58 protein-coding genes (1 of these 58 cut by a window edge) are annotated in these 55,675 nt (G+C 62.9%); 17 read left to right on the top strand and 41 right to left on the bottom strand.

The features are described 5' to 3' along the window. On the top strand, positions 1–536 hold the 3' portion of the coding sequence (locus ACZ6YA_RS00290; RefSeq protein ID WP_400803662.1) for a TetR/AcrR family transcriptional regulator. It extends 76 nt beyond the left edge of the window; 536 of the gene's 612 nt are visible here — the last part of the coding sequence; the start codon falls outside the window, past its left edge; its stop codon occupies positions 534–536. Between the two features lie 84 nt (positions 537–620). Here the strand turns inward: ACZ6YA_RS00290 and ACZ6YA_RS00285 are convergent, their stop codons facing one another. Next, on the bottom strand, positions 621–1,061 hold the full coding sequence (locus ACZ6YA_RS00285; RefSeq protein WP_465894703.1) for a GlcG/HbpS family heme-binding protein: 441 nt from the start codon (positions 1,059–1,061) through the stop codon (positions 621–623). 257 nt (positions 1,062–1,318) lie between these two features. On the opposite strand from ACZ6YA_RS00285, the gene gcl reads away from it, so the two are divergent. The 9 genes from gcl (at position 1,319) to ACZ6YA_RS00240 (ending at position 13,034) form a co-directional block, all read left to right on the top strand. Continuing rightward, positions 1,319–3,094, top strand: a complete 1,776-nt coding sequence (gene gcl / locus ACZ6YA_RS00280; protein ID WP_465894701.1) for a glyoxylate carboligase — start codon at positions 1,319–1,321, stop codon at positions 3,092–3,094. Between the two features lie 56 nt (positions 3,095–3,150). Further along, positions 3,151–3,933 (top strand): hydroxypyruvate isomerase, encoded by a 783-nt coding sequence (gene hyi / locus ACZ6YA_RS00275; protein ID WP_465894700.1) that lies wholly within the window; start codon positions 3,151–3,153, stop codon positions 3,931–3,933. Between the two features lie 138 nt (positions 3,934–4,071). Further along, positions 4,072–4,968 (top strand): 2-hydroxy-3-oxopropionate reductase, encoded by an 897-nt coding sequence (locus tag ACZ6YA_RS00270; protein WP_465894699.1) that lies wholly within the window; start codon positions 4,072–4,074, stop codon positions 4,966–4,968. Positions 4,969–5,092: 124 nt separating this feature from the next. Continuing rightward, on the top strand, positions 5,093–6,367 hold the full coding sequence (locus tag ACZ6YA_RS00265) for a glycerate kinase type-2 family protein (RefSeq protein ID WP_465894698.1): 1,275 nt from the start codon (positions 5,093–5,095) through the stop codon (positions 6,365–6,367). After that, positions 6,364–7,779 (top strand): pyruvate kinase, encoded by a 1,416-nt coding sequence (gene pyk / locus ACZ6YA_RS00260; RefSeq protein WP_465894697.1) that lies wholly within the window; start codon positions 6,364–6,366, stop codon positions 7,777–7,779. Before ACZ6YA_RS00265 ends, pyk begins: the two co-directional genes overlap by 4 nt. A gap of 185 nt (positions 7,780–7,964) precedes the next feature. Further along, on the top strand, positions 7,965–8,840 hold the full coding sequence (locus ACZ6YA_RS00255) for an urea transporter (protein ID WP_465894696.1): 876 nt from the start codon (positions 7,965–7,967) through the stop codon (positions 8,838–8,840). Between the two features lie 44 nt (positions 8,841–8,884). Continuing rightward, entirely contained in the window at positions 8,885–9,709 is an 825-nt protein-coding gene (locus ACZ6YA_RS00250; protein ID WP_465894695.1) for an ion transporter, read from the top strand. A 92-nt stretch (positions 9,710–9,801) separates the two neighbouring features. After that, entirely contained in the window at positions 9,802–10,800 is a 999-nt protein-coding gene (locus tag ACZ6YA_RS00245) for a sulfate ABC transporter substrate-binding protein (RefSeq protein ID WP_465894694.1), read from the top strand. A gap of 209 nt (positions 10,801–11,009) precedes the next feature. Continuing rightward, complete coding sequence (locus ACZ6YA_RS00240; RefSeq protein ID WP_465894692.1) at positions 11,010–13,034, top strand: mechanosensitive ion channel family protein; 2,025 nt, start codon at positions 11,010–11,012, stop codon at positions 13,032–13,034. Positions 13,035–13,143: 109 nt separating this feature from the next. Here the strand turns inward: ACZ6YA_RS00240 and ACZ6YA_RS00235 are convergent, their stop codons facing one another. Beyond that, complete coding sequence (locus ACZ6YA_RS00235) at positions 13,144–14,070, bottom strand: class I SAM-dependent methyltransferase (RefSeq protein ID WP_465894691.1); 927 nt, start codon at positions 14,068–14,070, stop codon at positions 13,144–13,146. Between the two features lie 31 nt (positions 14,071–14,101). Beyond that, positions 14,102–14,998, bottom strand: a complete 897-nt coding sequence (locus tag ACZ6YA_RS00230) for a DMT family transporter (RefSeq protein ID WP_465894690.1) — start codon at positions 14,996–14,998, stop codon at positions 14,102–14,104. Positions 14,999–15,131: 133 nt separating this feature from the next. Here ACZ6YA_RS00230 and ACZ6YA_RS00225 point away from each other — a divergent pair, with 133 nt between their 5' ends. The 3 genes from ACZ6YA_RS00225 to ACZ6YA_RS00215 all read left to right on the top strand — a co-directional run bounded on the left by ACZ6YA_RS00225 (position 15,132) and on the right by ACZ6YA_RS00215 (position 18,292). After that, positions 15,132–15,569 carry an Lrp/AsnC family transcriptional regulator gene (locus ACZ6YA_RS00225; RefSeq protein ID WP_465894689.1) on the top strand — a complete coding sequence of 146 codons (438 nt, stop codon included), beginning with the start codon at positions 15,132–15,134 and terminating at the stop codon, positions 15,567–15,569. Between the two features lie 451 nt (positions 15,570–16,020). Then, positions 16,021–17,547, top strand: a complete 1,527-nt coding sequence (locus ACZ6YA_RS00220) for an NCS1 family nucleobase:cation symporter-1 (RefSeq protein WP_465894688.1) — start codon at positions 16,021–16,023, stop codon at positions 17,545–17,547. Positions 17,548–17,563: 16 nt separating this feature from the next. Continuing rightward, positions 17,564–18,292 (top strand): aspartate/glutamate racemase family protein, encoded by a 729-nt coding sequence (locus ACZ6YA_RS00215; protein ID WP_465894687.1) that lies wholly within the window; start codon positions 17,564–17,566, stop codon positions 18,290–18,292. A 121-nt stretch (positions 18,293–18,413) separates the two neighbouring features. Here the strand turns inward: ACZ6YA_RS00215 and ACZ6YA_RS00210 are convergent, their stop codons facing one another. The 16 genes from ACZ6YA_RS00210 to ccmA all read right to left on the bottom strand — a co-directional run bounded on the left by ACZ6YA_RS00210 (position 18,414) and on the right by ccmA (position 30,347). Further along, the gene (locus ACZ6YA_RS00210; RefSeq protein ID WP_465894685.1) at positions 18,414–19,076 is read right to left on the bottom strand and encodes a histidine phosphatase family protein; all 663 of its coding nucleotides are present in this window, start codon (positions 19,074–19,076) and stop codon (positions 18,414–18,416) included. Positions 19,077–19,276: 200 nt separating this feature from the next. Further along, positions 19,277–19,615, bottom strand: a complete 339-nt coding sequence (locus ACZ6YA_RS00205) for an FKBP-type peptidyl-prolyl cis-trans isomerase (protein ID WP_465894684.1) — start codon at positions 19,613–19,615, stop codon at positions 19,277–19,279. A 39-nt stretch (positions 19,616–19,654) separates the two neighbouring features. Then, entirely contained in the window at positions 19,655–20,596 is a 942-nt protein-coding gene (locus tag ACZ6YA_RS00200; RefSeq protein WP_465894683.1) for a DMT family transporter, read from the bottom strand. Between the two features lie 65 nt (positions 20,597–20,661). Next, on the bottom strand, positions 20,662–21,069 hold the full coding sequence (locus tag ACZ6YA_RS00195) for a GFA family protein (RefSeq protein WP_465894682.1): 408 nt from the start codon (positions 21,067–21,069) through the stop codon (positions 20,662–20,664). Positions 21,070–21,146: 77 nt separating this feature from the next. Beyond that, positions 21,147–21,935 (bottom strand): PhzF family phenazine biosynthesis protein, encoded by a 789-nt coding sequence (locus tag ACZ6YA_RS00190; protein ID WP_465894681.1) that lies wholly within the window; start codon positions 21,933–21,935, stop codon positions 21,147–21,149. Positions 21,936–21,982: 47 nt separating this feature from the next. Continuing rightward, the gene (locus tag ACZ6YA_RS00185; RefSeq protein ID WP_465894680.1) at positions 21,983–22,921 is read right to left on the bottom strand and encodes a 2-hydroxyacid dehydrogenase; all 939 of its coding nucleotides are present in this window, start codon (positions 22,919–22,921) and stop codon (positions 21,983–21,985) included. A 104-nt stretch (positions 22,922–23,025) separates the two neighbouring features. After that, positions 23,026–23,448 carry a hypothetical protein gene (locus ACZ6YA_RS00180; protein ID WP_465894678.1) on the bottom strand — a complete coding sequence of 141 codons (423 nt, stop codon included), beginning with the start codon at positions 23,446–23,448 and terminating at the stop codon, positions 23,026–23,028. Between the two features lie 12 nt (positions 23,449–23,460). Beyond that, positions 23,461–24,639 carry a c-type cytochrome biogenesis protein CcmI gene (ccmI, locus tag ACZ6YA_RS00175; RefSeq protein WP_465894677.1) on the bottom strand — a complete coding sequence of 393 codons (1,179 nt, stop codon included), beginning with the start codon at positions 24,637–24,639 and terminating at the stop codon, positions 23,461–23,463. Next, the gene (locus ACZ6YA_RS00170; protein ID WP_465894675.1) at positions 24,632–25,108 is read right to left on the bottom strand and encodes a cytochrome c-type biogenesis protein; all 477 of its coding nucleotides are present in this window, start codon (positions 25,106–25,108) and stop codon (positions 24,632–24,634) included. Before ACZ6YA_RS00170 ends, ccmI begins: the two co-directional genes overlap by 8 nt. Continuing rightward, complete coding sequence (locus ACZ6YA_RS00165; protein WP_465894674.1) at positions 25,105–25,641, bottom strand: DsbE family thiol:disulfide interchange protein; 537 nt, start codon at positions 25,639–25,641, stop codon at positions 25,105–25,107. The genes ACZ6YA_RS00170 and ACZ6YA_RS00165 overlap by 4 nt, the downstream gene beginning before the upstream one ends. Continuing rightward, positions 25,638–27,611, bottom strand: a complete 1,974-nt coding sequence (locus ACZ6YA_RS00160; protein ID WP_465895316.1) for a heme lyase CcmF/NrfE family subunit — start codon at positions 27,609–27,611, stop codon at positions 25,638–25,640. The genes ACZ6YA_RS00165 and ACZ6YA_RS00160 overlap by 4 nt, the downstream gene beginning before the upstream one ends. Before the next feature lie 11 nt (positions 27,612–27,622). Further along, positions 27,623–28,066, bottom strand: a complete 444-nt coding sequence (gene ccmE, locus ACZ6YA_RS00155) for a cytochrome c maturation protein CcmE (protein WP_400795069.1) — start codon at positions 28,064–28,066, stop codon at positions 27,623–27,625. Continuing rightward, the gene (ccmD, locus tag ACZ6YA_RS00150) at positions 28,063–28,239 is read right to left on the bottom strand and encodes a heme exporter protein CcmD (protein WP_400795071.1); all 177 of its coding nucleotides are present in this window, start codon (positions 28,237–28,239) and stop codon (positions 28,063–28,065) included. Before ccmD ends, ccmE begins: the two co-directional genes overlap by 4 nt. Further along, positions 28,239–29,003 carry a heme ABC transporter permease gene (locus ACZ6YA_RS00145; protein WP_465894673.1) on the bottom strand — a complete coding sequence of 255 codons (765 nt, stop codon included), beginning with the start codon at positions 29,001–29,003 and terminating at the stop codon, positions 28,239–28,241. Before ACZ6YA_RS00145 ends, ccmD begins: the two co-directional genes overlap by 1 nt. Before the next feature lie 46 nt (positions 29,004–29,049). Further along, positions 29,050–29,727: a heme exporter protein CcmB gene (ccmB, locus tag ACZ6YA_RS00140; protein WP_013973563.1), complete on the bottom strand. Its 678-nt coding sequence runs from the start codon at positions 29,725–29,727 to the stop codon at positions 29,050–29,052. Continuing rightward, positions 29,715–30,347: a cytochrome c biogenesis heme-transporting ATPase CcmA gene (gene ccmA, locus ACZ6YA_RS00135; RefSeq protein ID WP_465894672.1), complete on the bottom strand. Its 633-nt coding sequence runs from the start codon at positions 30,345–30,347 to the stop codon at positions 29,715–29,717. Before ccmA ends, ccmB begins: the two co-directional genes overlap by 13 nt. 132 nt (positions 30,348–30,479) lie before the next feature. Between ccmA and fliK the strand changes: the two genes are divergently transcribed. The 4 genes from fliK to ACZ6YA_RS00115 all read left to right on the top strand — a co-directional run bounded on the left by fliK (position 30,480) and on the right by ACZ6YA_RS00115 (position 35,627). Beyond that, complete coding sequence (gene fliK / locus ACZ6YA_RS00130; protein ID WP_465894670.1) at positions 30,480–32,024, top strand: flagellar hook-length control protein FliK; 1,545 nt, start codon at positions 30,480–30,482, stop codon at positions 32,022–32,024. Continuing rightward, the gene (locus ACZ6YA_RS00125) at positions 32,021–32,389 is read left to right on the top strand and encodes an EscU/YscU/HrcU family type III secretion system export apparatus switch protein (protein WP_465894669.1); all 369 of its coding nucleotides are present in this window, start codon (positions 32,021–32,023) and stop codon (positions 32,387–32,389) included. The genes fliK and ACZ6YA_RS00125 overlap by 4 nt, the downstream gene beginning before the upstream one ends. A 16-nt stretch (positions 32,390–32,405) precedes the next feature. Further along, positions 32,406–32,783 carry a hypothetical protein gene (locus ACZ6YA_RS00120; RefSeq protein WP_465894668.1) on the top strand — a complete coding sequence of 126 codons (378 nt, stop codon included), beginning with the start codon at positions 32,406–32,408 and terminating at the stop codon, positions 32,781–32,783. A 78-nt stretch (positions 32,784–32,861) separates the two neighbouring features. Then, on the top strand, positions 32,862–35,627 hold the full coding sequence (locus ACZ6YA_RS00115; RefSeq protein WP_465894667.1) for a dermonecrotic toxin domain-containing protein: 2,766 nt from the start codon (positions 32,862–32,864) through the stop codon (positions 35,625–35,627). A gap of 42 nt (positions 35,628–35,669) precedes the next feature. Here ACZ6YA_RS00115 and ACZ6YA_RS00110 read toward each other — a convergent pair whose 3' ends face one another. The 22 genes from ACZ6YA_RS00110 to fliL form a co-directional block, all read right to left on the bottom strand. Then, positions 35,670–36,065: a DUF2802 domain-containing protein gene (locus tag ACZ6YA_RS00110; RefSeq protein WP_465894666.1), complete on the bottom strand. Its 396-nt coding sequence runs from the start codon at positions 36,063–36,065 to the stop codon at positions 35,670–35,672. Position 36,066: 1 nt separating this feature from the next. Next, positions 36,067–36,546, bottom strand: coding sequence for a chemotaxis protein CheW (locus ACZ6YA_RS00105; RefSeq protein ID WP_003254393.1), 480 nt, complete (start codon positions 36,544–36,546; stop codon positions 36,067–36,069). 42 nt (positions 36,547–36,588) lie between these two features. Then, positions 36,589–37,452 (bottom strand): CheW domain-containing protein, encoded by an 864-nt coding sequence (locus ACZ6YA_RS00100; RefSeq protein WP_465894665.1) that lies wholly within the window; start codon positions 37,450–37,452, stop codon positions 36,589–36,591. Beyond that, the gene (locus tag ACZ6YA_RS00095) at positions 37,449–38,240 is read right to left on the bottom strand and encodes a ParA family protein (RefSeq protein WP_465894664.1); all 792 of its coding nucleotides are present in this window, start codon (positions 38,238–38,240) and stop codon (positions 37,449–37,451) included. Before ACZ6YA_RS00095 ends, ACZ6YA_RS00100 begins: the two co-directional genes overlap by 4 nt. A 160-nt stretch (positions 38,241–38,400) precedes the next feature. Continuing rightward, on the bottom strand, positions 38,401–39,249 hold the full coding sequence (gene motD, locus ACZ6YA_RS00090; protein WP_465894663.1) for a flagellar motor protein MotD: 849 nt from the start codon (positions 39,247–39,249) through the stop codon (positions 38,401–38,403). Between the two features lie 3 nt (positions 39,250–39,252). After that, on the bottom strand, positions 39,253–39,993 hold the full coding sequence (locus ACZ6YA_RS00085; RefSeq protein ID WP_465894661.1) for a flagellar motor protein: 741 nt from the start codon (positions 39,991–39,993) through the stop codon (positions 39,253–39,255). After that, positions 39,993–41,120: a protein-glutamate methylesterase/protein-glutamine glutaminase gene (locus ACZ6YA_RS00080; RefSeq protein WP_465894660.1), complete on the bottom strand. Its 1,128-nt coding sequence runs from the start codon at positions 41,118–41,120 to the stop codon at positions 39,993–39,995. The genes ACZ6YA_RS00085 and ACZ6YA_RS00080 overlap by 1 nt, the downstream gene beginning before the upstream one ends. 46 nt (positions 41,121–41,166) lie before the next feature. After that, positions 41,167–43,371, bottom strand: a complete 2,205-nt coding sequence (locus tag ACZ6YA_RS00075; RefSeq protein WP_465894659.1) for a chemotaxis protein CheA — start codon at positions 43,369–43,371, stop codon at positions 41,167–41,169. Positions 43,372–43,383: 12 nt separating this feature from the next. Further along, positions 43,384–44,172 carry a protein phosphatase CheZ gene (locus tag ACZ6YA_RS00070; protein ID WP_465894658.1) on the bottom strand — a complete coding sequence of 263 codons (789 nt, stop codon included), beginning with the start codon at positions 44,170–44,172 and terminating at the stop codon, positions 43,384–43,386. A gap of 18 nt (positions 44,173–44,190) precedes the next feature. Next, complete coding sequence (locus ACZ6YA_RS00065; protein ID WP_133328372.1) at positions 44,191–44,565, bottom strand: chemotaxis response regulator CheY; 375 nt, start codon at positions 44,563–44,565, stop codon at positions 44,191–44,193. A 104-nt stretch (positions 44,566–44,669) separates the two neighbouring features. After that, positions 44,670–45,410 carry an RNA polymerase sigma factor FliA gene (fliA, locus tag ACZ6YA_RS00060; protein WP_387527675.1) on the bottom strand — a complete coding sequence of 247 codons (741 nt, stop codon included), beginning with the start codon at positions 45,408–45,410 and terminating at the stop codon, positions 44,670–44,672. Further along, positions 45,407–46,240: a flagellar synthesis regulator FleN gene (gene fleN, locus ACZ6YA_RS00055; protein WP_016393812.1), complete on the bottom strand. Its 834-nt coding sequence runs from the start codon at positions 46,238–46,240 to the stop codon at positions 45,407–45,409. The genes fliA and fleN overlap by 4 nt, the downstream gene beginning before the upstream one ends. Positions 46,241–46,330: 90 nt before the next feature. Further along, positions 46,331–47,638: a flagellar biosynthesis protein FlhF gene (flhF, locus tag ACZ6YA_RS00050; protein WP_465894657.1), complete on the bottom strand. Its 1,308-nt coding sequence runs from the start codon at positions 47,636–47,638 to the stop codon at positions 46,331–46,333. 11 nt (positions 47,639–47,649) lie between these two features. Then, positions 47,650–49,779, bottom strand: coding sequence for a flagellar biosynthesis protein FlhA (gene flhA, locus ACZ6YA_RS00045; RefSeq protein WP_465894656.1), 2,130 nt, complete (start codon positions 49,777–49,779; stop codon positions 47,650–47,652). A 209-nt stretch (positions 49,780–49,988) separates the two neighbouring features. Then, positions 49,989–51,131: a flagellar biosynthesis protein FlhB gene (flhB, locus tag ACZ6YA_RS00040; protein WP_465894655.1), complete on the bottom strand. Its 1,143-nt coding sequence runs from the start codon at positions 51,129–51,131 to the stop codon at positions 49,989–49,991. A gap of 2 nt (positions 51,132–51,133) precedes the next feature. Further along, positions 51,134–51,910, bottom strand: coding sequence for a flagellar biosynthetic protein FliR (fliR, locus tag ACZ6YA_RS00035; protein ID WP_465894654.1), 777 nt, complete (start codon positions 51,908–51,910; stop codon positions 51,134–51,136). Positions 51,911–51,917: 7 nt separating this feature from the next. Then, complete coding sequence (gene fliQ, locus ACZ6YA_RS00030) at positions 51,918–52,187, bottom strand: flagellar biosynthesis protein FliQ (protein WP_465894653.1); 270 nt, start codon at positions 52,185–52,187, stop codon at positions 51,918–51,920. A 21-nt stretch (positions 52,188–52,208) separates the two neighbouring features. Further along, a complete protein-coding gene (gene fliP, locus ACZ6YA_RS00025; protein ID WP_465894652.1) occupies positions 52,209–52,964 on the bottom strand; it encodes a flagellar type III secretion system pore protein FliP in 756 nt (251 codons plus the stop codon). Then, positions 52,964–53,407 carry a flagellar biosynthetic protein FliO gene (gene fliO / locus ACZ6YA_RS00020; RefSeq protein ID WP_465894651.1) on the bottom strand — a complete coding sequence of 148 codons (444 nt, stop codon included), beginning with the start codon at positions 53,405–53,407 and terminating at the stop codon, positions 52,964–52,966. The genes fliP and fliO overlap by 1 nt, the downstream gene beginning before the upstream one ends. Before the next feature lie 12 nt (positions 53,408–53,419). Continuing rightward, positions 53,420–53,884, bottom strand: a complete 465-nt coding sequence (fliN, locus tag ACZ6YA_RS00015; protein ID WP_400795111.1) for a flagellar motor switch protein FliN — start codon at positions 53,882–53,884, stop codon at positions 53,420–53,422. 47 nt (positions 53,885–53,931) lie between these two features. Next, positions 53,932–54,900 (bottom strand): flagellar motor switch protein FliM, encoded by a 969-nt coding sequence (gene fliM / locus ACZ6YA_RS00010; protein WP_465894650.1) that lies wholly within the window; start codon positions 54,898–54,900, stop codon positions 53,932–53,934. Between the two features lie 9 nt (positions 54,901–54,909). Next, on the bottom strand, positions 54,910–55,407 hold the full coding sequence (fliL, locus tag ACZ6YA_RS00005; RefSeq protein WP_465894649.1) for a flagellar basal body-associated protein FliL: 498 nt from the start codon (positions 55,405–55,407) through the stop codon (positions 54,910–54,912). Positions 55,408–55,675 lie beyond the last annotated feature (268 nt).

The following is a 55,675-nucleotide window of genomic DNA, read 5'->3' as shown; positions in this document are numbered from 1 at the left end:
CCGCCACCAAGACCAGCGATATCGCGGCCAAGGCCGGCCTGCCCAAGCCGAACGTGTACTATTACTTCAAATCCAAGGACAACCTCTACCGCGAGGTCCTGGAGAGCATCATCGCGCCAATCATGCAGGCGTCGACGCCGTTCAATGCCGACGGCGACCCCAAGGAAGTACTGAGTTCGTATATCCGCTCGAAGATCCGCATTTCGCGCGACCTGCCGCATGCGTCGAAGGTGTTCGCCAGCGAGATCATGCACGGCGCGCCGCACCTTTCGCCGAAGCAGGTCGAGCAGCTCAACGAGCAGGCCCGGCATAACATCGAGTGCATCGAGCGCTGGATCGAGCGTGGGCAGATCGCCAAGGTCGATGCGCATCATCTGATGTTCAGCATCTGGGCAGCGACCCAGACCTATGCCGATTTCGATTGGCAGATTTCGGTGATCACCGGCAAGGACAAACTCGCCGACAGTGACTATGAAGCAGCGGCCGAAACAATCATCCGGCTGGTACTCAAGGGCTGCGAGCCCGAGGCGGCCTGAAGGCCCATTCGCGGGGCAAGCCCGCCCCCACAACCTGTGGGAGCGGGCTTGCCCCGCGAATAGGCCAGTACAGCCAATAGAGATCTAGGCAGCCACCCCCGCATCCGCCTTCAACCCCACCTCTTCGATCGCACTGATCGCACACTGCTCGTCGATATCCGACGTATCACCGCTGATCCCGACCGCACCCAGCACCTTGCCGTCCTGATCGCGAATCAGCACCCCCCCCGGCGCCGGCACCACCGGCCGCTCACCCAAACCATTCAACGCAGCAAAAAACGCCGGCCGCTGCTGCGCATCCAACGCCAGCAAACGCGACCCCTTACCCAGGGCAATTGCCCCCCAGGCCTTGCCCGTTGCCACTGCCGGGCGAATCAGGCTGGCGCCGTCCTCGCGCTGCAATGCCAGCACATGCCCACCGGCATCCAGCACCACCACCGTCAACGGTGCGGCATTGATCTTGCGGCCCGCCGCCAGCGCGGCGTTCACCAGGCTGACAGCGACTTTCAGGTTCAAAGCGTTCATGGAAAGGTCCTCTTCTTGTTGTGAGAAGCCCTGAGGGCAGGTGAAAAATGGATGAGCCAATAGAACACAACTGAATCTGTTTTTGTATACAATAAATTGAAACGATCGTATGCGAGTTCGCAAACAGCCGTTTTCACGGGCGCTCGAACGAAAGCACCCTTGCCCGACGAAAACCCGTTGACCTGAACCGCTAGCCGTGAATACACTCTGGCACAAAGCAAGTTGTATACAATTACAAAATCGATGAGGCACAACCCATGAGCAAAATGAGAGCAATCGATGCAGCCGTTCTGGTCATGCGCCGTGAAGGTGTAGATACCGCGTTCGGCATCCCAGGGGCTGCCATCAACCCGTTGTACTCGGCCCTGAAAAAAGTCGGTGGCATCGATCACGTCCTCGCTCGTCACGTTGAAGGCGCCTCGCACATGGCCGAGGGTTACACCCGCGCCAACCCGGGCAACATCGGCGTGTGCATCGGCACTTCCGGCCCTGCCGGCACCGACATGGTCACCGGCCTGTACAGCGCGTCGGCCGACTCCATTCCAATCCTCTGCATCACCGGGCAAGCGCCGCGTGCTCGCCTGCACAAGGAAGACTTCCAGGCAGTCGACATCACCAGCATCGTCAAGCCGGTCACCAAGTGGGCAACCACCGTGCTGGAGCCGGGCCAAGTGCCTTACGCCTTCCAGAAAGCCTTCTTCGAAATGCGCAGCGGCCGCCCAGGCCCAGTACTGATCGACCTGCCGTTCGACGTGCAGATGGCCGAAATCGAATTCGACATCGACGCTTACGAGCCGCTGGCCGTCAACAAGCCGGCCGCTACCCGCGTGCAGGCTGAAAAAGCCCTGGCCCTGCTCAACGACGCCGAGCGCCCACTGCTGGTTGCCGGTGGCGGCATCATCAACGCCGACGCCAGCGACAAGCTGGTCGAGTTCGCCGAGCTGACCGGTGTACCGGTTGTACCGACCCTTATGGGCTGGGGCATCATCCCGGACGACCACGCACAAATGGTGGGCATGGTCGGCCTGCAGACCTCGCACCGCTACGGCAACGCCACCCTGCTGAAATCCGACATGGTGTTCGGTATCGGCAACCGTTGGGCTAACCGCCACACCGGCTCCGTCGATGTCTACACCGAAGGCCGCAAGTTCGTGCACGTGGACATCGAACCGACCCAGATCGGCCGCGTGTTCACCCCAGACCTGGGTATCGTTTCCGATGCCGGCAAGGCACTGGACGTGTTCCTTGAAGTGGCCCGCGAGTGGAAAGCCGCTGGCAAGCTGAAGTGCCGCAAGGCCTGGCTGGAAGACTGCCAGGAGCGCAAGTCGAGCCTGCAGCGCAAGACTCACTTCGACAACGTGCCGGTCAAGCCGCAGCGCGTCTACGAGGAAATGAACCAGGTGTTCGGCAAGGACACCTGCTACGTCAGCACCATCGGCCTGTCGCAAATCGCCGGTGCGCAGTTCCTGCACGTGTACAAGCCACGCAACTGGATCAACTGCGGCCAGGCCGGCCCGCTGGGCTGGACCATCCCTGCAGCCTTGGGCGTGGTCAAGGCCGACCCGAAACGCAAAGTGGTCGCGCTGTCGGGTGACTACGACTTCCAGTTCATGATCGAAGAACTGGCCGTGGGCGCGCAGTTCAACCTGCCCTACGTCCACGTGCTGGTGAACAACGCCTACCTCGGCCTGATCCGCCAGGCGCAGCGTGGCTTCGAGATGGATTACTGTGTACAACTGGCGTTCGAGAACATCAACTCGACCGACGCCGCCACCTACGGTGTCGACCACGTCGCCGTGGTCGAAGGCCTGGGCTGTAAAGCCATCCGTGTGTTCGAGCCAGGCGAAATCGCCCCTGCCCTGCTCAAGGCGCAGAAGATGGCCGAAGAGTTCCGCGTGCCGGTGGTGGTCGAAGTGATCCTCGAGCGTGTGACCAACATTTCCATGGGCACCGAGATCAACGCGGTCAACGAGTTCGAAGACCTGGCCCTGGTCGGCAACGACGCGCCAACCGCCATCTCGCTGCTGGACTGATCGCCTGACGCCCCCATGCGCACGCGCTGGGGGCCTTCATCGCAAGGAGACAACTCATGCCTCGCTTCGCTGCCAACCTGTCCATGCTGTTCACCGAACAGGACTTCCTGGCCCGCTTCAAGGCTGCAGCCGATGCTGGCTTCAGCGGCGTTGAATACCTCTTCCCGTACGATTTCAGCGCCGCTGAAATCAAGCAGCAACTCGATGCCCACGGCCTGACCCAGGTGCTGTTCAACCTGCCGGCAGGCGACTGGGGCAAGGGTGAACGCGGCATTGCCTGCCACCCGGACCGCGTCGAAGAATTCCGCGCCGGTGTCGACAAGGCTATTGAATACGCCAAGGTCCTGGGCAACACCCAGATCAACTGCCTGGCCGGCATTCGTCCGCAAGGCCTGCAGTGCGCCGACGTACGCAAGACCTTTGTCGACAACCTGAAGTTCGCCGCCGACAAGCTTGAGGCCGCTGGGATCCGCTTGGTCATGGAAATGATCAACACCCGTGACATCCCCGGCTTCTACCTGAACACCACTAAACAGGCCCTGGAAATCCAGGCCGAAGTCGGCAGCGATAACCTGTTCCTGCAGTACGACATCTACCACATGCAGATCATGGAAGGTGACCTGGCTCGCACCATGGAAGCCAACCTGAAACTGATCAACCACATCCAGCTGGCGGACAACCCAGGTCGCAACGAACCCGGCACCGGTGAGATCAACTACCGCTTCCTGTTCGAGCACCTGGACCGCATCGGCTACCAGGGTTGGATCGGCGCAGAGTACAAGCCGCTGACCACCACCGAAGCGGGTCTGGGCTGGCTGAAAACCCACAATGCAATCTGAAGGCTGAACACCGAACCTGTGGGAGCGGGCTTGCCCGCGAATGCAATAGTGGCTTCACCGCCGCTTTCGCGGGCAAGCCCGCTCCCACAGGCTCCGGGTCGTACTTGAGATTCTATAAATACAAAGAGGTAAATTCTCATGGCTAAAATCGGTTTCCTCGGCACCGGCATCATGGGCAAACCCATGGCCCAGAACCTGCAAAAAGCAGGTCACAGCATCTTCGTTTCCACTCACCACGACGCCGCCCCGGCCGACCTGATCGCCGCTGGCGCGGTGGCCCTGGCCAACCCTAAGGAGGTTGCTCAGGAAGCCGAATTCATCATCATCATGGTGCCGGACACCCCGCAGGTCGAAAGCGTCCTGTTCGGTGAAAACGGCGTCGCTGAAGGCGTAGGGCCGAACAAAGTCGTGATCGACATGAGCTCGATCTCGCCGACCGCCACCAAAGCCTTCGCCGAGAAAATCAAAGCCACTGGCGCCGCCTACCTGGACGCCCCGGTGTCCGGTGGTGAAGTCGGTGCCAAAGCCGCGACCCTGAGTATCATGGTCGGCGGTTGCCCGAAAGCCTTCGAACGCGCTCAGCCGCTGTTCGAAGCCATGGGCAAGAACATTACCCGCGTCGGCGGCAACGGCGACGGCCAGACCGCCAAAGTGGCCAACCAGATCATCGTCGCCCTGAACATCCAGGCCGTCAGTGAAGCCCTGCTGTTCGCCGCCAAGAACGGCGCGGATCCTGCCAAGGTGCGTGAAGCCCTGATGGGCGGCTTCGCCTCGTCGAAGATCCTCGAAGTGCATGCCGAGCGCATGATCAAAGGCACCTTCGATCCAGGTTTCCGCATCAACCTGCACCAGAAGGACCTCAACCTGGCCCTGCAAGGCGCCAAGGAACTGGGCATCAACCTGCCCAACACCTCCAACGCCCAGCAAGTGTTCAACACCTGCCAGGCCCTGGGCGGCGGCAACTGGGACCACTCGGCGCTGATCAAAGGCCTGGAGCATATGGCCAACTTCTCGATCCGCGGCGAAGGCAAATAAGCTGAATTCGGGGGCTGCTGTGCAGCCTCCACACCGAGCAACACCCGCCCCTGGTTCGGCCTGCACGGAGGCAGTTCCAGGGGCGTTTTCGATTCTGCAGAACAACAATAATTGGGAGCCTGCCATGTCGGTCGATCCGCAAAAACTTCTCCGCGACCTGTTCGACACAGCCATCGCCGCCGCCCACCCGCGCCAAGTCCTCGAACCCTACCTGCCCGCCGACCGCAGCGGCCGGGTCATCGTCATCGGCGCCGGCAAGGCCGCAGCCGCCATGGCCGAAGTGGTCGAAAAAAGCTGGCAAGGCGAAGTATCCGGGCTGGTGGTCACCCGTTACGGTCATGGCGCTAACTGCCAGAAGATCGAAGTGGTCGAAGCCGCCCATCCAGTCCCGGATGCCGCGGGCCTTGCCGTGGCCAAACGCGTGCTGGAACTGGTCAGCAACCTCAATGAAGACGACCGCGTCATCTTCCTGCTGTCCGGCGGGGGTTCCGCCCTGCTCGCACTGCCGGCCGAAGGCCTGACCCTGGCCGACAAGCAACACATCAACAAAGCGCTGCTCAAATCCGGCGCCACCATTGGCGAGATGAACTGCGTGCGCAAGCACCTTTCGGCGATCAAGGGCGGCCGCCTGGCCAAGGCCTGCTGGCCGGCCACCGTTTATACCTACGCGATTTCCGATGTGCCTGGCGACCTCGCCACGGTCATCGCCTCCGGCCCCACCGTGGCCGACCCAAGTACCTCGGCCGATGCCCTGGCGATCCTCAAGCGCTACGACATCGAAGCGCCGAAAGCGGTCATCGACTGGCTCAACAACCCGGCTTCAGAAACCGTCAAGGCCGACGACCCGGCACTGGCGCGCAGCCATTTCCAGCTGATCGCCAAGCCCCAGCAATCGCTTGAAGCCGCCGCGGTGAAAGCCCGCCAGGCTGGCTTCAGCCCGCTGATCCTGGGTGACCTGGAAGGTGAATCGCGCGAAGTGGCCAAGGTGCATGCCGGCATCGCCCGGCAGATCGTCCTGCACGGCCAACCGCTCAAGGCGCCTTGCGTGATCCTTTCCGGCGGCGAAACCACGGTCACCGTGCGCGGCAATGGCCGTGGCGGGCGCAACGCCGAGTTCCTGCTGAGCCTCACCGAGAATCTCAAGGGCCTGCCGGGCGTGTATGCCCTGGCCGGTGACACCGACGGCATCGACGGCTCGGAAGAAAACGCCGGCGCCTACATGACGCCCGACAGCTACGCCCGCGCCGAGGCCCTGGGTCTATCGGCCAGCGACGAGCTGGACAACAACAACGGCTACGGCTACTTCGCCGCGCTCGATGCGCTGATCGTCACCGAACCGACCCGCACCAACGTCAACGACTTCCGCGCCATCCTGATCCTCGAGACTGCACAATCATGACGCCTGATAAAAAAGTCAAAATCCTCGCCACCCTCGGCCCCGCGATCAACGGCATCGACGACATCCGCCAGCTGGTCGAAGCCGGGGTGAACATCTTCCGCCTCAACTTCAGCCACGGCGAGCACGCCGACCACGCCCTGCGCTATCAGTGGATCCGCGAAGTCGAGCAGCAGCTGAACTACCCGCTGGGCATTCTCATGGACCTGCAGGGGCCGAAACTGCGTGTCGGCCGCTTCGCCGAAGGCAAGGTCCAGCTGCAACGCGGCCAGCCCCTGCGCCTGGACCTGGACAACACCCCGGGTGACAGCCGCCGGGTCAACCTGCCGCACCCGGAGATCATCGCCGCGCTGGAGCCAGGCATGGACCTGCTGCTCGATGACGGCAAGCTGCGCCTGCGGGTAACCGCCAAGCACAACGATGCCATCGACACCGAGGTGCTGGCTGGCGGCGAGCTGTCCGACCGCAAGGGTGTCAACGTGCCACAAGCGGTGCTGGACCTCTCTCCGCTCACCGAAAAAGACCGCCGCGACCTGGCCTTCGGCCTGGAACTGGGTGTGGACTGGGTGGCCCTGTCATTCGTGCAGCGCCCGGAAGATATCCTCGAGGCGCGCCAACTGATCGGCGACCGTGCCTACCTGATGGCCAAGATCGAGAAGCCTTCGGCGGTCGAGCAGTTGCAGGCGATCGCCGAGTTGTCCGACGCGATCATGGTGGCGCGTGGCGACCTGGGCGTGGAAGTGCCGGCCGAGAGCGTGCCGCAGATCCAGAAGGGCATCATCGGCACCTGCCGCCAGCTGGGTAAACCGGTGGTGGTGGCCACCCAGATGCTCGAATCGATGCGCTTCTCGCCGGCACCGACCCGCGCCGAAGTCACCGACGTGGCCAACGCCGTGGCCGAGGGTGCCGATGCCGTGATGCTGTCGGCCGAAACCGCCTCGGGTGACTACCCGCTGGAAGCCGTGCAGATGATGAGCAAGATCATCCGCCAAGTGGAAAATGGCCCGGACTACCAGGCCCAGCTCGACGTTGGCCGGCCCAAAGCCGAAGCCACCGTGTCGGATGCGATCAGCTGCGCGATCCGCCGTATCAGCGGCATTCTGCCGGTGGCGGTGCTGGTCAACTATAGCGAGTCGGGCGCCTCGACCTTGCGCGCCGCCCGTGAGCGGCCACGGGCGCCGATCCTCAACCTGACGCCGAACCTGATCACCGCCCGCCGCCTGAGCGTGGCCTGGGGCGTGCACTCGGTGGTCAACGACCGCCTGCGCCAGGTCGACGAAATCTGCTCGACGGCACTTGAGATTGCCCAGGCCCAAGGCATGGCCAGCCGTGGCGACACGCTGCTGATCACTGCCGGTGTGCCTTTCGGCAAGCCGGGTTCGACTAATACGCTGCGGATCGAGACCTTGGTCTAAGGCACTCCGTCCTTCCTGTGGGAGCGGGCTTGCCCGCGAAGAGGCCAGCAAGTGCAACGATGTTGCCTGGGCTGACGCCTTCGCGGGCAAGCCCGCTCCCACAGGAAAGGTGACATGCCACAAGAATGCGGAAAACCGAGGCCCAAAGAGGCCCACCGCTCATCCTTCAACCTTACCGACTGCCCATGTACACCAAAAATTTCGTCAACCCGTGCCCCGACTGGGCCACGGCGCTGCTCAACGGCTTCAGCCAGGTGCTGCTGCTGCGCAACCCCTTGTGCGGCCTGTGCTGCCTGCTGGCCATCATGCTGACCGCCCCCAGCCTGGTCGGCGGCGCCCTGCTGGGCGCCCTGGCTGGCCTGCTTACGGCCCAACGCCGCCAGTACGACCGCGCTGATCGTCAGGCAGGCCTGTATTGCTACAACGGCGTGCTGATTGGCATCCTGATCAGCGCGGTACTGCCCTGGTCGGCGATCATGCCGCCGCTGATCATCGCCGCTGGTGGCCTGTCCAGCATCATCACCCATCAGTGGCGCAAGCGCGGCGGCAAGCTGCTGATCGCCTACACCGCGCCCTTCGTGCTGCTGGGCTGGGCCACACTGCTCGTGGCCGAACCCAGTGCATCGGTATTTGCCGAGGCAGAACCGCTATACGCTCTTGCACGCGGCGTCGGGCAAATCTTCCTGCTCGACCGCCCCCTTGCCGGGCTGCTGATCATCATCGGTATGTTCATCGCCAACCCTTATGCCGCCATGTGGGCGGTGCTTGGCTCAGCCATCGGCGGTGGCGTGACGCTGCTCACCGATCAGGCGCCAGCGGCCTGGATGGGGCTGTACGGCTTCAACGCCGCCCTCGCGGCGCTGGCCTTCAGCCGCCAGGGCGAGCGGCCTTGGGTGACCCTGCTGGCCATCGCCCTGGCGCTGCTGCTGCAACCATTGTTCAAGCTGATGCCGATTGCCGGGCTTACCGCGCCGTTCGTGGTGGCCTGCTGGCTTATGCACCTGGGCAAGCACCTGGCTTCGTTCAACCAACGCGGCAATGCCAGCCGCTTGCACAGCTGAAAGCCAGCCCCTAGGCTCTGCCCATCGCCCAACGGACCGAGCCCATGAACAACCCTGCGAGCCTGCGCGAGCGGCTCTACGTCATCGTCTTCCAGACCGACACGGTCGCTGGAAGACGTTTCGACAAAACCCTGCTGCTGATCATTCTGGCCAGCCTGGTCATCGTCATCCTCGACAGCATCAACGAAGTCCATCAGAACTACGCTGGCCTGCTGGCGGGCATCGAATGGGGCTTTACCGCGATCTTCCTCGCCGAGTACCTGACCCGGCTGTACTGCTCACCCAAGCCGCTACGCTACGCGTTCAGCTTCTACGGCCTGGTTGACCTGCTGGCGATCGTGCCAGGCATCATCGCGATCTACTACAGCGACGCCCAGTACCTGCTGATCATCCGGGTCATTCGGATGTTGCGGATTTTCCGCGTGCTCAAGCTCGGCCAATACCTGAAGCAGGCCAACTACCTGATGGAGGCGTTGCGCGGCAGCAAGCAGAAGATCATCGTTTTCCTGGTCAGCGTGTCGACCCTGGTCACCGTGTTCGGCACCCTGATGTACGTGATAGAAGGCCCCGAGCATGGCTTCACCAGCATTCCCAAAGGCATCTACTGGGCCATCGTCACCCTGACCACCGTAGGCTTTGGCGACATCGTGCCAAAGACCCCGCTGGGCCAGGTGCTGTCGTCACTGGTGATGATCACCGGTTACTCGATCATCGCCGTGCCCACCGGGATTTTCACGGCGGAACTGGCCAATGCCATGCGCGGTGAACAGTTGCAGCATGACTGTCCGACATGCAGCAAGAAGACCCACGAACACGGCGCGGCATTCTGTTCGCGGTGTGGCAACGTGCTGTTCCCGAAAACCGAATAAGCAAAGAGCCATTTGGTCTTTAAGCGCCCAAGAACGAAACGCTATAGTCGCTGGCACATTGCCAAACATTTGAACCAGAACAAGGAAGCCTCGTGAAAAAACTCTTCAGCGCCTCGCTGCTCGCCGCCGGCCTGGCTTTGGGCAACCTCGCCCAGGCCGCCCCGACTCTACTCAACGTGTCCTACGACGTGATGCGCGATTTCTACAAGGATTACAACCCGGCGTTCCAGAAGCACTGGGAAGCCGAGCACAATGAGAAGGTCAATGTGCAGATGTCTTTCGGCGGTTCGAGCAAGCAGGCGCGTGCAGTGATCGATGGCTTGCCGGCCGATGTCATCACCATGAACATGGCCACCGACATCAACGCATTGGCCGACAATGGCAAGCTGGTGCCGGACAACTGGGTCACGCGTCTGCCGAATAACAGCGCGCCGTTCACCTCGGCCACCGTGTTCATCGTGCGCAAAGGCAACCCTAAGGCGCTGAAGGACTGGCCAGACCTGCTCAAGGACGGTGTGCAGGTGATTGTCCCCAACCCCAAGACATCGGGTAACGGGCGCTATACCTACCTCTCGGCCTGGGGCTACGTGCTCAAACAGGGTGGTGACGAGAACAAAGCCAAAGACTTCGTCGGCAAACTGTTCAAGCAGGCGCCGGTGCTCGACACCGGTGGCCGCGCCGCGACCACTACCTTCATGACCAACCAGATCGGCGACGTACTGGTGACTTTCGAGAACGAAGCCGAAATGATCGCTCGCGAGTTCGGCCGCGATCAGTTCGAGGTGGTCTACCCAAGCGTGTCCGCCGAGGCCGAACCGCCGGTGAGTGTGGTCGACAAGGTGGTGGCGAAAAAAGGCACCCAGGCCGTGGCCGAGGAATACCTGAAGTACCTGTGGTCGCCAGCGGCCCAGGAAATCGCCGCGCAGAACTACCTGCGCCCGCGTGATGCAACGGTGCTGGCCAAGTACACAGACCGCTTCCCGAAGGTCGACTTCCTGTCGGTGGAGAAGACTTTTGGTGACTGGCGCACCGTGCAGAAGACTCACTTCAATGATGGTGGGGTGTTTGACCAGATCTACACCGGTCAGTAATTGATGTAGCCAGTGCCGGCCTCTTCGCGGGGCAAGCCCGCTCCTACAGGTTCTCCACAGTTCCAGAACTTGCTGATAAACCTGTGGGAGCGGGCTTGCCCCGCGAAGAGGCCGGCACTGAATACACATGACATCGAACTTTCCCCAACCCCACCAATCAGTTCCTTGAGTAACCCTGCCCCGCTCATCCCGGCCCAAGGAGTACTCCAGTGCTGCGCTACCTCACCACCCTGCTGCTCGGCTGCCTACTAAGCTCCCACCTGCTGGCCGCAGACCCCGCCCCCGCCGAAGAACCACCCGCCGAACCGGAAGCGGTCCTGCAAGGCGGCCTGCTCGGTGCCCTGGCCGACGGCCTGGACAGCGCCGCCCAGGAACTGGACCTCGACGCCCACCTGGTCGATGCCTGGCGCCTGCGCACCGACCGCGCCACCAAGGAGATGGAACGCCTGGTAGACCGCCATTCGGCCAGCGACTCGCTGCAACTGGCGGGCAACTTCATCTTGCTGACCCTGACCTGGGCCGCCAGCTTCGCCGTGCTCACCAGCCTTGGCCGCTGGCTGTGCAAACGCGTCACCGCCAACCCCTGGCTACGCCAGCGCCAACGTGCCAGCAGCCTGCTCGGCTACCTGCTGCCGTATACCTTGCCGGCGTTGGCCAGCCTGCCGCTGACGCTCTATGTCAGCCGCTTCCTCGACCCGTCGGTGGCCCGTGCGCTGGGCCTGAGCCTGGCCTATGCGACCAGCAGCGGCCTGTTCTCGACGTCCATCATCCTGTGCCTGATCACCCTGTTCGATGCCGGCCACAAGCGCTCGGCCGTGGCCGTGATCAAGCGCCTGGCGCCGCGCCCGCTGTTCCTCATCGGCTTCCTCGCGGCCTGGAGCGACGCCTTGACCAGCCCGCAGATCGCCCGCCAACTGGGCGGCAATATCACCGCCAGCATCGCGGTGCTCACCGGCCTCGCCGCGACCTTCATCTTTGCCAGCCTGGTTATCCGCCTGCGCCGCCCGGTCGCCCACCTGATCCGCAACCGCGACTACAAGGACCGCGTGCAGCACCGCGCCGTGCAGGAGACGCTGCGGATTTTCTCGGTGGTGTGGTACCTGCCGATCCTGCTGATGATTCTGGTTTCGGCCATTCATTTGATTGGCGCGGGTGAAGAAAGCCAGAAGGCGCTGCAAAACGCCTTGCTGACCACCGTACTGCTGGTCTCCACGGTGTTCCTCAGCACCTTGCTGCAACACCTGCTGGCGCCACGCGAAACGGATGCTGGACAACGGGTACGGCCCTACAAGGAACTGCTACGCAGTCTCGCCCACGCACTGCTGCGCATCGCCATGGCGATTGCCTTCATCGAACTGCTGGGGCGCATCTGGGGCGTTTCGGTGATCAGCTTTGCCCTGAGCAACAGCCTGGGCCAGGCCATCAGCAATTCGCTGTCGAGCATCGGCCTTATCCTGTTGGTCACCTGGCTGCTGTGGGTGGTGCTCGACACCGCTATCCAGGAAGCACTCAAACCTGCCGTCGGACGCCGGGCATCGCGACAACCGAGCACCCGGGTGCGGACCATCCTGCCAATGCTGCGCAACGCCATCAAGGTCGTGCTGATCGTCATCTGCACCATCACCACCATGGCCAACCTGGGCATCAATGTCGCGCCACTGCTGGCCGGTGCCGGGGTGATCGGCCTGGCCATCGGCTTTGGTTCGCAACAGTTGGTGCAGGATGTGATCACCGGCCTGTTCATCCTGATCGAGGACACCATCTCGATCGGCGACTGGGTCGTGCTCGACTCAGGCCACGCCGGCACCGTAGAAAGTCTGACCATCCGCACCCTGCGCCTGCGCGATGGCAAGGGCTTCGTGCACTCGGTGCCGTTCGGTCAGATCAAGGCGGTCACCAACCAGTCGCGGCAATTCGCCTATGCGTTCTTCTCGGTGCAGTTCACCTATGACAGCGATGTAGACGAGTCACTGGCGCTGATCCATGAGGTGGGACAATCGATCAGCGACGACCCGCTGCTGCGCATCAACCTGCAGGGGCCGCTGCAGGTGTTCGGGGTCGATCGCATGGACTTGAACGGGTTTGTGCTGACGGCGCAGTTCCGCACCATTTCTGGCGGGCAGTATGCGGTGAGCCGGGCGTTCAATGAGCGGCTGAAGAAGCGCGTGGACCAGACGGAGAATGTGAGCTTTGCGCAAGTGTATCCGCTGCCGGTGCGGGCTGTTTCAGCCTGACGGCCCCCTTCGCGGGCAAGCCCGCTCCCACAGGTACAGCGCTGCCCTCGGGACCGGTAGTGCGCTTGTGGGAGCGGGCTTGCCCGCGAAGAGGCCAGTCAGGGCGACGTCAACACTGCTGGAAAACCAAAGCCTTCAACCCCCCCGCCGGATCAGCATCAGGAAACTCCGGCGGGTTCTCCAACCGCTCAACGAAGGCCAAGGCCGGCGCGTGCTCAGCCATCCCTTCCACCAGGAACTCCGGTCCGATACCCGGATCATTCACACACGCCAACACCGTCCCACCCTCGCTCAGCAACTCCGGTAAACGACGCAATATCTTCGCGTAATCCTGGGTCAGTACAAAGCTCCCCTTCTGGAACGTCGGCGGGTCGATGATGATCAAGTCATACGGCCCATACTTGCGCACCTTGCCCCACGACTTGAACAGCTCATGCCCCAGGTACGCCACCCGCGACGCATCGTGCCCATTGAGCCGGTGATTGTCGCGGCCACGGGACAACGCCGACTTGGCCATGTCCAGGTTGACCACCTGCTCGGCCCCCCCGGCAATCGCCGCCACCGAGAAACCGCAGGTATAGGCGAACAAGTTGAGCACCCGCTTGCCGGCTGCCTGTTCACGCACCCAGCGACGGCCGTAGCGCATGTCGAGGAACAAACCTATGTTCTGCCGCACGCCCAGGTCGAGCAGGTAAGTCAGACCATCCTCGACCACCTCGCGCTGCTGGCAGGGTTCACCCCACAGCCATTGGCCCGGGCTGTCCGGCAGGTAGCGGTGCTGCAGGAGGATCCCCTGCCCGGTCCATTGCGGGCGCTGGGCAAGGTGGCTCAACATGGCTTCCAGTTCTGCCAGCTGACCTTCTGGCGGTTCGCGAAACAACGCCACTGACAACACACCCTGCAGCCAGTCCACGGTGACCTGTTCCAGCCCTGGCCAGCAGCGGCCGCGGCCATGGAACAGGCGCCGGGTTTCCTGGGGGGCGGGGTCGAGGGCGGTGAGCAGGTGCTGTTCGAGGGTCTGGATCGGCGAGGTCATGGCGGGTCGCAAGCTGGTAAAAGGGAGCATTCTACCCTTTGGCCGCCACCTGCGCCGAACGGAACCACCAACCCTGCTGCATCCCTGCCGCCGCCAGCAGGATCAACGCCACGCCCAGCCACTGCAACGGCGCCAGCCGGTGCCCGAACGCCACCCAGTCGACCAGGATTGCGGCAATCGGGTAGATGAACGACAGTGCGCCGGTCAGTGCCGTCGGCAAACGCTGGATGGCGCTGTAAAGCAGCACGTACATCAGCCCGGTGTGGACCATGCCCAGGGTCACCAGACTGGCCAGCGCCGAGGGTTCGCCAGGCAAGCCCCCAAGTTTGACCCACGGCGCCAGCAACAGCACACCGGTGGCCACCTGAATCAAGGCGATCAGGTGCGGCGGAGTACCTTTCAGGCGTTTGATGATCAGCGCGGCGACGGCATACAGAAAGGCCGCCCCCAAGGCCAGACCGATACCCAGCAGGTAGTCCTCACCACCGCCCTGCCCTGCGCCATGGGCGCTGACGATCGCCAGCATGCCGAGGAACGCCACACTCAGCCAGGTGACTTTGGCGGCGGTGATCTTCTCGCCGAGAAACACCGCCGCCAGCCCCACCAGCATGAACGGCTGGACGTTGTACACCGCTGTACCGATGGCGATCGAAGCCCGTGAATAAGAGGCGAACAGCAACAGCCAGTTACCGACGATGGCCACACCGCTGACGATTGCCAGGAGGAAAGCCGTACGACTGATCACACCCGGTTTGAGAAAACCAAACGCTGCGCAAATCACCAGCAAGGTGCCGGTGCCGAACACGCAGCGCCAGAACACCACTTCCAGCACCGGCTGCCCGGACACCAGCACGAACCAGCCTATGGTCCCGGAAATCAGCATGGCGGCGACCATTTCCAGCGAGCCACGGCGCAATGAACTGTCCATCTCACACCTCCCAATGACGTTGGGAAAATTATGCAGAGGGTGGCCGCTGGCCTACCAGCGGATATCAAAGGCGAATCGGTGCTTCAGCCTTTACTATCAAGGCACATTTTCGAATTTACCTGATGAGGCGCATATGACCGACAACATCGACCAACTGCTGATCAATGCCCTGATGGAAGACTCCCGCCGTTCGCTTAAAGCACTGGCGCAGATCAGCGGCCTTTCCGCCCCCAGCGTCAGCGAACGCCTGCGCCGCCTCGAAGAACGCGGTGTGCTGCGCGGTTATACCGTGGATGTCGACCCGCGCAGCTTCGGCTACCAGCTGCAGGCGATCGTGCGTATCCGTCCGCTGCCTGGACAACTGCAGGAGGTGGAGCGGCAGATCGTGGCCATTCCCGAGTTCACCGAGTGCGACAAGGTCACAGGCGAAGACTGCTTCATCGCCCGTCTGCATGTCCGCTCGATGGAGCAACTCGACACCCTGCTCGACCGCATCAATGTGATGGCCGAAACCAACACAGCGATCATCAAGAAAAGCCCGGTGAAACGGCGGCTGCCACCGATGGACTGAACCGAACAGGAAGCCTGACTATTTTCTGTACACATGAATGTCACCTTAGGTGCCATTTTTGTGTGCACGATTGCTAGCAATGCACCGATACGTTACACCGATTTTTCAACTAATACTGACCAGAAGATCAACTAATCAAATAACTATAAAATTAAACCTGTTCATTTGGTCAGGTTATATTTATTTGATTTCATCAACTTACATCCCAGTAGTACAGATTCCAAATAGTGGCAGCCTTAACGCTGGTCTGGGCCTGGCATGGAACTCGCTTTTGTGTGTTCGTGTTTTGTATACACGTTGAGCAAAACCTAAATACACAAGAACTCGCAGCGCCGGCCCAACTCCGGCAGCCGCGCCCAGAACCCAGTGATGCCAACGCTGCACCGACGAGATGGCGAGCCCGTGCGCATGCCCGCTCATCGCAGTCCACGTGCATCAGGAGCCTGCAGGAATGAGCCTCGACCTTGCCCCTGAATTATCCGTCGCCAGCACCCATCCCTCATCCACATTGGCCGGCCATGCGCCACAACTCGAACTGAGCCCGCGCCTGCATAACCGCGACCTCGCCCCGACCAAGATCGAAGGCCGCCGCTGGGGCGGTTACAGCATCTTCGCGTTGTGGACCAACGATGTGCACAACATTGCCAACTACTCCTTCGCCATGGGCTTGTTCGCCCTCGGCCTGGGTGGCTGGCAGATTCTGTTATCGCTAGCAATCGGTGCGGCGCTGGTGTACTTCTTCATGAATCTGTCCGGCTACATGGGGCAAAAGACCGGCGTACCCTTCCCCGTGATCAGCCGTATCGCCTTCGGTATCCATGGAGCGCAGATTCCGGCGCTGATCCGCGCCGTCATCGCCATCGCCTGGTTCGGCATCCAGACCTACCTGGCTTCGGTGGTACTGCGGGTGCTGCTCACTGCAGTATGGCCGCAGCTGGCGGCCTACGACCATGACAGCATCCTCGGCCTTTCAAGCTTGGGCTGGGTCTGCTTCGTGGCGATCTGGCTGGTGCAGTTGGTGATCCTCGCCTACGGCATGGAGATGGTGCGCCGCTACGAGGCCTTCGCCGGCCCGGTGATCCTGCTGACCGTGGCCAGCCTGGCGGTGTTCATGTACTTCAAGGCAGACGCGCGCATCGCCTGGTCGGTGGCCGAGCCGCTGACCGGTTACGAGATGTGGCGCAACATCTTCGCCGGCGGCGCGCTGTGGCTGGCGATCTACGGCACCCTGGTGCTCAACTTCTGCGATTTCGCCCGCTCTTCGCCGTGCCGCAAGACCATCCGCGTCGGCAACTTCTGGGGCCTGCCGGTGAACATCCTGGTGTTCGCGATGATCACCGTGGTGCTGTGCGGCGCGCAGTTCCAGATCAATGGGCAGATCATCGACAGCCCGACGCAGATCGTCGCCAGTATCCCCGACACCGCGTTCCTGGTCCTCGGCTGCCTGGCTTTCCTGATCGTCACCGTGGCGGTGAACATCATGGCCAACTTCGTCGCCCCGGCCTTCGTGCTCAGCAACCTGGCGCCACGCCACCTGAACTTCAAACGCGCAGGATTGATCAGCGCCACCCTGGCGGTACTGATCCTGCCGTGGAACCTCTACAACAGCCCGCTGGTGATCGTCTACTTCCTGTCTGGCCTGGGCGCCCTGCTCGGCCCGCTGTATGGGGTGATCATGGCCGACTACTGGCTGCTGCGAAAAGGCTGCATCAACGTGCCGGAGCTGTACAGCGAACACCCGGCAGGCGCCTACCACTACAGCAAGGGCATCAACCTGCGCGCCGTGGCCGCCTTCGTGCCGGCCGCGCTGCTGGCCATCGTCCTGGCGCTGGTGCCCAACTTCCATGCCATCGCGCCGTTCTCCTGGCTGATCGGCGCCGGCATCGCCGCCGCGCTGTACCTGCTGATCGCCCCGCGCAACCGCCAATACGCTGATGTCAGCGGCGAATGCATCGCCGTCGACCACAGCAGCCACTGATCAAGGAGCAGAGCCCATGCGTATTCTGATCGCCAACGTCAACACCACCGCAGCCATCACCGACGCCATCGCCGAACAGGCCCGCAGTGTCGCTTCGCCCGGCACCGAGATCATTGGGCTAACGCCGTGGTTCGGTGCCGAATCGGTGGAGGGCAATTTCGAGAGTTACCTGGCCGCCATCGCTGTAATGGATCGAGTACTGGCCTATGAGGGGCCCTATGACGCCGTGATCCAGGCGGGCTATGGCGAACACGGCCGCGAAGGCCTGCAGGAGCTGCTGAACGTACCGGTGGTGGACATCACCGATGCCGCTGCCAGCACCGCGATGTACCTGGGCCACGCCTACTCGGTGGTGACGACCCTGGACCGTACCGTGCCGCTGATCGAAGACCGCCTGAAACTCTCAGGCCTGTATGACCGATGCGCTTCAGTGCGCGCCAGCGGCCTGGCGGTATTGGAACTGGAGGAAGATCCTCAGCGTGCCGTCGAAGCCATCGTCGAACAGGCCGAGCGTGCGGTGCGCGATGACAAGGCCGAAGTGATCTGCCTGGGCTGTGGCGGCATGGCCGGGCTGGATGAGCAGATTCGCCAGCGTACCGGGGTGCCGGTAGTGGATGGCGTGAGTGCGGCCGTGACCATCGCCGAATCGCTGGTGCGGATGGGGTTGAGTACGTCGAAGGTACGGACCTATGCCATGCCAAGGGCGAAGAAGGTGGTGGGTTGGCCGATGCGCTTCGGGCGCTAGCGCTACTTCAACAAGACCCGCCTCTTCGCGGGCAAGCCCGCTCCCACAGTGATTACACAGCCTTCAAGGACAGTGCAGTATCTGCGGGAGCGGGCTTGCCCGCGAAGAGACCGATACCGTCTCAGGTCGGGCAGCTATGCTCGCCGCCATTCAGGCCCTGGCGCACGTTGCGGCTGAGCAGGCTGGCCTTGCCGTCGTGCCAGGTCAGGGTAAGCACGTACAAGGTGTCGAAGTCGTCGCCGCTCCAATCCTCGGTGATCACCCGGTCATCGCCCAACGCCTTACCGGCCACGGTGTTGATCAACTCGGGCAGGTAACCATGGGACCAGGCCGTGTAGACGGTCGCATTGCGGTACTTTTCGCTGAGCAGTTCGTCGGCGAGGTCTTCGGTGTCGTTGGCGCCATAGTCGATGTTCACCGGCAGGCCCAGGCGGATGGCACTGGGGGTGATGGTCATCAGCGGGCGGATGTAGCTATAGCTCTGGTCGTTGCTGCCTTCCTCCACATGCCGTGACGGGTTGGCGGCGAACACGTAATCGGCGTTACCGAAGCGCTCCGGCAACAGCGTGGCCAGGTCCAGTGCGCGGTTGAGACCTTGGCAGTTCAACTGCCCCAGACCTTCACCGGGTTTTTCGGCATGGCGCAAAAACACCAGCGTCTGGGTACCGTCGACCGGCTGCGCGCGGCTTTCGACCACATCCAGTGCCAAGGGCACGGCTGCAGCGACGAGCGCCAGGCTCAGCAGCAAGTGGCGACGGCGTCGAAGGAAAGTTGGCAACTTCATGTAGGCAGGCTCTTTGGCAGACAGTATCGGGTTGCCCGTCGCAAGCGCTCCCTGCAGTGAATGCCATCCATGGCCAACGAGTAGGGGTCAGAGTGCCCTCAACCCGTTTGGTTCCTCCGTGAATACGAATGCCGTTCCCTGGGCAAGGCACAGGGTAGAGCCCTTGTGTTGCGCAATGATGTCACAGCGACGCGGATTGATCAGTCCTCGCGCGTCAGCACTTCGAGTAGTTCGATCTCGAAAGTGAGGTCCGAATTCGGTGGGATCGACCCCACGCTGCGCTCGCCGTAGCCCAACTGCGCCGGCACCTGCAGCTTGCGCTTGCCACCCACGCGCATGCCCATCAGGCCTTGGTCCCAACCCTTGATCACGCGGCCGGTGCCGATCACGCACTGGAAGGGTTTGCCGCGCGACCAGGACGAATCGAACTCGCTGCCATCGGCCAGCCATCCGGTGTACTGAGTGGTGATCAGAGCGCCTTTCACGGCGGCTTTGCCGTCGCCCTCGACAAGGTCGGTGATCTGCAGTTCGCTGCTCATGGGCATGCTCCAACGGTGAAATTCAAGGCCGCCGTTTTCTCAGGAATGCACGGGTTTGGCAAGCTCGCGTGGGGTCCCGTGCTGGCGCATCGACCACAGAACCCCACCGATCACCAGGACGATCGCCGCCGCTTCCAGCAGGCTCGGCCCGGTTTGGCGCCAGAGGAAGGCATACAACAGCGCGAACAAGGTTTCGAAGACGATCAGCTGCCCGCTCAAGGTCAATGGCAGCCGTTTGGAGGCGGCATTCCACAGTGCCGTGGCCAGCCACGAGCCCAGTATCGCGCAACCCAGGCAGGCAGCCCAGAACAGCCACCAGCGGGCCATCGGCGCCTCGACGTGCAGCTGCTGGGGCTGCCACAGCGCCAGCACCGCCACCATGACCACGCTGGCCAACCCCGTCATGACGCCGATCAACACCGACCACTGATGGCTGTCGAAATGCCCGCACTGCTTGAGACAGCGGCTGTTCTGCGTGGCGTACCAGGTCCAGCAAGCCAGCGCGGCCAGTGCGTAGAGCAACCCCATGAACTTCTCGCCTATAGCGCCCGGGGCGAACGCGAAGGTTTCCAGGTTGATGCACAGCATGCCGGCCAGAATCAGCGCCAAGGGGCCGATAAGGCGGGTGAGCGGCACCGCGCCGCTGTCGTTGCGACCGTACAAGGTGATGGTCAGCGGCAGCACGCCGACGATCAGCGATGCGGGCGCCACACCGAGCCGCTGGATGGCTGCCACCAGGCAAACGAAGTACACCAGGTTGCCGACCACTGCCAGACGCAACAGCATCCAGGCATCACGCCAGGTGAGTTGGTGCAAATGACGCGCCATGGGGACAGCCAGCAGCAGCGAAATGACGCCGACCAAACCATAGCGCACGCTGCTCAGGAGCATCGGATTGAACTCCGGCAACAGCGCCGGAACCATCAACACCAGGCCCCACAATGCACCGGCCCCACCTGCATACATCACACCGCGCTTCACATCTGTGCTCCCGTTCGATGATCAGCGCAGGCTACCGTTGTGCGGGCTGCCCGGCAAAGGATCTTTCAGCCGAGTTGCTCGAAGGCTTGTTGCCCTGTCAGCTCGGTAGTCTGGTTGGCGAAGCAGTACCAGGCAGGCTTCTGCTCGACGAATATCTGCAGGTTGAATTCCCAGTCCTCGTCGCCGTCCAGCAGCCCCACTGGTATCGCGTAGGAATTCTTGTCTTTGAGCCGGTAGTAAAGGTGTGTGCCACAGCGGCCACAAAAGCCTCGCTGGGCCCACTCGGAGGAGTCGTAGACGCTGGCAGCACGCCCCTCGAAGCGCGGCGGCTGGCTGCAATCCACGACCAGCAACGGACCGCCGGTCCACTTGCGGCACATGCTGCAATGGCAGGCGCTGACGTGGGTGTTGTCGAGGATAACGTGCAGGTGGGTCTCGCCGCAGAGGCAACTGCCGTGTTTTTCCAGGGTCATGGTGGGGCTCCGCGCATTGGCTAGGAGGGCAAGTATAGATCGCCCGCGCACCACGGCTTGTCGCCCCACCGTTTCAATCAGATGAACACGTTGCCGCGCATATACAACGCTGCCCGCCCGCTGATGAGCACCCGGCCGTTGCCCGGTACTTCACACAGCAACTGGCCTTTGCGCGCGCCGCCCTGCTCGCACCGCAGGGTGCTCTTGCCCAACCGGTCCGCCCACAAAGGTGCCAGCGAGGTGTGCGCAGAGCCTGTAACGGGATCCTCGTTGACCCCCACCCTCGGGCCGAACCAGCGCGTAACGAAATCGTAGCCACGCCCCTGTGCAGTCACGGCAATGCCACGCACATCGAAGGCCGACAAGGCAACGAAATCGGGCTGCAGCGAGTCAAGCAGCGAGGCGTCATCGATCACCACTACATAGTCATCTGACCGATACACGGTGTTCGCATGGCTCAAGCCCAGCGCTTTGAGCAAGCTTGCAGGCGCTTCAACGGCCACTGGCTGCTTGGCCGGGAAGTCCATGGCCAGCAGGCCATCGGCGCCACGGCTGACACGCAGTTCGCCGCTGCGAGTGTTGAAGCGCAGCACTTGGGTTTGCTCACCCAGCTGTTCGAACAGCACATAGGCCGACGCCAGGGTGGCATGACCACACAGGTCGACTTCGACAGTAGGGGTAAACCAGCGCAGGTCGAAACCTTCACCATTGCGCACGAAATAAGCCGTTTCCGACAGATTGTTTTCTTCGGCGATGCGTTGCAGCACGGTGTCGGGCAGCCAGCTGTCCAACGGAATCACTGCTGCAGGGTTGCCACCGAAAGGTTCGGCAGAAAAGGCATCGACCTGGAAGATTTCGAGTTGCATGCAAACGCTCCTTGTAGCCCGCGCAGCGCCGGGCGGATTTGAAAGGGTTATACGTGAACTGGCGTGAGTACCTGCTCGCCGGCAAAAAAAGCCTGCAGGTTGCGCAGCACCAGGGTCACGGTATCGCGCGCGGCTTCCGGCGACTGGCCGGCCACGTGCGGGGTGAGCACGGTATTAGCGAGGGCCTTGAGGGTGTCAGGCACTTGCGGCTCGTCATCGAAGACGTCGAGCGCCGCTCCGGCAAGCTGGCCCTGCTGGAGGGCGGCAATCAGGGCCTGGGTGTCGACCACGCTGGCACGGGCGATGTTCACCAGATAGCCCTCGGCCCCCAACGCGCCGAGCACCTGTGCATCGACCAGATGACGAGTGCTAGCGCCACCGGGAGTCGCCACCACCAGGATGTCGACGGCATCGGCCAGGTGCAGCGGGCTGTCGTACCAGGTGTAAGGGACGTCCTGGCGCGGCGTGCGGCTGTGGTAGCTGATGTGCATGTCGAAGCCGAGGTTGGCACGCTTGGCGATGGCCAGGCCGACGGCGCCCAAGCCAAGAATGCCAAGGCGTTTGCCGCTCACCGAAGGGCTGATCACCCGGTTCCACTCGCCTCGACGGGTGCTGGCATCGGCGCTGGGGATATTGCGCAACAGCGCCAGCAACATGGCCAGGGTATGGTCGGCCACGGCGGCGGCATTGGCGCCGGCGCCGTTGGTGACGGTGATGCCACGGGCAGCGGCGGCGGCCAGGTCGACCTGTTCGTAACCGGCGCCGATGACGCAGATGATCTTGAGGTTGGGAAGCGCCTGGATTTCAGCAGCGGTCAGACCCAATGGGCCGCGGGTCAGCACGGCATCGATGCAAGCCGCATGGCGCTGAATGGCGTCGGCACGTAGCTGCGGGGAAGGCGCGCGGATCAAGCGGTAGCCTGCCTGCTCGAGCAGGGGCAGGTAATCGTCGACGGTCTCCACCAGCACCAGGACTGTCTTGCTCATGCACCCCTCCGGCTCAAATTTGAAGGGGCATTATGCGGAGTCACCGGGTAGTACAGTCAATCTGAAAATCCAAGCTCAACTGTACTGTATCGGGGCGCCCATCCTTACTGCGCGAACGCCCGCCCCAGCCCGCCCGGCACACCACTGCTGTCAGTTTCCTGCCATGGGCCTTCCGGGCTCAACGACCAGCTCCAGCCGTTATTCTCATAGCGGTAGTAAGTGCGCTGCCGGTAGAAGGTATTGGGCTTTTTCTCCAGCACATAAACACCCAGCTTCGGATCCCAATGGCTGGCACCGCCCGGTGGCGGTGCAAAGCTCGCGGAAGTCCGTGGCATCGGTTTTGGAATGGCCGCTGGCTTGCTCGGCTGCGTGGAGGGCTGGCCGCCAGGCAACGGTTTGACCACCGGCCCCTTCTGCGGCGGCACCCTCTCGATCGGCGGCGTCGGCTGTTCGTACGGCTCACGCACGGTACACGCGGACAAACCCAGGGCCAGGGTGATCAGGGTCAGGCGGACGGCGTTTCGCATGGCAGGGTTCTCTTACAGGTCGGGGCTGTCGATGGTCAGGTGCTGGGTGGCCTGGGTGCGGGTGGCCAAGGGTGCGCCCTGGCCAATCCACTCGCCATGGGTGGGTTGGCCGGCGCGCGATACACGTGCAACCAGTTGGACTTCAGCAAAGTCGGACAGTTTCATCTGCGGCATCATCGCATCGGCGTCAGACAGCTCGACCTCCAGCGGCAACTGCGCCACGGTCACCCGTTTGGCTGCTAGCGGCATCGGTGGGCCGTTGCTGGCGCGGGCGAAGATGAACACCGTGTCTTCGGGTTTGACCTTGTCCTTCAACGCCGCCGCCAATTCCACACGTACTCTCAGGCGCGTGGAATTGGCGGCCGCAGGCTTGCCCAGGCGCTCGGCGGCACGCTCGATGCCGCCTTGCAGGGCCGCACGCGAAGCATCGCCTTCGGGCAGTTGCGCCAACAGACGCTTCCAGTAGTCGATGGCCTCCTGGTAGCGCTCGCCTTCGAAGGCAGCGATGCCCCGCAAGCCAAGGCTGGTGACTTCGTTCGGATCAGCCTTGAGCGCCTCGTCGGTCAGCGCCTGCACCTGCCCGCTCCATTGCTTGTTGGCGGCGAAATACAAGGCCTGGGCCAACTGCCCCAGCAGTTCGGGCTGGCGCCCGGCCAATACCAGGGCCCGCTCATACGCCTTGGCCGCATCCGCCGGGCGCTGCTCGGCCATGTAGGCACGGCCGAGGAAGTACAGGCCTTCGGCGGAGTCCGGTTGAGCCTCGACGGCGCGTTCCAGGCGCGTGGTCATCTCTTCCATCGACTTGGGCGCGGCGGCGAACTCCTGGGTCAGCTCGACCTTGTCGGCGGCGCCGAAGTGCAGGTACAGCCCCAGTGCCATCAGCGGCACCAGCACCGCGGCCAGCAACGGCAGTACCTTGCCCAGGTGCCCTTGGCTCGGAGCCTCGGCACCTTCAGTGTCGGCCAGCAGTTCGCGGGCGGCTTCGTCGCGGCCAGTGGCCAGTTGCGTTTCGTCCAATACGCCGGCCGCCTGTTGGGCAGCCAGTTCGGCAACGCGCTCCTGGTACAGGGCAACGTTCAGTGCGGTGCGGTCTTCTTCCTGCTGACGGCCACGGCCGCGCAGGATCGGGATCAGCAGAAAGCCGAGGGCGGCGAGCAGCAAAAGGCCCGCGCTTAGCCAGAATTCAGTCATGGTTGCGTTCTTTTTTTAGCAGTTTGGCGAGACGCTCGCGTTCTTCGACGGACAGCTCGTGCGAGCCTTGGGCAACCGGGGTGCGGCGCCTGCGGACGATCACCGCCAGGGCCACGAAGCCACCGACCAGCAAGATGCCTGGGCCGAACCAGAGCAGCCAGGTACGCCCACTGAGCGCCGGCTTGTAGCGCACGAAGTCGCCATAGCGGTCGACCATGAAGTCGACGATCTGCTGATTGCTCTTGCCTTCGCCGAGCATGCGGAAAATCTCGCGGCGCAGGTCGGCGGCGATCGGTGCGTTGGAATCGGCGATGTCCTGGTTCTGGCACTTGGGGCAGCGCAATTCCTTGGTCAGTTGCTGATAGCGCTCGCGCTCGGCGTCGTCGCGAAACTGGTAGGTATCGATGGCCGCCCGGGCCATGCCGGCCAGGCTCAAACCGAGCACGGCGGCTGCAAGCCAGCGCTTCATGGCTTGGCCTCGTCGACCAGGCCTTGGTACAGCGGCGCCAACTGCTCACGCCACACCGTGGCGTCGACGATGCCGACATGCTTGTAGCGGATGATGCCGTTGGCGTCGATCAGGAAGGTCTCCGGCGCACCGTACACGCCCAGGTCCAAGCCCAGGCTACCCTGCTCGTCGCGGATATCCAGCTGATACGGGTTGTGGAAGTCGGCCAGCCACTTCACGGCAGCGGCGTTGTCATCCTTGTAGTTGATGCCGTAGATCACCACGCCCTGCTGTGCCAGCTGGTTGAGGTACGGGTGCTCGACCTTGCACGAGGGGCACCAGGTGGCCCACACGTTGACCAGCGCCGGGCGGCCCTGCAGATCGCCCTGGGTCAGGGTGCGGTCGCCCTGGGTCGAGGCCAGGGAGAACGCCGGGAACGGCTTGCCAATCATTGCCGAAGGCAGCTCGTCGGGCTTGAGGAACAGCCCTTTGTAGAGGAAGACCGCCATCAGCAGGAACACCGCCAGTGGCAATACCATGATCCAACGCTTCATGCAGCTGCTCCAGACACGCCCAGGACATCACGCACCCGGGTCTTGACCTTGACGCGGTAGCGCCGGTCGAAGGCCGCCAGCAAACCGCCCAGGCCGGTCAGCAGACCGCCCAGCCAGATCCAGCGAACGTAAGGCTTGATATGCACGCGCACGGCCCAGGCGCCGTTTTCCAGCGGCTCGCCGAGGGCGACGTACAGGTCGCGGGTGAAGCCGGCATCGATGCCGGCCTCGGTCATCATCGACTGCTGCACCGTGTACAGGCGCTTCTCGGGGTGCAACGTGGTCACCTCACGGCCGTCGCGGCTGACCACGATGGTGCCTTTGTCGGAGATGAAGTTTGGGCCTTCGAAGTGCTTGGCGCCCTGGAACAGGAACTGGTAACCGCCCAGTTCCACGCTTTCGCCCGGGGCCAGGCGCAGGTCACGCTCGGCACTGTTGTTGCTCGACAGCACAACGCCCAAGGCGCACACCGCCAGGCCCAGGTGCGCCAGCTGCATGCCCCAGTAGCTACGGGTGAGGCCGCGCACACCCTTGGCCAGGCCTTTGTGGCGGGTCTTGTCGAGCATGTCGCGCAGGCCGCTGAGCACCACCCAGGCGGCCAGTGCGAAGGCGGTAAGCGTCGGCCAGTCGAAGTCGTCGACGATGAAACCGGCCACCGGCGCCAGCACCGCGCTGCCGATCAGCACCGGGGTCAGCATGCTCGCCAACCACTTGCCGGGGGTGTCCTTCCAGCGCACCAGCACACCTACGCCGAGGACGATCATCAGCAGCGCCATCAACGGCAGGAACAGCGCGTCGAAGTACGGCGGGCCGACCGACAGCTTGGCCCCGGTCAGTGCATCGAGCACCAGCGGATAGAGCGTGCCGAGCAGGATCATCGAGGCCGCTACCACCAGCACCAGGTTATTGGCCAGCAGCAGCGTTTCACGCGACCACAGGGCAAAGCCGACCTGGCTCTTGACCACCGGGGCGCGCAGGGCGAACAGGGTCAACGATCCACCCACCACGAACAGCAGGAAGATCAGGATGAACACGCCGCGCGACGGGTCTGCGGCAAAGGCATGCACCGAAGTCAGCACGCCGGAACGCACCAGGAAGGTCCCCAGCAGACTCAACGAAAAGGCGGCAATCGCCAGCAGTACGGTCCAGCTTTTGAACACCCCCCGTTTTTCCGTCACTGCCAGTGAGTGGATCAACGCGGTGCCGACCAGCCAGGGCATGAACGAGGCGTTTTCCACCGGGTCCCAGAACCACCAGCCGCCCCAGCCCAATTCATAATAAGCCCACCACGAGCCCAGGGTGATACCCACGCCAAGGAACGCCCAGGCGACGATGGTCCAGGGCCGCGACCAGCGTGCCCAGGCCGCGTCCAGGCGCCCGCCCAGCAGCGCGGCGATGGCGAAGGCGAAGGCCACCGAGAAGCCCACGTAGCCCATGTACAACATCGGCGGGTGGACGATCAGGCCAAAGTCCTGCAGCAGCGGGTTGAGGTCGCGGCCATCGGTCGGCACTTGCGGCAACAGCCGCTGGAAGGGGTTGGAGGTGATGATCAGGAAGCTCAGGAAGCCGACGCTGATCATGCCCATCACCGCCAGCACCCGCGCCAGCATTACCTGCGGCAGTTGGCGCGAGAACACCGAAACGGCGAAGGTCCAGCCACCCAGAATCAGCGCCCAGAGCAGCAACGAGCCTTCGTGCGCGCCCCACACGGCGCTGAACTTGTAGTACCAGGGCAAGGCGCTGTTGGAGTTGCTGGCCACATAGGCGACCGAGAAGTTGTCGGTCATGAAGGCGTGCGTGAGGCAGGCGAAGGCGAAGGCCAGAAAGGCGAACTGCCCCCAGGCCGCCGGGCGTGCCAGGCTCATCCACAGGCTGTCGCCGCGCCAGGCGCCGAGCAGCGGTACCGTGGCTTGCACCACGGCAAAACAGATCGCCAGGATCATCGCCAGCTGGCCGAGTTCGGGAATCACCAATGCAGCGTTCATGGCTTGGCCTCCGCCTGGCCGCTTTCTTTCAAGGCCTTGGTGACCTCTGGCGGCATGTATTTTTCATCGTGCTTGGCCAGCACTTCATCGGCCACCACCACGCCTTCGGCATTGAGCTTGCCCAGGGCGACGATGCCCTGCCCTTCACGGAACAGGTCGGGCAGGATGCCACGGTAGGTGATCGGCACCGATTTGTTGAAATCGGTCACCACGAAGCGCACGTCGAGCGAATCGCCCGAGCGCTGCAGCGAACCCTTCTCGACCATACCGCCAGCACGGATGCGGGTGTCCAGCGGTGCCTCGCCATTGGCGATCTGCGTCGGGGTGTAGAACAGGTTGATGTTCTGTTGCAGGGCGCTCAAGGCAAAGCCGACGGCCACCGCGACCCCGGCCAGCAGGCCGAGAATCAGGAACAGGCGTTTCTTGCGCTGCGGATTCACAGGTTGTTCTCCCGGCGCAAACGGCGCGCCTCTTCTTGCAGGTAGCGACGGCGGGCCAGCAAGGGCGCGGCGACATTGACCGCCAACACCGCCAGGCAGATGCCATAGGCCGACCAGACGTACAGGCCATGGTGGCCCATGGCGAGGAAATCGCCGAATGAAGAAAAGCTCATCACGCGGCCCTCCGACCCAGGCTGTTCATCACTTCTTCCCTGACCCAACTGGCGCGCGCTTCGCGCTTGAGCACTTCCAGGCGCATGCGCAGCAACAGCACGGCGCCGAAGAAGCAGTAGAAGCCCAGTGCCGTGCACAGCAGTGGCAGCCACATTTCGGCGGGCATTGCCGGCTTTTCGGTCAGGGTGAAGGTGGCGCCCTGGTGCAACGTGTTCCACCACTCCACCGAATACTTGATGATCGGAATGTTGATCACGCCAACGATGGCCAGCACCGCACAGGCCTTGGCCGCGCTGTCGCGGTTACTGATCGCCTGGCCCAGGGCGATGATGCCGAAGTACAGGAACAGCAGGATCAGCATCGAGGTCAGGCGTGCGTCCCACACCCACCAGCTGCCCCAGGTTGGTTTGCCCCAGATGGCCCCGGTCACCAGCGCCACCGCGGTCATCCAGGCACCGATGGGCGCTGCGCATTGCAGGGCGACGTCGGCCAGCTTCATCTTCCACACCAGCCCCACCACCCCGGCGACCGCCAGCAGCACGTAACAGGACTGCGCGAGCATCGCCGCCGGCACGTGGATATAGATGATGCGGAAGCTGTTGCCCTGCTGGTAATCCTCGGGGGCGAAGGCCAGGCCCCAGACCACTCCGGTAACCAGCAGCAGGATGGCGGAGACGGCCAACCACGGCAGCATGCGGCCGCTGATGGCATAGAACCATTTCGGGGAGCCCAGCTTGTGGAACCACGTCCAACTTATTTTCATCAGGGTACATCCAGGGTATTTGCCGGGCTTGAGAGCCCGGGACTCGTTATTCGCCGACGCTGATCTTCAGGCCGGCCGCTATCGCAAAGGGTGCCAAGGTGACTGCCAGGGCCGTGAGACTGGCCAGCCAGAGCAGATGGCCGGTGGCCGGCATATTCTGCAATGCCGCCTGCAACGCACCACTGCCCAGGATCAATACAGGGATATACAACGGCAGAATCAGCAACGCCAGCAGCAAGCCGCCACGCTTCAGGCCAACGGTCAACGCCGCGCCGACCGCACCCAGCAAGCTCAGCACCGGGGTGCCCAGCAACAGTGAGCCGAGCAGCACCGGCAGGCAATGACTCGGCAGCCCTAGCATCAGCGCCAGCAGTGGCGCCAACAATACCAGCGCCAGCCCGGAAAAGATCCAGTGCGCCAACACCTTGGCCAGCACCAACAGGGCCAGCGGGTGCGGTGACAGCACCCACTGTTCCAGCGAGCCATCTTCGAAATCACTGCGAAACAGGCCGTCGAGCGACAGCAGCACGGCCAGCAAGGCCGCTACCCAGACCAGCCCGGGCGACAAGGTTTGCAACAATTGGCTTTCCGGACCGACCGCCAACGGAAACAGCGCGACGACAATGGCGAAGAACACCAACGGGTTGGCCAGCTCTGCCGGGCGGCGGAACAACAGGCGCGCTTCGCGGCGCAGCAACAGGATGAATACGCTCATGCCGCCCATTGCCCCAGGTTCAATTCACGGTAGCCGGACGGCTTGCATTCGAGGGTGTGGTGCGTGGTCAGCACCACCGTGCCGCCCTGTTCGCAGTGGGCTGCCAGGTGCCTTTCGAGCTGAGCCACGCCCTGCTTGTCGAGGGCGGTGAACGGTTCGTCGAGGATCCACAGCGGCGGGGTGTCGAGATACAACCGCGCGAGTGCGACCCGGCGCTGCTGGCCGGCCGACAGCGTATGGCAGGGAACGTCTTCGAAACCACGCAGGCCGACCGCCGCCAGGGCTGCCCAGATCGCCTCAGCGGTAGCCGGCTGGTGCAGGGCGCAGAGCCAAGCGAGGTTTTCCTCGGCGGTGAGTAGGTCCTTGATCCCTGCGGCGTGGCCGATCCATAGCAGGATGCTGGCCAGTGCGTGGCGCTGTTCGCCCAGTGGTTGGCCGCCCAGCAGAATCCGCCCGGCGGTGGGCTGCATCAACCCGGCCAGCAGGCGCAGCAGGCTGGTCTTGCCGCTGCCGTTGGGGCCGCTGATCTGCAGCATGTCGCCGGGCCGCAGTTCGAAATCGAGGTGCTCGAACAACAGGCGCCAGTCGCGCTCGCACGCCAGGCCTGCGGCTTGAAGGTGAAGGGTCACGGGTTCGCCTTATCTATATGCTTCTCAAGTCGTCCCCCTCGCTGCCGTTATACTGGCAGTGGCGAACGGCGGGCATTATTACATGAGCTGCCCTGCTGCCAAGAGGTCGGGCCTCACAGGTTGTATACAATCATGACTGAAATCAATAGTGTCGGCGCACAAAACGCTATCAATGCGCAGGCGATCAAGGCTCAGCTGACCGGCGAACTGCTCAAACTGACCCAGGCGCAGCCGGGGTTGCTCAAGCCGGGCGAAGCTGCCCAGGCCGACGTGCTGAGCCTGCGCCAAACCGGTAGCACCTTCCAGCTGGTATTGCAGGTGTTGCAGGCCAATGGCAATCAAGCTCAGGTTCAGGCCACGGCCAATCAGCCGATCCCCCCGGGGAGCCAGATCACCGTCAGCCAACCCCAAAGCGACCGCTTGAACGTTCTGCTACAACAGGCCAGCGCCAGCAACGTCGCCACCCTCACCCAGCTCGACACTGGCAAGGTCCCGGTCGGCACTCTGCTGCAGGGCAAGGTCCTGACCAACCAGGCACTGCCGAAAAACCCCGGCGAAGTGGCCAGTTTCCGCTCGCTGGTGAGCCTGCTGAACACGGCCCAGGCCGGCGCCACGCTGACCCTCGACAGCCCGCGTCCACTGCCGATCGGCAGCTTGCTCAGCGCCTTGGTGCAGGATGATCAGTCGCTGCGCTTCGTGCCGCTCAGCAATCGCCAGGAGCAGTTGAACGTCGCCCATCAGTTGCTCACCCAACAAGGTCGACAAGCGTCTTTGCCCGGCATGCTCAATGCCTTGCAGCAGATTGCCAACAGCCCAATCAGTGATGGCGAGCTGCGCAGCACCGCCAACAGCCTGCTGGCCGGCCTTGCGGATGCACGCCAGCTCAGCGACGGCAAAGCGCTCGCCCAGGCCCTCAACAACAGCGGCGTCTTCCTTGAGGCCAAGCTGCTCAATGGCCTGAGCGCCAGTGTCGTCACTGACCTCAAGGCACAGCTGGTGCGGCTGGTGGCCCAGGCCTCGGTGGGCGCACCCGCCAGCCCGCTCACCCTGGCTCAGGTAATGCCGGCCATGGCCCGCGGTGCGCTGGGCATGCTGGAGCGGGTCAGCCCAAAGCCAGCACCGGGTGCTTTTCCATTGCCCTCACGGCTGTTGCAGGCCATGGAAAACGAAGGGGATCTGCAGCAACTGCTGCGCCTGGCCGCCGCCGCCATCTCTCGCTTGCAGAGCCATGCCCTGAGCAGCCTGCAACAATCCGGCACACTGGAAAACGGAAACCTGCAAACCACCTGGCAAACTGAGATCCCGGTGCGTCACGGTCAAGAATTCATCCCGCTGCAGGTCAAGCTTCAGCGTGAGGAAACCCCACAGCAACAGGCTGATCGCCAGCGCGAACCGCAAGACCCGCTGCAGGCGTTATGGCGCATTGAGCTGGCCTTCGACCTGGCGCCGCTGGGGCCACTGCAAGTTCAAGCGCAATTGACCCAGGGGCGCCTGTCCGGCCAGCTGTGGGCTGAGCGTGAGCAGACTGCACGACTGATCGACAGCCAGCTCGGCCAACTGCGCGACCGCCTGCTGGCCCGAGGCCTGGATGTCGGCGACCTGGAGTGCCACTCCGGCATCCCGCCACAAGGCCCGCGCACGCGGGTGGAACAACGCTGGGTAGACGAGACCGCATGACTGCCAAACCACCCCGCCAGGCCATCGCCCTGAGCTATGACGGCCAGCAGGCCCCTACCCTCAGCGCCAAAGGTGACGACGCACTGGCCGAAGCCATTCTGGCCCTGGCGCGCGAGCACGAAGTGCCGATCTATGAGAACGCCGAGTTGGTGAGCCTGTTGGCACGCCTGGAACTGGGCGACCAGATTCCAGAAGCGCTGTACCTGACCATCGCCGAAATCATCGCCTTCGCCTGGCAGTTGCAAGGCAAAGCCCCCCAAGGCTTCCAGGATCAGACAGCGCGCTCCAGGGATATCACTCCGGGATGCCCCTTGCTGACCTACGACGTTGGTGCCAGTCAGCCCAAAAGAGACAGCGCCCTATAACACCGACTGTGGTTTCGTGAACAACAACAGCATGATCGGCAGCCATTCACAGAATCCAACCCTGGATGCGATATCGGACGAGATCCTTCGACGCTTCGAGCTGGACCCGCACTTCTACACTCGCCGCCCGAACGCGCAGCTGCCGACCGCCGCCGCATTGGACTACACGCGGAAACTGAGCTTGATGACCGGCCCCGGCGTACTCAATGCCGTCATCGACACGCAGCTGCCGGCGCTCAAGCAGTTGCGCGAAGCCTGCTCCCTGCTGGGTTCCCCCCTCTATGACGTGCACAGCGCGCTCAATCTCTCACAATTCAGCTCGATCCTCAGGGAGTACGCGCCACTCGACCTCATTGCGCGTATGGGAAGCGCCCACAGCTGGATTGCGCAGTAGGCGAGAAAGCCAGTAAACGCTGGCAACCAGGCGCGGTGTTAATCAATTACCGCTGCCTGGCGTACAGCGCCCCTCAGAGTGTTCACCTTCGAACAACGCAGGTATCACCATGAGCATTCCCTATCCGGAACAGACTTCGTCCGCGCGCATCTCGCCCACTTCCCTCGCCCGGACCACGCGGCCAACCAGGCGATCGAACGCTGGAGCACTACGCAAGGTGTGAAGCTGGATATCGAGCACACCGATGTGGTGACCTTGCACTACCAGAGCGACGGCCACGGCGGCTGGAACGCGGTAGTGGCACAGCGCACGAGCCTGACCGAAGCCCTGCTCGGCAATTGGCAAGGTGAGTCCGACAACAACTTGATCGGCGCCTTGATGCACGAACCTTGGGCCGGCCAGATGCCCGGGGCGATGCAGATTGTCGATCGGCTGCAGACGCCGGACTCACTGACCAACGGCACCGGCTATGAAGTCTTCAACGGCCTGTTCCGGCGCGAGCCTGTACAGCGCTACAGCAGCGATACACATGTCCCGTTAGCCGCTGAAACCTTTCAGAAGTTCATCTGGGATCTGGACTTTCATACCACCTACCGGCACATGCTCGACAGCTATTGGCAGGACCATGCGCAGAACCACAGCACCTGTCAGCGGGTGAACTTCATTGCGGCGTGCAACAAGCAAGCCGCCGACGGCAGCCTGAGCCACAATGCCGCTTGGCTGGCATGGCGGGCCGCTGGCCTGGCTCCCGATGCTTCCGGCGTGCAAGCCTGGCCGCTGAACGTCTACGGTTACGCGGCCACCGATCTGATCTGCTTCACGGACAGTGCCAACGGCCTCACGCTCTTGTATATCCCCGGCAATTCCTCGCCATTGCATGAGTTCAGCACCGCAGAGGCGATGCAGCAGTGGTTTGCCAAGCAATGCAAGCGCCCGGACACTCGCCTGGCCCTGGAGGCGCACTTCCCGGTCGATGAACGGGCCGACGGCCTCAGCTACAGTGGCCTGGCTACGGCGCTTGACGGCCTGGCAGCCTATCCTAAGCCTAATCACCTGTCGTCGGATCGACCGGGGTTCACCACCGAGGGCGTGTGGAAGCCCGCCATCTACATCAACTACAAGGTGAGCAAATACAGCCAGCCCATCACCGGCGACCTGTTCCTGGCCCTGACTGAACGCCAGCGCCAACGCAGTTACCGTGATGCTGATGCCATGATCACCACTGCCCGCGACGTCGAAAAAGCCCGATGGCTCGGTTACCTGCGCTCAGCCTGCAACCTGCTTGCGCCGTTGTCGCTGGTCGTACCCGAACTGGCTATCGTCTTCGCGCTCGGGGGCGTGGCCCAGTTTGGCCTGGGTCTGGATCAAGCGATCAACGGCAAGACTGCCGAACAGAAAGCCGCAGGGGTCAGCGACACCGTCTTCGGCTTGCTCAATGCCGCGCCGCTGGCGCACGCCGTGGCAAACGAGCGACGCTTGCTGTTTCGCTGGCGGAGCAGCCGCTTCGTAGCCCCTCGCGAAATAAACGGCCAGATGGGCTATCCGTTGAGCCCCATGGACCCACCCCACTTTGCGGAGCCACAAGGGGTAGCGTTCTTCCGCCGGAACACTACCATCGAACCTTTGCCGGGGGCCGATCCGGCTACCGCGGCTGCAGTGCAGCGGATCCCCAGGTACACCGGGGACCCTGACTTGATGAGCGCTTCAGTAGGCGGTTATCTCGGCGATGTGGTGTATGACGTCGAAGCTGACGCTTTTCTCAAGGGCGATTATCTGGACGAAGTCGAACCAACCCATTACCGGGCTACTCTCGACACAAGGGACCTGCAGAAGGTAGACGCCGAACATCAGGCCAACGACCAGGCACGCATGGCGACCCTGCGCGCCTTGGGTATTGATTTGCACCTGCCAGTCGACTTGCAGCGTCCGCTCGCCGAAGCCCAGGCAAACCTACCCACGCACATATCCGGCATCTGGGTTGGCGACAAGGTCATAGGGACTGCGCTGCTGGAAAATATTGGCAAGAACGCGGCCCTGCTCGAGGGCACCCCCTGGTCGCTGCGCCTCTACCTCAGTAACGCCAGCGCCGAGGTCTATCAGGAAAACCTGCAGCTGCTGATTGAGCACGCACCCAGCGTGCAGGTCTTCCCACTGGAAAACCAGCCGTTGTACGAGAGCTTCAGGCAAACGCCCGGTTTTGCACAGTTTCAGGCCGCTATCGACGGCAATGATGGCGTTGCACGCAACTATGCCTCGGCTTCGGACGTACTGCGCTATCACCTGCTTTATCACGAAGGAGGCCTGTACATGGACCTCGATGACAGTCTCCTGACGCCAGGCGAGTATCCCCAAGGCGAACGTGCAGGTTTTGTCGGCCAGCCGATGGCGAACCTGCAGTTACCGTGCTCGGCTGACGGCATCCTGCTGCCTTATCCCATGTCCAACGAGACTTTAGGCATGGACTGCCTGTTCAACAACAGCGTCATCGGTAGCCAGGCAGGCAACCCCACGCTACTGGCCATCAGCGCGGAAATGAACGAGCGCTGGCTGGCAGAACCCGGCTTCTACCTGCACAGGCCAGACCCGCTGGAAAATCCCGAGGCCTTCACAGAGTACGCAAAGACCCTGAGCTACCTCACCGGCCCGCGCCTGCTCAGTGACATGATCGACCGCCACCTGCCGGACTTGGCACAGCTGCGCCAGCTATGGAATCTGCACGGCATCAGGTTGGTCAATAAACGCTACATCGCAACGCCCGAGGCCATGATGTCAGCGTTTGATCAGGCCTTCCCGCTGAGCCGCGTCGCGCGCATAGGCGGCACTCAGTCCTGGAAACACACTTGAGACCGAAGCCATCAGGGTGCCACTGCACACGTGGCCCCCTCTTCACTCCGACCGATGCAGCTTGCTCATCAACTCCGCCTCGGCCTGGGTAAGCCCGCAGGACTCTGTCAACTCAGAGACGCTTGCGCCCATTCCGACAAGCTTGGCCGCCTGGCTGAAGGTCACGCTGCTGGGGTCGCGCTGTTCCAGGCGCTCCAACCGGTCCGGCACGCTGGCTACCGCCACGCGCAGCTCATGGATGGCCTCACCCATGCGCACGGTGCCGTTCTGGTAGTCATCCAGGCTTTTGGCCAAATCCTTGATGCGCTGGTCACGCAACGCATCGCCCACGGCCTGCTGCGCGGCCAGCTCGCGTTGGCGCTTGCTGTAGTTGAGGAAGAACCACAGGCTCAGGGCCCACAGCAGCGCCAGGAAGATGACAGCAACCTCGAAAATCAACTCAGATGTTCTCCAGCTCGGACCACTCTTCTTCGGTCATCATCTTGTCCAGCTCGACCAGGATCAGCAGTTCGCCGTTCTTGTTGCACACACCCTGGATGAACTTGGCCGACTCTTCGTTGCCAACGTTCGGCGCGGTCTCGATCTCCGACTGGCGCAGGTAGACCACTTCAGCCACGCTGTCGACCAGGATGCCGACCACTTGCTTGTCGGCTTCGATGATCACGATACGGGTGTTGTCCGTTACCTCGGTAGGCATCAAGCCGAAGCGCTGGCGGGTGTCGATGACGGTCACCACGTTGCCGCGCAGGTTGATGATACCCAGCACATAGCTTGGCGCGCCCGGCACCGGAGCAATCTCGGTGTAGCGCAGTACTTCCTGCACCTGCATCACGTTGATGCCGTAGGACTCGTTGTCCAGACGGAAGGTTACCCATTGCAGGATTGGATCTTCGGAACCCTGTGCAGACGACTTTTTCATTCCCCTAGCCCTCAAAATCCGCCCATGGCGGTGTGTTCGCAGTTATTGGTGTTTGGCGTGCAGCTGCTTGACCGCGCCACTGGCGATCAGCTCGGCCAGTTCGGCGACGTCGAGCAGTGCACACATATGTTCGATGACCGTGCCGGCCAGCCACGGGCGCTGGCCACGCTGGCTGCGCCACTTGATCTCGGCCGGGTCCAGGCGCAGCGAGCGGCTGACCTGGTGCACGGCCAACCCCCATTCGTAGCCCTGCACGGAAATCACGTAATTCAGGCCCTGGCGGAAGTCGTCCCGGTAGCGGTCGGGCATCACCCAGCGCGCGGTGTCCAGCACCTTCAAATTGCCCGCCTGGCAGGTCAGGATGCCGAGGAACCAGTCCGGCTGGCCAAACAGCGGCGTCAGCTCCTGGCCTTCCAGGCTGTAGATCGAGCCCAGGCACACCAGGGGTACTGCCAGGGTCAAACCGGCGACGTCGAACAGCAGGCACTCGAACGGCTCGGCCGCCCACAGCGGACGGCCATCGGGCGTGGCTGGCGGGGCCGGCACGTTCGGCGCAGGCAGGTGCACCTCGACCAGCGGCGCGACCGGTTCGAGTGCCTGGACTTCGGTCAGCATCGGGATGCTGGCTTCGGCCACCACCTCGGCCTCGACCACAGCAACCACCGGTTCTTCGACCGGCAATACGGTGGGCAGCACTTTCAACAGCGGTTCAGCGAAGGGCCTGGGCACCTCGGCGTGCTGGCGGGCATCGCGGGCCTGCTCTTCACGCACAGCGTCGGCGAATTCATCGCCAGCCGTCGGTGCTGGTAAATCGAGAAGATCTTCGGCTTCGGTGGCCTCCTGCAGCAGGCCATCGAGGTAGGACTGCAGGGCCAACTGCGGCCGGCTGCCGGTCTTGATCGTCATGACGCCACCTGCACGGCAGTCTTGTAAGTGAGCAGGTGCTTGAGCAGTGCCCGGTAAGCGATCACCCCGCGGCTCTTGCCATCGAACTGCGAGGGCGTGACGCCGTTGCGGCTGGCATCACGCAGGCGCGTATCGACCGGGATATAGCCCTGCCACACCTGATGTTCATAGGTATCACGCAGCACCTTGAGCGTGCCCAGCGAGGCCTGGGTACGGCGGTCGAACAGGGTCGGCACGATCTGGTACGGCAAGGCTTGCTTGCGCGAGCGGTTGACCATGGCCAGGGTACCGATCATGCGCTCCAGACCTTTGACCGCAAGGAACTCGGTCTGCACCGGCACTACCAGCTGCTGGCTGGCAGCCAAGGCATTGACCATCAGCACACCCAGCAACGGCGGGCTGTCGATCAGGGCGAAGTCGAAGTCCTGCCACAGCTGCGCCAGACTCTTGGCGATCACCAGACCCAGGCCGCTCTGCCCTGGCGACTGGCGCTCCAGCACCGCCAATGCAGTGCTCGAAGGCAGCAGCGAGATACGCTCATGACTGGTGGGCAGCAACAGTTGCCCGGGCAAGCCTTCCGGCACCTGGCCCTTGTGCAGGAACAGGTCGTAGCAGCTGTGTTCCAGGGCATCGGGATTGTGCCCGAAATAGCTGGTCATCGAGCCGTGCGGGTCGAGGTCGACGACGACCACGCGCTTGCCCGCCTCGGCCAGCAGGCCGGCCAGGGCGATAGTGGTGGTGGTCTTGCCGACCCCGCCTTTTTGATTGGCTACTGCCCAGACTCTCATAGGACAACTCTGTCTCAATTATTAACGCCCCCCCTTGTGGGAGCGGGCTTGTCCCGCGAACACGGGTGTAGCCCGTGCCATCCACCGCATCGCCCCATTCGCGGGCGGTCCGACGTATCGGCAAGCCCGCTCCCACAACCAGGCACGACAGAGAATTGACTTAGTGACTGCTCCCCGTTGCCGGTGCACTTTGTGTGCCAGCCCGACGCAGCGCCGCGTCCGGGCTCGCATTGGCAGTGCCGGAACCTGTAAGGCTACGGCGCACTTCAAGGTTGCGGGATATCACCAGCACCACCCGGCGGTTGCGCGCGCGCCCTTCGGCGGTGTCGTTGCTGGCCAGCGGCTGATACTCACCGTAACCGACCGACGCCATGCGCGCCGGGTTGACCCCTTCCATCGCCAGCAGGCGGACGATGCTTGCCGCCCGCGCCGAAGACAGCTCCCAATTGGTCGGGTACTGCGCCGTGCGGATCGGCAGGTTGTCGGTGAAGCCTTCGACGTGCACCGGGTTGGCGAACGGTTTGAGGATGTTGGCCACCTTCTCGATGATGTCGAACGCCTTGTCACTGGGCATCGCATCGCCGCTACCAAACAGCAACGAAGAGTTGAGCTCGATTTCCACCCACAACTCGTTGCCGCGCACCGTCATCTGGTCGGACTTGATCAGGTCGCCAAAGGCATCGCGCACATCATCGCTGATGGCTTTCAGCGGGTCGACTCTGTTCTGCGCCAGGCCCGCGTCAGTCTGTTCGCTGTCCTTGATCAACGGCTCGGCCGGCTTGACGCTGAGCGGTTGCTCATCACCGATGGGGATCGGCCTCATGCTCCGCTCCGGGTCGTTGAACACCCCCAGCAATGCTTGCGAGACAACTTTGTACTTGCCCTCGTTGATCGAGGAAATCGAATACATGACCACGAAAAAAGCGAACAGCAAGGTGATGAAGTCGGCGTACGACACCAGCCAGCGTTCGTGATTCTCGTGTTCCTCGGTATGACGACGGCGACGCATGGGTTACTCCATGAAGCCTTGCAGCTTCAGCTCGATCGAGCGCGGGTTTTCACCTTCGGCAATCGACAACAGGCCTTCGAGCAGCATCTCGCGATAGCGCGACTGGCGCATGACGATGGCTTTGAGTTTGTTGGCGACCGGCAGCAGGATCAGGTTGGCGCTGGCAACGCCGTAGATGGTGGCGACGAACGCCACGGCGATGCCGTTGCCCAGCTGCGAAGGGTCGGCCAGGTTGCCCATTACATGGATCAGGCCCATCACCGCACCGATGATGCCAATGGTCGGCGCATAGCCGCCCATGCTTTCGAACACCTTGGCGGCCTGGATATCGCGGCCTTCCTGGGTCAGGAAGTCGACTTCGAGGATACTGCGGATGGCTTCGGGTTCAGCGCCGTCGACCAGCAGTTGCAGGCCCTTGCGCGCATACGGGTCGGGCTCGCCATCGGCCACGCCTTCCAGGCCCAGCAGGCCTTCCTTGCGCGCCGTCAGGCTCCAGTTCACCACCCGGTCGATACCACCGGCCAGGTCGACCCGTGGCGGGAAGATGATCCAGCGCGCAATCTGCATGGCACGCTTGAACGACGACAGCGGCGACTGCAGCAACGCCGCCGCCAGGGTGCCGCCGAGTACGATCAGCGCCGCCGGGCCGTTGAGCAACGCACCGACGTGACCGCCTTCGAGGAAGTTGCCGCCGATAATGGCGACGAAGGCCAGGATCAGGCCAATCAGGCTAAGGACATCCATCAGACGCAGGCCTCGACCAGGTGCTTGCCGATTTCATCCAGGCTGTACACCGCGTCGGCCAGGTTGGCCTTGACGATGGCCATGGGCATGCCATAGATCACGCAGCTGGCTTCATCCTGGGCCCACACGGTGCTGCCACCCTGCTTTAGCAGGCGCGCGCCTTCACGGCCATCGGCGCCCATGCCGGTGAGCACCACCGAAAGCACCTTGTCACCGTAGGATTTCGCCGCCGAGCCAAAAGTAATGTCCACGCACGGCTTGTAGTTCAGGCGCTCGTCACCGGGCAGGATCTTCACCGTGCCGCGGCCATCGATCATCATCTGCTTGCCACCGGGGGCCAACAGCGCCAGACCGGGGCGCAGCAGGTCGCCGTCTTCGGCTTCCTTCACGGTGATCTTGCAGAGCTTGTCGAGACGCTCGGCAAAGGCCTTGGTGAACGCCGCCGGCATGTGCTGGATCAGCACGATGGGCGCCGGGAAGCCTGCTGGCAGCTGAGTCAGCACGCGCTGCAGGGCCACCGGCCCACCGGTGGACGTACCTATGGCCACCAGCTTGTAAGGCTTGCGTTTGGGAGCCGGCGAATGTGCAGGCGCCGCTGCCGCGGTACGGGTGGGCACCGCCGTGCGCACCGGGGCGTGATTGGCGAGGCTACTGACCGGGGCAGGAGCGCTGCTGGTTGGCGCTGGCGCGGCGACCGGCGCAGGGCTTGCGTAGCCGCCAAAACGGCGGTTGCTGCGCGAAAGGGTATGCACCTTTTCGCAGAGCATCTGCTTGACCTTCTCCGGGTTGCGCGAGATGTCTTCGAAGTTCTTCGGCAGGTAATCCACCGCGCCGGCGTCCAAGGCATCGAGGGTCACCCGAGCGCCTTCGTGGGTCAGCGAGGAGAACATCAACACCGGCGTCGGGCAGCGCTGCATGATGTGCCGCACAGCGGTGATGCCATCCATCATGGGCATTTCGTAATCCATGGTGATGACATCGGGTTTGAGCGCCAGCGCCTGATCGATCGCCTCCCTGCCGTTGGTCGCGGTACCCACGACCTGGATCGTCGGGTCGGCCGAGAGGATTTCCGAGACGCGGCGGCGGAAGAAACCGGAATCATCCACCACCAGGACCTTGACTGCCATAAACACTCCATTAGGTGGCGCAGCCCACCAGGGCGCGCCACCGAAATCAAATACGCCGCGCCGCGTAACGCTTGAGCATGCTCGGTACGTCGAGGATCAGCGCAATGCGACCGTCGCCGGTGATGGTGGCGCCGGACATGCCTGGGGTGCCCTGCAGCATCTTGCCCAGCGGCTTGATCACCACCTCTTCCTGGCCCACCAGTTGGTCGACCACGAAGCCGATCCGCTGGGTACCGACCGAGAGAATCACCACATGGCCCTCGCGCTGCTCTTCGTGCACCTGGCCCTGGACCAGCCAGCGCTTGAGGTAGAACAGCGGCAGCGCCTTGTCGCGCACGATCACCACTTCCTGGCCGTCGACCACGTTGGTGCGCGACAGGTCGAGGTGGAAGATCTCGTTGACGTTGACCAGGGGGAAGGCGAACGCCTGGTTGCCCAGCATCACCATCAGCGTCGGCATGATCGCCAGGGTCAGCGGCACCTTGATGACGATCTTCGAACCCTGGCCCTTGGCCGAGTAGATATTGATCGAGCCATTGAGCTGGGAAATCTTGGTCTTCACCACGTCCATGCCGACACCACGGCCGGACACGTCGGAAATTTCCGTCTTGGTCGAGAAACCTGGGGCGAAGATCAGGTTGTAGCAGTCCGACTCGCTCAGGCGCTCGGCGGCGTCCTTGTCCATCAGGCCTTTTTCCACGGCCTTGGCGCGCAGGATGTTGGGGTCCATGCCCTTGCCGTCGTCAGAAATCGACAGCAGGATGTGGTCGCCTTCCTGTTCGGCCGACAGCACCACGCGACCGGTCCGCGCCTTGCCCGAGGCTTCACGCTCCTCGGGCATCTCGACGCCATGGTCGACGGCGTTACGCACCAAGTGCACCAACGGGTCGGCCAGGGCCTCGACCAGGTTCTTGTCGAGGTCGGTTTCTTCACCGACCAGCTCCAGGTTGATCTCTTTCTTGAGCTGGCGAGCCAGGTCGCGGACCAAGCGCGGAAAGCGGCCGAAGACTTTCTTGATCGGCTGCATGCGGGTTTTCATCACCGCGGTCTGCAGGTCGGCGGTGACCACGTCGAGGTTCGACACGGCCTTGGACATGGCCTCATCGCCGCTGTTCAGGCCCAGGCGCACCAGGCGGTTACGCACCAGCACCAGTTCGCCGACCATGTTCATGATCTCGTCCAGGCGCGCGGTGTCGACACGCACGGTGGTTTCCGCTTCGCTGACAGGCTTTTCGGCCGCTGGGGCACGGGCTGGCGCGGCAGGCTTGGCCGCAGCGGCGGGTGCCGGTGCCGGCTTGGCAGCGGGCTGGATTTGCGGCTTGGCGGCGACCGGTGCGGCAACGGCAGCCGGCGCTTCGGCGGAGACGGTATCGCCGGAGAACTTGCCTTTGCCATGCAGCTGATCCAGCAGCGCTTCAAACTCGTGCTCGCTGATTTCGTCGCCGGTGCCGGCAGCCGGTGCAGCGCTGGCCACAGCGGCCGTGGCAGCCGGCAGCGCATCGGCCTGGAAGCTGCCCTTGCCATGCAACTGATCCAGCAGCGACTCGAATTCTTCGTCGGTGATCTCGTCGCTGGCCGGCGCGCTGGCGGCAACGGCGACGGGCTCACTGGCCACGACATCAGCCGAGAACTGGCCCTTGCCGTGCAACTGGTCGAGCAACGATTCGAACTCGGCGTCGGTGATCTCGTCTGCGCCGCCGCCGCTCGAAGTCTCGCCGTGCAGTTGCTGTTCTGCAGCGGCAGCTTCAGCCTTGACCGCGTCGAGCGAATCGAGCAGCTGTTCGAATTCGGTATCGGTGATGTCCGCCTCGGCGGCAGGCTTAGGCGCAGCCTCGACCACCGCTGCCGGTGCTGGGGCGCTACCCGGCTCGGCCAGGCGCGACAACGCCGCCAGCAGCTCGGGCGTGGCCGGGGTCACTTCGCTGCGTTCGCGCACCTGGCCGAACATGCTGTTGACCGTGTCCAGCGCTTCGAGCACCACGTCCATCAGCTCCGCGTCGACTCGGCGCTCACCTTTGCGCAGGATGTCGAACACGTTCTCGGCGATATGGCAGCACTCCACCAGCTCGTTGAGCTGGAGGAAGCCGGCGCCCCCTTTTACAGTGTGGAAACCGCGAAAGATCGCATTGAGCAGGTCGGCATCGTCGGGCCGGCTTTCCAGCTCGACCAGTTGCTCGGACAGTTGCTCAAGAATTTCGCCGGCTTCTACCAGGAAATCCTGAAGGATTTCTTCATCGGCGCCGAAGCTCATTAAACGTGCTCCTCAAAAACCCAGGCTGGACAGCAGATCATCGACATCGTCCTGACCGGACACGACGTCTTCACGCTTATCGGCATGAATCTGCGGACCTTCACCCCGAGCCGGATATTTTTCTTCATCTTTTTCAGCACGTAGCTGCTGGTGGTCATGTTCGATACCGGCAAAACGGTCGACCTGACTGGCCATCAGCACAAGCTTGAGCAGATTGCTTTCGACTTCGGTCACCAGCGTGGTCACCCGCTTGATCACCTGCCCGGTCAGGTCCTGATAGTCCTGGGCCAGCAGAATGTCATTGAGGTGGCCAGACACCTTGCGGTTACCTTCGGCACTGTGCGTCAGGAAACTGTCGACGCGCTTGACCAAGTCACGGAATTCCGGCGCAGCAACTTCGCGGCGCATGAAGCGCTGCCAGTCGACACTCAGGTTCTGCGCCTCAGCCGCCAGCTCGTTGAGCACCGGCGTGCTCTCCTCGACCAGGTCCATGGTGCGGTTGGCGGCGCCTTCGGTGAGTTTGACCACATAGGACAAACGCTCGGTGGCGTCGGTGATCTGCGAGACCTCCTCGGCCTGCGGCATGCGCGGGTCGATCTGGAAGCTGACGATCGCGCTGTGCAGCTCACGGGTCAGCTTGCCGACTTCCTGGTACAGGCCCCGGTCGCGGGTCTGGTTGAGCTGATGGATCAGCTGCACCGCCTCGCCGAACTGCCCCTTCTCCAGGCTTTCGACCAACTCCTGGGCATGCTTCTTCAGGGTCGATTCGAACTCCCCCAAAGATGTTTGTGTTGATTCCATGGCGCCCCCTGAGCTGATTCAGCCGTTGACGCGTTCGAAGATCTTCTCGATCTTTTCTTTGAGTACCTGCGCGGTGAACGGCTTGACCACGTAGCCGTTGACCCCGGCCTGGGCCGCTTCGATGATCTGGTCGCGCTTGGCTTCGGCGGTCACCATCAGCACCGGCATACCCTTCAGGCGCTCGTGCGCACGCACCTTGCGCAGCAGGTCGATACCGGACATGCCCGGCATGTTCCAGTCGGTCACCAGGAAGTCGTAATGGCCGCTTTCGAGCATCGGCAGCGCCGTGGTGCCGTCGTCGGCTTCGTCGGTGTTGGTGAAGCCCAGATCACGCAGCAGGTTCTTGATGATCCGCCGCATCGTCGAAAAGTCGTCAACGATGAGGATTTTCATGTCTTTGTTCAATTAGACCTCCAAGCAGTCTCTAACACGCTCGGCCCCGAGCGCGCATTCAATCAATTCGGTACAACGTGAAAACGACTGCAACGACCCCGAGCTCAACGCGCCCGCCATTCCCCGAGGCGGCTGCGCAGGCGTGCAGCGCACTGGCTGTGCAGCTGGCTGACACGCGATTCGCTGACCCCCAGCACCTCACCGATTTCCTTGAGGTTCAGTTCTTCGTCGTAGTACAGCGCCAGGACCAGCCGCTCACGCTCCGGCAGGTTGGCGATGGCATCGGTCAGTGCAGCCTGGAAGCGCTCGTCCTCCAGGTCGCGCGACGGCTCGACCTGGCCACTGGCGCCATCCTCGTGCAGCCCTTCGTGCTCGCCGTCCTGCAACAGGTCGTCGAAACTGAACAGGCGGCTGCCCAGGGTATCGTTCAAAATCCCGTAGTAATCATCGAGACTCAATTGAAGTTCGGCAGCAACTTCATGATCTTTAGCGTCGCGGCCGGTTCTGGCTTCAACGGCGCGCATCGCGTCGCTGACCATGCGGGTGTTGCGGTGCACCGAACGTGGCGCCCAGTCGCCCTTGCGCACCTCGTCGAGCATGGCGCCGCGGATGCGGATGCCGGCGTAGGTTTCAAAGCTCGCGCCCTTGCTGGCGTCGTACTTGTTGGCGACTTCCAGCAGGCCGATCATGCCGGCCTGGATCAGGTCTTCGACCTGCACGTTGGCCGGCAGGCGCGCCAGCAGGTGGTAGGCAATGCGCTTGACCAGCGGGGCGTAGCGTTCGATCAGTTCGTACTGGGCGTCCTTGGACGCCTTGCTGTACATCTTGAAACCGCTTGCACTCATAGCACTGGCCCTGCACTGGTGGGCTGTACCAGGCGCTCGACGAAGAACTCCAGGTGCCCGCGCGGGTTGGCTGGCAACGGCCAGCTGTCGACCTTCTGCGCAATGGCCTTGAACGCCAGCGCGCATTTGGAGCGCGGGAAGGCCTCGTAGACCGCCCGCTGCTTTTGCACTGCCTTGCGCACACACTCGTCGTACGGCACGGCGCCGACGTATTGCAGGGCGACATCGAGGAAGCGGTCGGTGACCTTGGTCAGCTTGGCGAACAGATTGCGACCTTCCTGCGGGCTCTGCGCCATGTTGGCCAACACGCGGAAACGGTTCATCCCGTAGTCGCGGTTGAGCAGTTTGATCAGCGCGTAGGCGTCAGTGATCGAAGTGGGTTCGTCGCACACCACCAGCAGCACCTCCTGCGCCGCGCGGACGAAGCTGACTACTGAGTCACCAATACCCGCAGCGGTGTCGATCACCAGCACGTCGAGGTTGTCGCCGATCTCGCTGAAGGCCTGGATTAGCCCGGCATGTTGGGCCGGCGCCAGGTGCACCATGCTCTGGGTGCCGGAGGCCGCCGGCACGATGCGTACACCGCCGGGCCCCTGCAGCAGCACGTCGCGCAGCTCGCAGCGCCCTTCAATGACATCGGCCAGGGTGCGTTTCGGGGTCAGGCCCAGCAACACGTCGACATTGGCCAGGCCCAGGTCGGCGTCCAGCAGCATGACCCGGCGGCCGAGCTCGGCCAGTGCCAGGGACAGGTTCACTGAAACGTTAGTCTTGCCGACGCCACCTTTGCCACCGGTTACGGCGATCACCTGTACGGGATGCATGCTACCCATGTTCGTTGTTTACCTTGTCTCGCTTGGACCCAAGCCACACGAGGGGCGATGCAGCAGCCCCCTTGGTGTAGGTATTTTGCACACGCTTCATCAACCCGCTCGCCGTGGGTTGTGATAGAGATCAGCGAACATGTCGGCCATGGCCTCTTCGCTGGGCTCGTCCTGCAACTGCACATTCACGGCTCGAGTCACCAGTTGGTGCGCCCGCGGCAAGTGCAGGTCGTCAGGAATGCGCGGGCCATCGGTGAGGTAGGCCACGGGCAGTTCATGACTGATGGCCAGGCTCAGCACATCGCCGAGGCTCGCCGTTTCATCGAGTTTGGTCAAGATGCAACCGGCCAGGCCGCAGCGCTTGTAGCTGTGGTAGGCGGCGGTCAGCACCTGCTTCTGGCTGGTGGTGGCCAGCACCAGGTAATTCTGTGAGGCGATGCCGCGGCTGGCCAGGCTTTCCAGCTGCATGCGCAGGGCCGGGTCGCTGGCCTGCAGGCCGGCGGTGTCGATCAGTACTACGCGCTTGCGCAGCAGCGGCTCCAGCGCCTGGGCCAGCGACTGTCCCGGGTCGACATAGGTCACCGGCACGTTGAGGATGCGCCCCAGGGTCTTGAGCTGTTCCTGGGCACCGATGCGGAAGCTGTCCATGCTCACCAAGGCCAGGTTCTGCGGGCCATACTTGAGTACATAGCGCGCGGCGAGCTTGGCCAGGGTGGTGGTCTTGCCCATGCCGGCGGGGCCGACCATGGCGATCACACCGCCCTCTTCGATCGGCTCGACCTCGGGCACCTCGATCATCCGCGCCAGGTGCGCCAGCAACATGCGCCAGGCATGGCGCGGCTCTTCGATTTCCTGGGTGAGTTCGAGCAGTTCGCGGGCAATCGGGCCGGACAGGCCAATGCGCTGCAAACGGCGCCAGAGGTTGGCCTGGGCCGGCTTGCTGCCCTGCAGCTGGTTCCAGGCCAACGAGCCGAGCTGCACTTCCAGCAGTTCGCGCAGGCCAGACAGTTCCGAGCGCATGGCATCGAACAACCGAGGGTCGACCGGCGCGGGAGCGGCCGGGGCAGCTGCGGCTGGCGTCTCCACGTGCGGCTCGATCAACGGCTCCGATGCGGTCAGCGACTGGCCGGCGAACAACTGGCGGCTGCCCTCGCTGGCGTCGCTGCGGTTGTCCAGCTCGGCCTGGGCGGTGGCGATGCGCGTGTGGGTCTTGCGCAGCTCTTCTTCGAGCTCGGCATTAGGCACGCGCGGGGCCAGCGCGGACAGCTTGTAGTCCAGCGCGGCCGTCAGTTCGACACCACCAGCGATGCGGCGGTTACCGATGATGGCGGCGTCGGAGCCCAGCTCATCACGAACCAGCTTCATGGCCTGGCGCATATCGGCGGCGAAAAAACGCTTAACTTGCATAACCCACTACCTCAGCCGTTGGGGCCCACGGTGGCAACGATGGTGACTTGCTTGTTATCCGGTATTTCCTGATACGCCAGAACATGCAAATTCGGTACAGCCAGGCGGCCGAAGCGCGACAGCATGGCACGGATCGGGCCCGCGACCAGGAGAATGGCCGGTTGGCCTTGCATCTCTTGGCGCTGAGCCGCTTCGATCAACGAGCGCTGCAGCTTTTCGGCCATGCTTGGTTCCAGAAGAACACCATCTTCCTGACCCTGCCCGGCCCTTTGCAGACTATTGAGCAAGATCTGTTCCAACCTTGGCTCAAGAGTGATCACAGGCAGCTCGGACTCAACGCCGACAATGCTTTGCACGATGGCACGACACAATCCGACGCGCACTGCCGCGACCAACGCGGCGGTATCTTGACTCTTGCTGGCATTGTTGGCGATCGCCTCGGCAATACTGCGGATGTCACGCACCGGCACTTGCTCGGCGAGCAATGCTTGCAGGACCTTCAGCAGCCCCGACAAGGAAATGACACCCGGTACCAGTTCTTCTGCAAGTTTAGGCGAAGCCTTGCCCAGCACCTGCAGCAATTGCTGGACCTCTTCATGGCCAATCAGCTCATGGCAATGCTTCTGCAAAATCTGATTGAGGTGGGTGGCCACCACGGTACTGGCGTCGACCACGGTATAGCCCAGCGACTGCGCCTGGGCGCGCTGGGCGATGTCGACCCACACTGCCTCCAGGCCGAAAGCCGGATCGCGGGCTGCAATGCCGTTGAGGGTGCCGAATACCTGGCCCGGGTTGATCGCCAGCTCGCGGTCCGGATAGATCTCGGCCTCGGCCAGGATCACGCCCATGAGCGTCAGGCGGTAGGCGCTGGGCTGCAGGTCGAGGTTGTCGCGGATATGCACGGTGGGCATGAGGAAGCCCAGGTCCTGGGAGAGCTTCTTGCGCACCCCCTTGATCCTCGCCAGCAACTGGCCGCCCTGGTTGCGGTCGACCAGCGGGATCAGCCGATAGCCGACTTCCAGGCCAATCATGTCGATCGGCGTCACGTCGTCCCAGCCCAGCTCCTTGGTTTCCATTGCGCGCTGCGGCGAGGGCAGCAAGTCCTGCTGGCGCTGCGCCTCCTGCAGTGCGACGACCTTGGCGTTCTGCTGCTTCTTCCACACCAGGTAAGCACCACCGGCAGCCAGCAGGCCGAGGCTGAGGAAGGCGACGTGGGGCATGCCCGGCACCAGGCCCATGACGATCATCAAGCCCGCCGACACCCCCAGCGCCTTCGGCGAATCGAACATCTGCCGGTTGATCAGCTTACCCATGTCCTCGGAGCCTGAGGCACGGGTGACCATGATCGCGGCAGCAGTGGACAGCAGCAGTGATGGCAATTGCGCCACCAAACCGTCACCGATGGTCAACAGGGCGTAGACCTTGCCGGCATCGCTGAACGACATATTGTGCTGCAGCATGCCGATGAGCATGCCGCCGATCAGGTTGATGAACAGGATCAACAGGCCGGCAATGGCGTCACCGCGTACGAATTTGCTGGCACCGTCCATCGAACCGTAGAACTCGGCCTCCTGGGCCACCTCGGCGCGACGCGCCTTGGCCTGGGCCTGATCGATCAGGCCAGCGTTGAGGTCGGCGTCGATGGCCATCTGCTTGCCGGGCATGGCGTCGAGGGTGAAACGCGCGCTGACCTCGGAAATCCGCCCGGCGCCCTTGGTCACTACGACGAAGTTGATGATCATGAGGATGGCGAACACCACCGCACCGACGACATAGTTGCCGCCGATCACCACTTCACCGAAGGCCTGGATCACCTTACCCGCAGCGCCGTGGCCCTCTTGGCCATGGAGCATGACCACGCGTGTGGAGGCGACGTTCAGCGCCAGCCGCAGCAAAGTCGCGACCAGCAGAATGGTGGGAAACGCGGCGAAGTCGAGCGGGCGCAGGGCGTACACACAGACCAGCAGGACCACGATCGACAGGGCGATGTTGAAGGTGAAGAACACATCGAGCAGGAACGGCGGTATCGGCAACATCATCATTGCCAACATGATAAGCAGCAACAGCGGCACACCCAGGTTGCCCCGGCCGAGGCCTGCCAGGTTGTGGCGTGCGTTGCTGATTAACTGAGTGCGATCCACCGGGTGTCCTCTTCAAGCAAAACTTTGACGCCCAAGAGGCGCTTGGGCGTGGCTTTGCAAGAAGCTTTCCAACTTTGGGTTTTGTGCGCTCAGCACTGGCCTCTTCGCGGGCAAGCCCGCTCCCACAGGGACTGCACAAAGCTCAAGAACTGTGATGCACCTGTGGGAGCGGGCTTGCCCGCGAAGGGGCCAGAAGCGACAACATCAAATCAACTGTCGCGGCGCAAATCCGGTGGAATTGGCAGGTCTTCCTTCAAAGGCTCAGGCCGCTTGCCCTTGCCCGCCCGGTACTGGCGGATCTGGAACACATACGCCAGCACCTGCGCCACCGCCAGATAAAGCCCCGCCGGGATTTCCTGCTCAAGCTCGGTGGAGTAATAGATCGCCCGCGCCAGCGCCGGCGATTCAAGAATCTGCACCTTGTGCTCCACGCCGATCTCACGAATCTTCAAGGCGATAAAGTCTGTACCCTTGGCCAACAGCAACGGCGCCACCCCGCCCTTCTCAGGGTCATACTGCAACGCCACCGCATAATGCGTCGGGTTGGTGATGATCACGTCCGCCTCAGGCACTGCCGCCATCATGCGCCGCTGCGATGCCTCGCGCTGCAGCTGGCGTATACGTTGCTTGACCTCGGGCTTGCCTTCGCTGTCCTTGTATTCATCCTTGACCTCCTGCTTGGTCATCTTCAGCTTCTGGTGCGTCTGATACAGCTGGAACGGCACATCCGCCGCCGCGATGATCAACAGCCCGGCAGCCATCCACAATGCACTCCAACCCACCACCTGCACGCTGTGGATGATCGCCTGCTCAAGCGGTTCATTGGCGATCGCCAACAATGCCTGGCGATCATTGCTAAGCACCACCAGCGCCACGATCAAGATCATGAAGAACTTGGCCATCGCCTTCAGCAACTCGGTCAGCGAGTTCATGGAGAACATACGCTTGACCCCCGACAACGGGTTCATGCGGCTGAATTTGGGCGCCAGCAGGCTGCCAGAGAAAATGAACCCACCCAGGGCGATGGGCGAGATCAAGGCAATGATGAACAACAGCACCAAGATCGGCTGTACCGCCCAGATGGCCATCTTGCCCGAGGCCAGCAGAAACATGCCCATTGAGCGCTCATCGGTAAGCACCTCGCGCGTCAGCGAAAAATTTACCCGCATCAAGGTCATCAAGGTTTCTGCCAGGTTGCCACCGAAGGCCAGCAGTGCACCGGCACCCCCCAGTGTCGACGCAACGGTATTCAGTTCCTTGGAGCGGGCGATCTCACCTTTCTTGCGCGCGTCGGTCTTGCGCTTGTCGGTGGGGTCTTCCGTCTTGTCCTGGCCGCTCTCGCTCTCTGCCATGCTCAGCGCGCCCTGGCCAGTTCACGCAGCCATTGCAGCGCTTCGCTGGCCAATGCCTGGTAGTGGGAAAGAATGTCGGCCAGGCCGACCCAGAAAATACCGATGCCCAGCACCAGCGTCAGCGGGAAGCCGATCGAAAAGATGTTCAGCTGCGGCGCGGCACGGGTCATCACGCCAAAGGCGATGTTGACCACCAGCAGTGCGGCGATCGCCGGCAGGATCAGCAGCAGCCCGGCACCGAACACCCAACTCAGGCGCCCGGCCATCTCCCAGAAGTGGTTGACCACCAGCGCATGGCCTACCGGCAAGGTGGTGAAGCTCTCGGTCAGCACCTCGAACACCACCAGGTGGCCATTCATCACCAGGAACAACACGCTCACCAGCATGGTCATGAATTGGCTGACCACTGCCACGTTGACGCCGTTCGCCGGATCCACCATCGAGGCGAAGGCCATGCCCATCTGTATCGCGACGATCTGTCCGGCAATGACGAACGCCTGGAACAGCAACTGCAGCGAGAAACCGAACAACGCGCCGACGATGATCTGCTCACCGCACAGCAGCAGGCCGCGCAGGCTCAAAGGATCGAATTCAGGCAAGGGTGGCAGTGCCGGCACGATCACCACGGTGATCGCCACCGCCGCATACAGGCGCACGCGCGCCGGCAACATGCGGGTACCGAAGATTGGCATGGTCATCAGCACTGCAGTCACCCGGAACAGCGGCAGCAGGAACGTGGCGACCCAAGTGCCTATTTGCGCGTCGGTCAGCTCCAGCATGGCCGCTTCAACCGATCAGCTGCGGGATGCTGGTGTACAGGCCGATGAAGTACTCCATGAACTTCTGCGTCAGCCACGGCCCGGCCACGATCAGCGTGACCAGCATCACCAGCAGGCGCGGCAGGAAGCTCAGGGTCTGTTCGTTGATCTGCGTGGCCGCCTGGAACATCGCCACTACCAAGCCGATCAACAGGCTCGGCACCACCAGGATGGCGACCATCAGCGTGGTCAGCCAGAGGGCATCACGGAACAGGTCGACGGCAACTTCAGGTGTCATGCAAGGCTCTCCTTGGCGGCGTCAGACGCCGCCGAAACTGCCGGCCAGCGTACCCATGATCAACGCCCAGCCATCGACCAGAACGAACAGCATGATCTTGAACGGCAGCGAAATGATCAGCGGCGACAGCATCATCATGCCCATGGCCATCAGCACACTGGCGACCACCATGTCGATGATCAGAAACGGGATGAAGATCATGAAGCCGATCTGGAACGCGGTCTTCAGCTCGGAGGTGACGAACGCCGGCACCAGAATCGTCAGCGGCACCTGCTCGGGCCCGGCGATATCAGTGCGCTTGGACAGGCGCATGAACAGGTCGAGGTCGCTCTGCCGGGTCTGCGCCAGCATGAAGTCCTTGAGCGGCCCCTGGGCCTTGTCGATGGCCTGCTGGGCGGTCATCTGCTCCTTCAGGTACGGCTGCACCGCATCCTGGTTCACCCGATCGAACACCGGCGCCATGATGAACAGGGTCAGGAACAGCGCCATGCCGGTCAACACCTGATTCGACGGCGTCTGCTGCAGGCCCAGGGCCTGGCGCAGGATCGAGAAGACGATGATGATGCGGGTGAAGCTGGTCATCAGGATGACGAACGCTGGAATGAAGCTCAGCGCCGTCATGATCATCAGGATCTGCAGGCTGACCGAATACTCCTGCTGCCCGTCCGGGCCGTTGGACAGGGTAATGGCCGGGATCGACAGCGGGTCGGCGGCAAAGGCCAGCGGTGCGGCCATCAGCAACGCCAGGGTCAGTACGATGCGCAGCGCACCACTCATCACTTCTTGTCCTTCTGATCCTTGCCCATCAGCTCCATCAGCCGCTGGGCGAATTCCGGCGTCGCCTGGCGGGCGCTGGCGGGCACTTCCACGGGGTCGGCCATGACGTGCAAGGCCTCGATGCTGCCAGGGGTATGGCCGATGAGGATCTGCTCCTTGCCGACCTGCACCAGCAACAGCCGGTCACGTGGGCCAAGGGCGCGGCTGCCGACGATCTCGATCACCTGGCCGCCCTTGGGCGCGGCCCCCTGCATGCGCCGCAGCAGCCATGCCAGGAAGAAAATCAGGCCCACTACCAGCAGCAAGCCCAAGACCATCTGCGCCAGCTGCCCACCCAGGCTGCCGGGCGCGGTAGCCGGTGGCGTGACCGGCACGGCCGGGGCGGCAGCGGCGATCACCGCTTCGCTGGCAAGCAGCGTGGCCAGGGCCGTGACGGCCCGCATCGCACCCTTCACTCAGCGCAGCTTCTTGATACGTTCGCTGGGGCTGATCACGTCGGTCAGGCGGATGCCGAACTTCTCGTTGACCACCACCACTTCGCCGTGGGCGATCAGCGTGCCGTTGACCAGCACATCGAGCGGCTCACCGGCCAGGCGGTCGAGCTCGATCACCGAGCCCTGGTTGAGCTGCAGCAGGTTGCGAATGTTGATCTCGGTGCTACCCACTTCCATGGAGATGTTCACCGGGATGTCCAGGATCACGTCCAGGTTCGGGCCTTCCAGGCTGACGTTTTCCTTTGGCTTCGGGGAGCTTGCGAACTCCTCCATCGGCAGCCGGCCAGCGCCAGCGCTGCCACTGTCGCCGCCCAGCAGCGCATCGATATCCGCCTGGCCGGCATCACCGGTTTCTTCCAGTGCTGCGGCCCACTCATCGGCCAGGGCCTGGTCTTCCGGGGAGGTGATCTCGTTTTCGTTAGCCATGATGTCCTCGACAGGCATTCAATTCGTAGTGAGCGACCGGCACGCCGTCAGCGGCGTTCGATCGGGTCAATGATCTGCAGGGCCAGGTTGCCCTTGTGCGACCCGAGGGTTGCCTTGAACGACGGCACGCCGTTGGCGCGCACCACCAGGTGCTCGGGCAGCTCCACCGGGATCACGTCGCCAGGCTGCATGTGCAGCACATCGCGCAGCTTCAGCTGGCGGCGGGCGACCGTGGCGCTCAGTGGCACGGAGACATCCAGCACGTCCTCGCGCAGGGCCTTGACCCAGCGCTCGTCCTGGTCGTCCAGGTCGGACTGGAAACCGGCATCGAGCATTTCGCGCACCGGCTCGATCATCGAGTACGGCATGGTCACGTGCAGGTCGCCGCCGCCACCGTCCAGTTCGATATGGAAGGTCGACACCACCACCGCTTCGCTCGGCCCGACGATGTTGGCCATGGCCGGGTTGACTTCGGAGTTCATGTACTCGAAGTTGACCGGCATGATCGCCTGCCAGGCTTCCTTGAGGTCGACAAAGCATTGGTCCAGCACCATGCGCACCACACGCAGCTCGGTCGGGGTGAACTCGCGGCCTTCGATCTTGGCGTGACGGCCGTCACCGCCGAAGAAATTGTCCACCAGCTTGAACACCAGCTTGGCGTCGAGGATGAACAGCGACGTACCGCGCAGCGGCTTGATCTTGACCAGGTTGAGGCTGGTCGGCACGTACAGCGAGTGCACGTACTCGCCGAACTTCATCACCTGCACCCCGCCGACTGCCACATCCGCCGAGCGGCGTAGCAGGTTGAACATGCTGATGCGGGTATAGCGGGCGAAGCGCTCGTTGATCATCTCCAGGGTCGGCATGCGACCGCGCACGATCCGATCCTGGCTGGTCAGGTCATAGCTCTTGATGCTCCCGGGCTCGGCAGCGCTCTCGGTCTGTACCAGCCCATCATCGACGCCGTGCAACAGGGCATCGATCTCATCCTGGGACAGCAGGTCCTGTACGGCCATTGCGGACTCCTACTGCAATACGAAATTGGTGAACAGCAGCTGGTCGACTACCGGCTTGCCGACTTCCTTCTGCGCCACTTCCTGTACCACCGCGGTGGCTTTCTGGCGCAGCATCTCCTGGCCCACCGGGCTGCCGGCCAAGGTGTCGAAGCCTTGACCGGAGAACATCATCACCAGGTTGTTGCGGATCACCGGCATGTGCACCTTGAGGGCATCCAGGTCGACCTGGTTGCGGCCCTGCAAAGTGATGCTCACCTGCATGTAGCGCTGGCGACCGTTCTGGTTGAAGTTGACCACGAACGCCGGGGCCAGGGGCTCGTATATCGCCGCTGGTTTGACGTTGGCTGCGGCCGGGTCGGCTGCAGGGGCTGGCTCGCTCTTGTGCATGAAGAACCAGGTAGCGCCCACCGACAGGCCGACCGCCAGCAACAGGGCCAGCACCAGCAGCAGGATCAGCTTGAGTTTGCCTTTAGTGGCGGGGTCTTTCACTGCGTCGCTCTTCGCCATGCCAATAATCCGTCGTCCATCGGGGTTTCAAAGGAGGATGACGTGGCTTGAGCAAGTGTTATGCCAGAACTGGTTTTTGCCTGTGCCGGCCTCTTCGCGGGGCAAGGCCCGCTCCCACAGGATTGCCACTGTATTCGAGTCAGTAGAGTACCTGTGGGAGCGGGCTCGCCCCGGGTACAAACCGAAGACATCGTTTACATTTCAAACCGGGGACATTGTTTACAGGCTAATACGCATGATCAGGAGGTATTTGATCATGCCCTGGAAC

Source organism: Pseudomonas sp. NPDC090752 (genome assembly GCF_055584805.1).
This window is presented reverse-complemented; position numbering and strand designations above follow the sequence as displayed.

Excerpts from the sequence above, each read along its gene's own strand:
- ACZ6YA_RS00235 (WP_465894691.1), bottom strand. The coding sequence starts at position 14,070 with ATGACCTCGCCGATCCAGACCCTCGAACAGCACCTGCTCACCGCCCTC.
- fleN (WP_016393812.1), bottom strand. The coding sequence starts at position 46,240 with ATGGGTAGCATGCATCCCGTACAGGTGATCGCCGTAACCGGTGGCAAA.
- ACZ6YA_RS00080 (WP_465894660.1), bottom strand. The coding sequence starts at position 41,120 with ATGGCAGTCAAGGTCCTGGTGGTGGATGATTCCGGTTTCTTCCGCCGC.
- ACZ6YA_RS00065 (WP_133328372.1), bottom strand. The coding sequence starts at position 44,565 with ATGAAAATCCTCATCGTTGACGACTTTTCGACGATGCGGCGGATCATC.
- ACZ6YA_RS00210 (WP_465894685.1), bottom strand. The coding sequence starts at position 19,076 with ATGAAGTTGCCAACTTTCCTTCGACGCCGTCGCCACTTGCTGCTGAGC.
- fliR (WP_465894654.1), bottom strand. The coding sequence starts at position 51,910 with ATGCTGGAGCTGACCGACGCGCAAATAGGCACTTGGGTCGCCACGTTC.
- ACZ6YA_RS00100 (WP_465894665.1), bottom strand. The coding sequence starts at position 37,452 with ATGACGATCAAGACCGGCAGCCGGCCGCAGTTGGCCCTGCAGTCCTAC.
- ACZ6YA_RS00250 (WP_465894695.1), top strand. The coding sequence starts at position 8,885 with ATGAACAACCCTGCGAGCCTGCGCGAGCGGCTCTACGTCATCGTCTTC.
- pyk (WP_465894697.1), top strand. The coding sequence starts at position 6,364 with ATGACGCCTGATAAAAAAGTCAAAATCCTCGCCACCCTCGGCCCCGCG.
- ACZ6YA_RS00105 (WP_003254393.1), bottom strand. The coding sequence starts at position 36,546 with ATGAAAAAGTCGTCTGCACAGGGTTCCGAAGATCCAATCCTGCAATGG.
- ACZ6YA_RS00270 (WP_465894699.1), top strand. The coding sequence starts at position 4,072 with ATGGCTAAAATCGGTTTCCTCGGCACCGGCATCATGGGCAAACCCATG.
- gcl (WP_465894701.1), top strand. The coding sequence starts at position 1,319 with ATGAGCAAAATGAGAGCAATCGATGCAGCCGTTCTGGTCATGCGCCGT.
- ccmD (WP_400795071.1), bottom strand. The coding sequence starts at position 28,239 with ATGAGCTTTTCTTCATTCGGCGATTTCCTCGCCATGGGCCACCATGGC.
- flhB (WP_465894655.1), bottom strand. The coding sequence starts at position 51,131 with ATGGCAGAGAGCGAGAGCGGCCAGGACAAGACGGAAGACCCCACCGAC.
- fliQ (WP_465894653.1), bottom strand. The coding sequence starts at position 52,187 with ATGACACCTGAAGTTGCCGTCGACCTGTTCCGTGATGCCCTCTGGCTG.
- ACZ6YA_RS00225 (WP_465894689.1), top strand. The coding sequence starts at position 15,132 with ATGACCGACAACATCGACCAACTGCTGATCAATGCCCTGATGGAAGAC.
- fliP (WP_465894652.1), bottom strand. The coding sequence starts at position 52,964 with ATGAGTGGTGCGCTGCGCATCGTACTGACCCTGGCGTTGCTGATGGCC.
- ACZ6YA_RS00095 (WP_465894664.1), bottom strand. The coding sequence starts at position 38,240 with ATGAGAGTCTGGGCAGTAGCCAATCAAAAAGGCGGGGTCGGCAAGACC.
- ACZ6YA_RS00220 (WP_465894688.1), top strand. The coding sequence starts at position 16,021 with ATGAGCCTCGACCTTGCCCCTGAATTATCCGTCGCCAGCACCCATCCC.
- ACZ6YA_RS00195 (WP_465894682.1), bottom strand. The coding sequence starts at position 21,069 with ATGACCCTGGAAAAACACGGCAGTTGCCTCTGCGGCGAGACCCACCTG.
- fliM (WP_465894650.1), bottom strand. The coding sequence starts at position 54,900 with ATGGCCGTACAGGACCTGCTGTCCCAGGATGAGATCGATGCCCTGTTG.
- ACZ6YA_RS00125 (WP_465894669.1), top strand. The coding sequence starts at position 32,021 with ATGACTGCCAAACCACCCCGCCAGGCCATCGCCCTGAGCTATGACGGC.
- fliL (WP_465894649.1), bottom strand. The coding sequence starts at position 55,407 with ATGGCGAAGAGCGACGCAGTGAAAGACCCCGCCACTAAAGGCAAACTC.
- motD (WP_465894663.1), bottom strand. The coding sequence starts at position 39,249 with ATGCGTCGCCGTCGTCATACCGAGGAACACGAGAATCACGAACGCTGG.
- ACZ6YA_RS00145 (WP_465894673.1), bottom strand. The coding sequence starts at position 29,003 with ATGAAAATAAGTTGGACGTGGTTCCACAAGCTGGGCTCCCCGAAATGG.
- fliK (WP_465894670.1), top strand. The coding sequence starts at position 30,480 with ATGACTGAAATCAATAGTGTCGGCGCACAAAACGCTATCAATGCGCAG.
- flhF (WP_465894657.1), bottom strand. The coding sequence starts at position 47,638 with ATGCAAGTTAAGCGTTTTTTCGCCGCCGATATGCGCCAGGCCATGAAG.
- fliO (WP_465894651.1), bottom strand. The coding sequence starts at position 53,407 with ATGCGGGCCGTCACGGCCCTGGCCACGCTGCTTGCCAGCGAAGCGGTG.
- ACZ6YA_RS00180 (WP_465894678.1), bottom strand. The coding sequence starts at position 23,448 with ATGCGAAACGCCGTCCGCCTGACCCTGATCACCCTGGCCCTGGGTTTG.
- ACZ6YA_RS00185 (WP_465894680.1), bottom strand. The coding sequence starts at position 22,921 with ATGAGCAAGACAGTCCTGGTGCTGGTGGAGACCGTCGACGATTACCTG.
- ACZ6YA_RS00205 (WP_465894684.1), bottom strand. The coding sequence starts at position 19,615 with ATGAGCAGCGAACTGCAGATCACCGACCTTGTCGAGGGCGACGGCAAA.
- ccmB (WP_013973563.1), bottom strand. The coding sequence starts at position 29,727 with ATGGGCGGCATGAGCGTATTCATCCTGTTGCTGCGCCGCGAAGCGCGC.
- ACZ6YA_RS00075 (WP_465894659.1), bottom strand. The coding sequence starts at position 43,371 with ATGAGCTTCGGCGCCGATGAAGAAATCCTTCAGGATTTCCTGGTAGAA.
- fliA (WP_387527675.1), bottom strand. The coding sequence starts at position 45,410 with ATGAGTGCAAGCGGTTTCAAGATGTACAGCAAGGCGTCCAAGGACGCC.
- ACZ6YA_RS00230 (WP_465894690.1), bottom strand. The coding sequence starts at position 14,998 with ATGGACAGTTCATTGCGCCGTGGCTCGCTGGAAATGGTCGCCGCCATG.
- ACZ6YA_RS00255 (WP_465894696.1), top strand. The coding sequence starts at position 7,965 with ATGTACACCAAAAATTTCGTCAACCCGTGCCCCGACTGGGCCACGGCG.
- ACZ6YA_RS00170 (WP_465894675.1), bottom strand. The coding sequence starts at position 25,108 with ATGAAGCGCTGGCTTGCAGCCGCCGTGCTCGGTTTGAGCCTGGCCGGC.
- ACZ6YA_RS00215 (WP_465894687.1), top strand. The coding sequence starts at position 17,564 with ATGCGTATTCTGATCGCCAACGTCAACACCACCGCAGCCATCACCGAC.
- ACZ6YA_RS00165 (WP_465894674.1), bottom strand. The coding sequence starts at position 25,641 with ATGAAGCGTTGGATCATGGTATTGCCACTGGCGGTGTTCCTGCTGATG.
- ACZ6YA_RS00285 (WP_465894703.1), bottom strand. The coding sequence starts at position 1,061 with ATGAACGCTTTGAACCTGAAAGTCGCTGTCAGCCTGGTGAACGCCGCG.
- fliN (WP_400795111.1), bottom strand. The coding sequence starts at position 53,884 with ATGGCTAACGAAAACGAGATCACCTCCCCGGAAGACCAGGCCCTGGCC.
- ACZ6YA_RS00070 (WP_465894658.1), bottom strand. The coding sequence starts at position 44,172 with ATGGAATCAACACAAACATCTTTGGGGGAGTTCGAATCGACCCTGAAG.
- ccmI (WP_465894677.1), bottom strand. The coding sequence starts at position 24,639 with ATGACTGAATTCTGGCTAAGCGCGGGCCTTTTGCTGCTCGCCGCCCTC.
- ACZ6YA_RS00265 (WP_465894698.1), top strand. The coding sequence starts at position 5,093 with ATGTCGGTCGATCCGCAAAAACTTCTCCGCGACCTGTTCGACACAGCC.
- ACZ6YA_RS00085 (WP_465894661.1), bottom strand. The coding sequence starts at position 39,993 with ATGGATGTCCTTAGCCTGATTGGCCTGATCCTGGCCTTCGTCGCCATT.
- ACZ6YA_RS00190 (WP_465894681.1), bottom strand. The coding sequence starts at position 21,935 with ATGCAACTCGAAATCTTCCAGGTCGATGCCTTTTCTGCCGAACCTTTC.
- hyi (WP_465894700.1), top strand. The coding sequence starts at position 3,151 with ATGCCTCGCTTCGCTGCCAACCTGTCCATGCTGTTCACCGAACAGGAC.